The 57,671-nt window shown below is 71.4% G+C and carries 46 protein-coding genes and 1 pseudogene; 18 read left to right on the top strand and 29 right to left on the bottom strand.

Annotated elements, in window-relative coordinates; all coding sequences use genetic code 11:
* Positions 1-203: 203 nt before the first annotated feature.
* Positions 204-1,883 carry a helix-turn-helix domain-containing protein gene (locus tag D2L64_RS13510; RefSeq protein ID WP_158603498.1) on the top strand — a complete coding sequence of 560 codons (1,680 nt, stop codon included), beginning with the start codon at positions 204-206 and terminating at the stop codon, positions 1,881-1,883.
* A 7-nt stretch (positions 1,884-1,890) separates the two neighbouring features.
* Here D2L64_RS13510 and D2L64_RS13505 read toward each other — a convergent pair whose 3' ends face one another.
* The 9 genes from D2L64_RS13505 to D2L64_RS13465 all read right to left on the bottom strand — a co-directional run bounded on the left by D2L64_RS13505 (position 1,891) and on the right by D2L64_RS13465 (position 12,053).
* A complete protein-coding gene (locus D2L64_RS13505) occupies positions 1,891-3,567 on the bottom strand; it encodes a diflavin oxidoreductase (RefSeq protein WP_119576027.1) in 1,677 nt (558 codons plus the stop codon).
* A complete protein-coding gene (locus D2L64_RS13500; RefSeq protein WP_119576024.1) occupies positions 3,564-4,934 on the bottom strand; it encodes an aldehyde dehydrogenase family protein in 1,371 nt (456 codons plus the stop codon). The genes D2L64_RS13505 and D2L64_RS13500 overlap by 4 nt, the downstream gene beginning before the upstream one ends.
* A 51-nt stretch (positions 4,935-4,985) precedes the next feature.
* On the bottom strand, positions 4,986-6,131 hold the full coding sequence (locus tag D2L64_RS13495) for an NAD(P)/FAD-dependent oxidoreductase (RefSeq protein ID WP_119576021.1): 1,146 nt from the start codon (positions 6,129-6,131) through the stop codon (positions 4,986-4,988).
* Positions 6,128-6,337, bottom strand: a complete 210-nt coding sequence (locus D2L64_RS13490) for a ferredoxin (RefSeq protein WP_119576018.1) — start codon at positions 6,335-6,337, stop codon at positions 6,128-6,130. Before D2L64_RS13490 ends, D2L64_RS13495 begins: the two co-directional genes overlap by 4 nt.
* A 1-nt stretch (position 6,338) precedes the next feature.
* On the bottom strand, positions 6,339-7,514 hold the full coding sequence (locus tag D2L64_RS13485) for a cytochrome P450 (RefSeq protein WP_119576015.1): 1,176 nt from the start codon (positions 7,512-7,514) through the stop codon (positions 6,339-6,341).
* Positions 7,507-8,226 carry a gamma-glutamyl-gamma-aminobutyrate hydrolase family protein gene (locus tag D2L64_RS13480; protein WP_119576012.1) on the bottom strand — a complete coding sequence of 240 codons (720 nt, stop codon included), beginning with the start codon at positions 8,224-8,226 and terminating at the stop codon, positions 7,507-7,509. The genes D2L64_RS13485 and D2L64_RS13480 overlap by 8 nt, the downstream gene beginning before the upstream one ends.
* Positions 8,226-8,990 (bottom strand): SDR family NAD(P)-dependent oxidoreductase, encoded by a 765-nt coding sequence (locus D2L64_RS13475; RefSeq protein ID WP_119576009.1) that lies wholly within the window; start codon positions 8,988-8,990, stop codon positions 8,226-8,228. The genes D2L64_RS13480 and D2L64_RS13475 overlap by 1 nt, the downstream gene beginning before the upstream one ends.
* 48 nt (positions 8,991-9,038) lie before the next feature.
* Positions 9,039-10,427, bottom strand: a complete 1,389-nt coding sequence (locus D2L64_RS13470; RefSeq protein WP_119576005.1) for a glutamine synthetase family protein — start codon at positions 10,425-10,427, stop codon at positions 9,039-9,041.
* Positions 10,428-10,535: 108 nt separating this feature from the next.
* Positions 10,536-12,053, bottom strand: a complete 1,518-nt coding sequence (locus D2L64_RS13465; protein ID WP_119576002.1) for an APC family permease — start codon at positions 12,051-12,053, stop codon at positions 10,536-10,538.
* Positions 12,054-12,468: 415 nt separating this feature from the next.
* Between D2L64_RS13465 and ald the strand changes: the two genes are divergently transcribed.
* Entirely contained in the window at positions 12,469-13,587 is a 1,119-nt protein-coding gene (gene ald / locus D2L64_RS13460; protein ID WP_119575999.1) for an alanine dehydrogenase, read from the top strand.
* Positions 13,588-13,645: 58 nt separating this feature from the next.
* Positions 13,646-14,188 (top strand): HtaA domain-containing protein, encoded by a 543-nt coding sequence (locus tag D2L64_RS13455; protein WP_147376236.1) that lies wholly within the window; start codon positions 13,646-13,648, stop codon positions 14,186-14,188.
* A gap of 265 nt (positions 14,189-14,453) precedes the next feature.
* Here the strand turns inward: D2L64_RS13455 and D2L64_RS13445 are convergent, their stop codons facing one another.
* Together D2L64_RS13445 and D2L64_RS13440 are read right to left on the bottom strand one after the other, a co-directional pair.
* Complete coding sequence (locus tag D2L64_RS13445) at positions 14,454-14,924, bottom strand: roadblock/LC7 domain-containing protein (RefSeq protein ID WP_119575993.1); 471 nt, start codon at positions 14,922-14,924, stop codon at positions 14,454-14,456.
* A complete protein-coding gene (locus tag D2L64_RS13440) occupies positions 14,921-15,292 on the bottom strand; it encodes a hypothetical protein (RefSeq protein WP_119575990.1) in 372 nt (123 codons plus the stop codon). Before D2L64_RS13440 ends, D2L64_RS13445 begins: the two co-directional genes overlap by 4 nt.
* Before the next feature lie 374 nt (positions 15,293-15,666).
* Here D2L64_RS13440 and D2L64_RS13435 point away from each other — a divergent pair.
* Positions 15,667-16,337, top strand: a pseudogene (locus D2L64_RS13435) (GyrI-like domain-containing protein); the annotation flags it as partial.
* Between the two features lie 28 nt (positions 16,338-16,365).
* Here D2L64_RS13435 and D2L64_RS13430 read toward each other — a convergent pair.
* The 3 genes from D2L64_RS13430 to D2L64_RS13420 are packed head-to-tail and all read right to left on the bottom strand — an operon-like array spanning position 16,366 to position 19,105.
* The gene (locus D2L64_RS13430; RefSeq protein ID WP_119575987.1) at positions 16,366-17,292 is read right to left on the bottom strand and encodes a nucleotidyltransferase domain-containing protein; all 927 of its coding nucleotides are present in this window, start codon (positions 17,290-17,292) and stop codon (positions 16,366-16,368) included.
* Complete coding sequence (locus D2L64_RS13425; protein WP_119575984.1) at positions 17,285-17,794, bottom strand: NUDIX hydrolase; 510 nt, start codon at positions 17,792-17,794, stop codon at positions 17,285-17,287. Before D2L64_RS13425 ends, D2L64_RS13430 begins: the two co-directional genes overlap by 8 nt.
* A gap of 42 nt (positions 17,795-17,836) precedes the next feature.
* The gene (locus D2L64_RS13420) at positions 17,837-19,105 is read right to left on the bottom strand and encodes a M48 family metallopeptidase (protein ID WP_233558935.1); all 1,269 of its coding nucleotides are present in this window, start codon (positions 19,103-19,105) and stop codon (positions 17,837-17,839) included.
* 205 nt (positions 19,106-19,310) lie between these two features.
* Here D2L64_RS13420 and D2L64_RS13415 point away from each other — a divergent pair, with 205 nt between their 5' ends.
* The 4 genes from D2L64_RS13415 (at position 19,311) to npdG (ending at position 22,888) form a co-directional block, all read left to right on the top strand.
* Complete coding sequence (locus tag D2L64_RS13415; protein ID WP_119575978.1) at positions 19,311-19,520, top strand: hypothetical protein; 210 nt, start codon at positions 19,311-19,313, stop codon at positions 19,518-19,520.
* A 77-nt stretch (positions 19,521-19,597) separates the two neighbouring features.
* Positions 19,598-20,611, top strand: a complete 1,014-nt coding sequence (locus tag D2L64_RS27570) for a histone (protein WP_199714521.1) — start codon at positions 19,598-19,600, stop codon at positions 20,609-20,611.
* Positions 20,612-20,681: 70 nt separating this feature from the next.
* Positions 20,682-22,115 carry an RNB domain-containing ribonuclease gene (locus D2L64_RS13405; RefSeq protein WP_119575975.1) on the top strand — a complete coding sequence of 478 codons (1,434 nt, stop codon included), beginning with the start codon at positions 20,682-20,684 and terminating at the stop codon, positions 22,113-22,115.
* A 77-nt stretch (positions 22,116-22,192) separates the two neighbouring features.
* Positions 22,193-22,888 carry an NADPH-dependent F420 reductase gene (gene npdG / locus D2L64_RS13400; protein ID WP_119575972.1) on the top strand — a complete coding sequence of 232 codons (696 nt, stop codon included), beginning with the start codon at positions 22,193-22,195 and terminating at the stop codon, positions 22,886-22,888.
* Positions 22,889-23,020: 132 nt separating this feature from the next.
* Here the strand turns inward: npdG and D2L64_RS27265 are convergent, their stop codons facing one another.
* The 3 genes from D2L64_RS27265 to D2L64_RS13385 form a co-directional block, all read right to left on the bottom strand.
* A complete protein-coding gene (locus D2L64_RS27265; protein WP_158603497.1) occupies positions 23,021-23,542 on the bottom strand; it encodes a hypothetical protein in 522 nt (173 codons plus the stop codon).
* A gap of 100 nt (positions 23,543-23,642) precedes the next feature.
* Positions 23,643-24,488, bottom strand: a complete 846-nt coding sequence (panB, locus tag D2L64_RS13390) for a 3-methyl-2-oxobutanoate hydroxymethyltransferase (RefSeq protein ID WP_119575966.1) — start codon at positions 24,486-24,488, stop codon at positions 23,643-23,645.
* A gap of 128 nt (positions 24,489-24,616) precedes the next feature.
* Positions 24,617-26,383, bottom strand: a complete 1,767-nt coding sequence (locus D2L64_RS13385) for an NAD+ synthase (RefSeq protein WP_119575963.1) — start codon at positions 26,381-26,383, stop codon at positions 24,617-24,619.
* 208 nt (positions 26,384-26,591) lie between these two features.
* Here D2L64_RS13385 and glnA (D2L64_RS13380) point away from each other — a divergent pair, with 208 nt between their 5' ends.
* The 3 genes from glnA (D2L64_RS13380) to D2L64_RS13370 all read left to right on the top strand — a co-directional run bounded on the left by glnA (D2L64_RS13380) (position 26,592) and on the right by D2L64_RS13370 (position 31,776).
* The gene (glnA, locus tag D2L64_RS13380) at positions 26,592-27,941 is read left to right on the top strand and encodes a type I glutamate--ammonia ligase (protein ID WP_119575960.1); all 1,350 of its coding nucleotides are present in this window, start codon (positions 26,592-26,594) and stop codon (positions 27,939-27,941) included.
* Between the two features lie 96 nt (positions 27,942-28,037).
* A complete protein-coding gene (locus D2L64_RS13375; protein WP_119575957.1) occupies positions 28,038-28,463 on the top strand; it encodes a DUF350 domain-containing protein in 426 nt (141 codons plus the stop codon).
* 271 nt (positions 28,464-28,734) lie between these two features.
* Positions 28,735-31,776 (top strand): carbohydrate binding domain-containing protein, encoded by a 3,042-nt coding sequence (locus D2L64_RS13370; protein ID WP_233558934.1) that lies wholly within the window; start codon positions 28,735-28,737, stop codon positions 31,774-31,776.
* Positions 31,777-31,905: 129 nt separating this feature from the next.
* On the opposite strand, the gene D2L64_RS13365 is transcribed toward D2L64_RS13370, so the two are convergent.
* Positions 31,906-32,403 carry a hypothetical protein gene (locus D2L64_RS13365; protein WP_119575954.1) on the bottom strand — a complete coding sequence of 166 codons (498 nt, stop codon included), beginning with the start codon at positions 32,401-32,403 and terminating at the stop codon, positions 31,906-31,908.
* Positions 32,404-32,556: 153 nt separating this feature from the next.
* The gene (locus tag D2L64_RS13360; RefSeq protein WP_119576337.1) at positions 32,557-33,432 is read right to left on the bottom strand and encodes a S66 peptidase family protein; all 876 of its coding nucleotides are present in this window, start codon (positions 33,430-33,432) and stop codon (positions 32,557-32,559) included.
* Between the two features lie 126 nt (positions 33,433-33,558).
* Between D2L64_RS13360 and D2L64_RS13355 the strand changes: the two genes are divergently transcribed.
* Together D2L64_RS13355 and D2L64_RS13350 are read left to right on the top strand one after the other, a co-directional pair.
* Complete coding sequence (locus D2L64_RS13355; RefSeq protein ID WP_119575951.1) at positions 33,559-34,326, top strand: type 1 glutamine amidotransferase; 768 nt, start codon at positions 33,559-33,561, stop codon at positions 34,324-34,326.
* Entirely contained in the window at positions 34,326-37,484 is a 3,159-nt protein-coding gene (locus D2L64_RS13350) for a bifunctional [glutamine synthetase] adenylyltransferase/[glutamine synthetase]-adenylyl-L-tyrosine phosphorylase (RefSeq protein ID WP_119575949.1), read from the top strand. The genes D2L64_RS13355 and D2L64_RS13350 overlap by 1 nt, the downstream gene beginning before the upstream one ends.
* Positions 37,485-37,498: 14 nt before the next feature.
* Here the strand turns inward: D2L64_RS13350 and D2L64_RS13345 are convergent, their stop codons facing one another.
* The gene (locus tag D2L64_RS13345) at positions 37,499-39,163 is read right to left on the bottom strand and encodes a hypothetical protein (protein ID WP_119576334.1); all 1,665 of its coding nucleotides are present in this window, start codon (positions 39,161-39,163) and stop codon (positions 37,499-37,501) included.
* Positions 39,164-39,207: 44 nt separating this feature from the next.
* Here D2L64_RS13345 and mptB (D2L64_RS13340) point away from each other — a divergent pair, with 44 nt between their 5' ends.
* Both mptB (D2L64_RS13340) and mptB (D2L64_RS27565) read left to right on the top strand, forming a co-directional pair.
* The gene (gene mptB, locus D2L64_RS13340; protein WP_199714520.1) at positions 39,208-40,608 is read left to right on the top strand and encodes a polyprenol phosphomannose-dependent alpha 1,6 mannosyltransferase MptB; all 1,401 of its coding nucleotides are present in this window, start codon (positions 39,208-39,210) and stop codon (positions 40,606-40,608) included.
* A gap of 13 nt (positions 40,609-40,621) precedes the next feature.
* Positions 40,622-42,373: a polyprenol phosphomannose-dependent alpha 1,6 mannosyltransferase MptB gene (mptB, locus tag D2L64_RS27565; RefSeq protein ID WP_199714519.1), complete on the top strand. Its 1,752-nt coding sequence runs from the start codon at positions 40,622-40,624 to the stop codon at positions 42,371-42,373.
* A gap of 444 nt (positions 42,374-42,817) precedes the next feature.
* Here the strand turns inward: mptB (D2L64_RS27565) and glnA (D2L64_RS13330) are convergent, their stop codons facing one another.
* Entirely contained in the window at positions 42,818-44,242 is a 1,425-nt protein-coding gene (glnA, locus tag D2L64_RS13330; protein ID WP_119575943.1) for a type I glutamate--ammonia ligase, read from the bottom strand.
* A 406-nt stretch (positions 44,243-44,648) separates the two neighbouring features.
* Here glnA (D2L64_RS13330) and D2L64_RS13325 point away from each other — a divergent pair, with 406 nt between their 5' ends.
* Positions 44,649-45,047, top strand: coding sequence for an RDD family protein (locus D2L64_RS13325; protein ID WP_119575940.1), 399 nt, complete (start codon positions 44,649-44,651; stop codon positions 45,045-45,047).
* Positions 45,048-45,274: 227 nt separating this feature from the next.
* Here the strand turns inward: D2L64_RS13325 and D2L64_RS13320 are convergent, their stop codons facing one another.
* The 3 genes from D2L64_RS13320 to lipA all read right to left on the bottom strand — a co-directional run bounded on the left by D2L64_RS13320 (position 45,275) and on the right by lipA (position 48,894).
* On the bottom strand, positions 45,275-45,964 hold the full coding sequence (locus tag D2L64_RS13320) for a DUF4191 domain-containing protein (protein ID WP_119575937.1): 690 nt from the start codon (positions 45,962-45,964) through the stop codon (positions 45,275-45,277).
* A 175-nt stretch (positions 45,965-46,139) separates the two neighbouring features.
* Entirely contained in the window at positions 46,140-47,792 is a 1,653-nt protein-coding gene (locus D2L64_RS13315) for a hypothetical protein (protein WP_407663100.1), read from the bottom strand.
* A gap of 115 nt (positions 47,793-47,907) precedes the next feature.
* A complete protein-coding gene (gene lipA, locus D2L64_RS13310) occupies positions 47,908-48,894 on the bottom strand; it encodes a lipoyl synthase (protein ID WP_119575931.1) in 987 nt (328 codons plus the stop codon).
* A gap of 473 nt (positions 48,895-49,367) precedes the next feature.
* Here lipA and aspS point away from each other — a divergent pair, with 473 nt between their 5' ends.
* A complete protein-coding gene (aspS, locus tag D2L64_RS13305; RefSeq protein ID WP_119575928.1) occupies positions 49,368-50,654 on the top strand; it encodes an aspartate--tRNA(Asn) ligase in 1,287 nt (428 codons plus the stop codon).
* Between the two features lie 238 nt (positions 50,655-50,892).
* Here the strand turns inward: aspS and D2L64_RS13300 are convergent, their stop codons facing one another.
* From D2L64_RS13300 to D2L64_RS13270, 5 genes are all read right to left on the bottom strand, one after another.
* Positions 50,893-51,513: a TetR/AcrR family transcriptional regulator gene (locus tag D2L64_RS13300; RefSeq protein WP_119575925.1), complete on the bottom strand. Its 621-nt coding sequence runs from the start codon at positions 51,511-51,513 to the stop codon at positions 50,893-50,895.
* A gap of 13 nt (positions 51,514-51,526) precedes the next feature.
* Positions 51,527-52,201, bottom strand: coding sequence for a DUF4166 domain-containing protein (locus tag D2L64_RS13295; RefSeq protein WP_119575922.1), 675 nt, complete (start codon positions 52,199-52,201; stop codon positions 51,527-51,529).
* Positions 52,198-52,902 carry an SRPBCC family protein gene (locus D2L64_RS13290; RefSeq protein ID WP_119575919.1) on the bottom strand — a complete coding sequence of 235 codons (705 nt, stop codon included), beginning with the start codon at positions 52,900-52,902 and terminating at the stop codon, positions 52,198-52,200. Before D2L64_RS13290 ends, D2L64_RS13295 begins: the two co-directional genes overlap by 4 nt.
* A gap of 860 nt (positions 52,903-53,762) precedes the next feature.
* On the bottom strand, positions 53,763-54,404 hold the full coding sequence (gene lipB, locus D2L64_RS13275) for a lipoyl(octanoyl) transferase LipB (RefSeq protein WP_119575914.1): 642 nt from the start codon (positions 54,402-54,404) through the stop codon (positions 53,763-53,765).
* A 152-nt stretch (positions 54,405-54,556) separates the two neighbouring features.
* Positions 54,557-56,374 carry a DUF2079 domain-containing protein gene (locus D2L64_RS13270; RefSeq protein ID WP_119575911.1) on the bottom strand — a complete coding sequence of 606 codons (1,818 nt, stop codon included), beginning with the start codon at positions 56,372-56,374 and terminating at the stop codon, positions 54,557-54,559.
* A 310-nt stretch (positions 56,375-56,684) separates the two neighbouring features.
* Here D2L64_RS13270 and D2L64_RS13260 point away from each other — a divergent pair.
* On the top strand, positions 56,685-57,671 hold a 987-nt coding region (locus D2L64_RS13260), incomplete at its 3' end, for an extracellular catalytic domain type 1 short-chain-length polyhydroxyalkanoate depolymerase (protein ID WP_119576331.1).

Raw genomic sequence — 57,671 nt, 5'->3', positions numbered from 1 at the left:
CGGCAGCTGGCGTAGTGTGTGCATGTTGCACACCTGTCGTCATCATCCCGTGTTGGCGGCACAGGGGCTTCGCGGCGGTCACGCCTACAGTCGCGACGGCGGGCCGGTGCACGGCCCGGCGTCCCCCACGGAGGGTGCTGTTTATGCCGGGAGGCCACCAGGGCGCCCTCGCTGAGCGCAGAGCTGCCGTTCTGTCGCGGCTCGTGCTGCTCTTTGCCCAAGGTCGGGATCTGGTCGAGCTCGCCGACGATGCGGTACAGCTCGTCGCCCGGGAAACAGGTGCTGCAGCAGTCTTCGTGTACCTGTGGGACGAAGATGAGGAGCGGCTGGTGCTCAGAGTCGCGACCCCGGGACCGCAGCAGACCGGCGTCGGGGAGATTCGCCTCCGGCTGGGGGAAGGAATAACCGGCTGGGCGGCACTGCGTCGCAGGTCGGTGATCATCGATCGGGACCTGCAGGAGGATCCGCGGTTCATCGGGTTCGACGAGATCGAGGAGGAGGAGTTTCGCTCTATTCTCGCGGTTCCGATTGCCGACGAGCAGAGCCGGTTGCGTGGCGTTTTCGCGTTGTATTCGAAGGACGAGGCCGCGTTCGGCGAGGATGAGCTGGCCATCGCTGTTGAGGTGGGGCGCCTGCTGGCGACGGGTCTGCTGCGGGCCGAGACGGTAGCAGACCTGAACCGTCAGTCGGCGGCTGCGCATTTTCTCCTGGACTTCCCATCCGTGGCGCGGACTGCGCTGGTGCCGTGTCTGCAGTTCGCCGCCCGACGCCTGCTGGACCTTCTTGACATCGATGTATGCATGCTCGAGTACATCAGCCGCCGGGAGAGTGGGGCAACACCGATCATTTTCGCGTTTCGTTCCGTCGATGGCGACAATCGAGTCTGGTCCACTCACTCGCGGGTGGCCGCGCAGTCGAGTATCGACCAGAACTGCGCAGGGCTCGAGAATTCTTCCGTCGCGATAGGCATGGGAGCCTCGCACGGCGTCCTGTCCTGTTACCGGCGGGCGCGATTCCGGGCCCGCGACTTCGAACGGATGAGCGTGCTCGCCACGCAGCTGGGGGTGCTGCTCGAAGCGGTGGACCTCAACTCGGTGGGCTCATCGCTGGCGACCCGGCTGCGACTCACCCAGGACGACGCGGAAGCCGCGCGGATCCTCAGCGAGCTGAATGTAGAAGGACCGGTGTGCCCCGTGGTGGTGCGGGTGCACAGCGTACGCGGGGACTGGGAGACGGTGAGCAGAAGTCTGAAGGACACCCTCGCTTCGGTGGCTGGTGCTCGCGGGATCGTCCTGCTCCACTCGACCTGGGGCATGGTGCTGGTGGACGCGCCCGGTGGCCGGGTGTCGGCTGACTTCAGCGTGCGTCTACTCAAGGCACTGCAGCGACTCTCCGACGAAACCGGGCTGCGCGCGTCGGTGGGGATGGGAAGCGTCTCGCCCACGCCCGCCCAGATCCGTCAGTCGATCAACCACGCGCGCCAGGCGCTGGACTGGACGGAGGCGTATGGGCGTGGCCTGCCGGTCACGCTCGCGTCATACGCGGAGATCCGCGACGTACTTCCGTTGGTCGAGGTGGTGAGTTCGATGGCGCCGAAGATCGCTGAGACTGCTCGGGCTCTCGATCCGCTGGTGCGGTACGACGTGGCGCAGGGATCCCACCTGGTCCGCACGCTTGCGGTGCTCGCCAGCTGTGGGGGATCGGTGAACGAGGCTGCCGTCCGGCTCGTCATCCACCGCAACACGCTGCGCCAGCGTATGCAGAGAATCGAGCAGCTGCTGGGGCTGTCGCTCGATGCCACGACAGACTGGCCGGTGCTCGGCCTGTCGACACGCGTCGCGGCGATTCGTGTCGACAAGGTTCGTGCCGCCAGCCGCAGATGAGTGAGCGTCAGTACACGTCCTTGACGTAGCGCGCCGAGTTCTTCAGCGACGCGAGCGCCTGCTGGCCCGCTGATTCCGTGGCGTCGCCCCCCGCGAGGATCACCGCCATCGCGCGGTCGACGTCCGGCGCCATCTGCGCCTTGTCGCCACAGACGAAGACGTATGCGCCAGCCGCGATCCAGGAACGAATCTCAGCCGCGTTGGCGAGCATCTCATGCTGGACGTATCGCTTCGCCTCTTGGTCACGGGAGAATGCCACGTCGAGCCGGGTCAGCAGACCATGCTCGGTCAACTGCCGGAACTCGTCCTCGTAGAGCCAGTCGAGCTGGCGATGCTGATCGCCGAAGAACAGCCAGTTTCTGCCGGGCGCGCCGAGCGCGGCACGATGACGCAGGAAGGCCCGGAACGGTGCGACGCCGACCCCTGGGCCGATCATGATGATCGGGACAGCGTCGGCCGGTAGCCGGAACTCGTGCGCGGGAACCCGCTGGACCTGGAAGGCCCTCCCGTCGCGGGCGCGTTCGGCGAGAAAGTCGGTGGCGGCCCCCCGGTAGGTGCCCCGTCGACCGGCGTACTCCACACCGCTGACCGTGATGTGCACGCGGCCGGAGTCACGGAGCGGACTTGACGAAATCGAGTAGTCACGACGTTGCAACCGACCCAGTTCGGGGACTATCTCCTCGATGGGTAGATCGAGGCAGTCGAGGTCGGTGAGCACGTCAAGCACGTCCCGGTCGCCCAGCCAGGAGTCGAGTTGGGCACGATCACCTGACTGCATGAGGGCGATGATCCGCAATATGGCGGCACTGTCCGGCCGTCTCCTGGCCAGGCCGACGATCAGTCCCGGGTGCGGCAGCCGCAACTCCACCTCGTGCTTCAGGAGCGTGCGAAGTGGCTGGTCATGGTGGCGTGCCAGGCCGCCGCCGTCGAACACCGCCAGCCACTCGTTCACGAGAGTGTCCGAGTTCGCTATGGATACTGCGATCGAGTCGCCCGGCTCGTACTCGAACGTGCCGTCGTCGAACGCGAGCTCGTAGTGCATGACCTGCTTGGCGGAGCCCGGAGCGGACAGCGGCCGGCTCGCGACAATCCGAGCGGTGTGGATCCGCTCAGCGCCGCGGGCGGTCGTGTCCGGCTCAGCTGACCCCAAAAGGTGGATCATGGGTGCAACGGCCGGGCGAGGGGCGGCAGCCAGGAGTTCCCTCACGGCGGGTGCGGCCCACTTCTCGGCGGTGAATTCAAAGTCGACGTCGCAGTCGATGCTGGGCACGACGCGTACGGCACCAAGCTGTTCGAGGCGGGTGTCGATGTCGTGGCCTGCCTTGCAGAAGTCCTCGTACATCGAGTCACCGATCGAAAGCACGGCGTACGGCAACCCGTTCAAGGCCCCTGGGCCGAGGAGGTTCAACCAGTCCCAGAATTCGGCGGCGTTGTCGGGCATGTGCCCGTTGTCGTGGGTCGAGGTCACGACCAGCAGTCGGTGCAGTTGCCGTGGGCCGGAGCGCAGCCAGTCGTCGAGGGAGGAGACGGTGACCTGGTGGCCCTCCGCGCTCGCTTTGCCCTGGATCTCGTGGGCGAGGTACTCGGCGTTGCCGGTCTGACTACCGTAGAGGACCGCCAGTTCGGTGCTGTCCTCCGCCGCGACTATCGACTGATCGCCCTGGTCTGTTGTCTGGATGCTCATGATTCGGTGCTGATGAAGACGGACTTGTGCTCGGTGAAGCCGCGAATCCCTTCCATGCCGAGCTCGCGACCGAGGCCGGATTGCTTGAACCCGCCGAAGGGAACCTGTACGCGAACCGACGAGTTGGAGTTCACCGAGAGCGTTCCGCTCTCGACGCCGCGGGCGACGCGCAGTGCCCGGCCGACGTCCGACGTCCAGATGGAGCCGCTCAGACCGTAGATCGTGTCGTTGGCGAGACGGACGGCCTCCTCTTCGGTGTCGAATGGGATGACGACAGCCACCGGGCCGAAGATCTCCTCGCGCGCGGCGCGGGTCGTCGCGGTCTCGTCCACGGCGATGTGCGGTGCCATCCAGTACCCGGGCCCGTCCGGTGCCTCGCCACGGTAGACGACGGCCAGTTCGTCGTCGAGGAACGATCGCACTGTCTCGCGGTGTTCTGCGGAGGCGAGCGGGCCGAGGTCCGTGGCGAGCAACGACGGGTCGCCGATTCGTAGGGCGCGCGTCGCGTCGATGAACGCGCTGAGGAAACTGTCGAGTGCCGGCCGCTGTACCAGGATTCGGCTGCGGGCACAGCAGTCCTGGCCGGTGTTGTCGAACACCGCCCACGGTGCCGCAGACGCTGCCTTCTCAAGGTTCGCGTCGGCGAAGATGATGTTCGCGGACTTGCCGCCGAGTTCGAGCGTCAGCCGTTTCACGGTGGCGGCGCTCGCGGCGAGCAGGCCCTGGCCTACCTCGGTCGAGCCGGTGAAGCTGATTTTGTTGACGCGGGGGTCTGCGATGAGCGTGCCACCGATCTGCGCGCCGCTGCCGGTGACGACCTGCAACAGGTCAGGTACGGGAGTCACCTGCGCCGCGAGCTCACCGAGTCGACGGGTGGACAGCGGTGTCAGACTCGCGGGTTTGGCGATGACCGAGTTGCCGGCCGCGAGCGCCGGTGCGATGCTCCAGCTCGCGATGGGCAGTGGAAAGTTCCAGGGCGTGATGACGCCGACCACGCCGACGGGCTCGCGGAACGTCATCGCGATTCCGCCGTCGACCGGAATGGTCTCTCCGGTGAGCCGGTCGATGGCGCCAGCGTAGTAGCGGAAGACAGCTGCGACGCTGTCGGCCTCCGCCAGCGCCGCGCGCATCGGCTTACCGACATCCTGCGATTCCAGGCTGGCCAGTTCCTCCCGGTGCTGCATGATGGCATCGGCAAGGTCGAACATGAACTGCTGGCGACGGGCTATGGGCAGCCGGGACCACGCGCGTTGCGCGTCGACCGCTCGACTGATCGCGTCCTCGATCTCCGCGCGAGTGAAGGAATGAACGGCGTCGATCTGGGTCCCGGTTGCCGGGTTGAATATCAGGGTGCTCTGGTTCGTCATCGGTTCCTCGTCTCGACAGGCGGGCGCGGAATGCGCCGCCACCAACGCTCTTCAGCTACCTGAAATGATCTTGGCGATGCGCGGCTGCGCGTTCACGCCGATCCAGGCGGTCGCACCGTCTGCTCGCACCCGGTAGAGAGCCGAGCGGCGATCCGGGTTGGCGGCTTCCAGGTCGAGCCGTGCGCCCGGCCGCAGCGTGCCGACGATCTGAATCGTCCGGTTTGCGACCTGGATCCAGAAGTACGGCGACGGCACGGGCTGGCGCGGTGCGCGGCAGATGTGCTCTGCGAGTCGCATGCCCTGTTGCCGGGCTGCCGCCCAGTTCTCGGTGCGCTCCAGCCGGCCGTCGGGTCGGCGACGGGTCACCACGTCGCCCATGGCGTAGACATCAGCCACGACGCTGTCGGCTGTCACGACCCGCCCATCCGCGTCGGCGAGCAGCGCATCCCCGGTGAGCAGCCCGCTCCCGGCGAGCCAGGCCACCGCTGGCCGGGCACCCACCGCGCTGACGACGACGTCCGCCTCGATCCGCTCGCCATCGGCGAGTTCGACCCGCCAGCTGTCTCCGATCTGGCTGATATCCGTGATGTCGGCGCGCCAGCGGCACACCACGCCGGCACCGTGCAGCCAGTCGGTGACCTCGTCGGCGAGGTGGCCGGCGAGTAACCGCTCCAGCGGCCCCACCGCCCGGTCGATGAGCACGACTGGTGAGCCTTGCCGGGCCAGGTGGGATGCCAGTTCGACGCCGACCGCACCCGCGCCGACGATGGCCACCGACCGCCTTCCGCTGGCCTGCGCCCGGATTCGCCGGGCGTCGGCAGCGGTGCGCAACACCGCCAAGCCCGGCGGCTCGATGGGCAGATGGACCGGGGTCGCGCCGGTGGCGATCACCAGCCGGCCGTACCGGAGATCGTGGTCCCGGTGGTCGTCCCCGCGAACCTGAAGCGTGTGCGTCTCAGGGTTGACGCCGACGGCCTCGGCGCGAACCAGTTCCACGTCGAGGCCGTTCCAGTCGACGGCGATGTCCTCGCTGTCCCCATCGACAAGATAGTGCTTGGACAGCGGCGGGCGGTCGTACGGGGCGTCGGGGTCGTTGTCGAGGACGGTGATCGATTCGCCGCTGCCAAGTTCACGCATCCGTTCGATGAACGCGGTGGTGGCGACGGAAGCCCCGACGACGATCAGATCGCCAGTCATGCCGCGGGGCCAGGGGCGATGACCTTGATCGACCTCTCGGGGCAGTTCCGGACGGCTTTTCTGACGTGCTCCTCCTGGTAGGCACCTTCGCGCCCCTCGATGACGTGCCCGTAGCCTTCCTCGTCGATAAGGAAGGTGTCCGGCGCGAGCATGTAGCAGCGCGCGTGACCTTGGCACCGGCTCTGGTCGATCGACAGTCCGGTCATGTCACTCACCGCCGCTCAGCCGCAGGCGTAGCGATCCCACGCCGTGCCAGGGCTCCTCTGCGGCCGGCTCGAAGTCTGCGACGGTGGCGAGAAAGTGCGTGAGTGCGATCACCAACTCTTTGCGTCCCAGATTGGATCCGAGGCAGCGATGGATACCGCCGCCGAAGGCGAGGTGCCGGTTGTTCTCCCGCGTGACGTCAATGTCGTCCGGGTTTTCGTAGATCTCGGGATCGCGGTTGCCGGCCCCGAAGACGAGCGCGACACGCTCACCTGCCTTGATTTTCTGGCCTCTCACCACAGTGTCCCTCTTGGCCGTACGAGCCATCGCCTGCACGGGCGAGAGCGTACGGAGGAACTCCTCGACGGCGTCCGGGATGCGCTCGGGCTCGGCCCGTAGCAGCCGTTGTGCTTCCTGGTTCCGGGCGAGATACCAGAGCGAGGACCGAAGCGCCCAGGCGGTCGTGTCCAGCCCGGCCAGGAACAGCAGATAGCCGTACGAGAGCAGCTCCTCGTCGGTCAGCGGGCGACCGTTCACTGTCTTCTGCAACAGCGCGCCCATGATCCCGCCCTGGGCGTTCCCGGCGCGGCCGTGGTCGACCAACCGGGTCACGTAGGCGATGAGCTCGTCCCCGGCCGCCTGCGCCTTCTCCGGCGACTTCGTCCGATCGTAGATGATCTCATCGATCCATCGGTCGAACATCGGCCAGTCGTCCTCCGGGTAGCCCGCGAGGCGGCTGAAGATGATGGTCGGGTACGGGCGGGCGAACCTGGTCGAGACGTCCACGACCGGATCGGTGGCGAACGCGGTGCGTACCTGCTCGGCAAGTTCCTGCGCGGTGGCGTGCATCCCCGGCTCGAGTTTCTTGATTTCCATCGGGGTGAACATCGGTAGCAGGAGCTTGCGGAAGAGGCCGTGCTCCGGGGGATCGATGTCGATCGGGATCAGCGGCATTTCCGTGCCCATGGGGGGCATCATCATGCCCGGTGCCACCGACCACGTGTCGGGATCCTGTTCGGCCTGGAAGATGTCCTCACTCTTGGTGATATACCAGAATCCGCCGTACTTCGAACTGTGGCCGACCGGCTTGGACTCGAGCATGAGCTGGTAGTCGTCAAAGATGGTATCCAGTGCCTTACCGTGGAAATCGAAGTCCACGACCGGCTGGGGCTCAGACATGTGCCGGTCTCCTTTCCCTGTGAGTGAGAGATCGATTGACCAGGTCCGCGAAGAGCGCATGGTTATCGGTCGAGGTACGGAACATGTGCTCCGGGTGCCACTGGACAGCGATCAGGTCATGCCCGGGATCCTCGAACGCCTCCACCACGGCGCCGGCCCGCGCCGCGACGCGCAGGGCATCGCCCAGCACGTCAACTGCCTGGTGGTGATAGCTGTTCACGCCCATCGTCGTCTTGGCGGTGATCTCCGCCAGCCGGGAGGCCGGGTTGATGGAGACGTCGTGGTCGGACTCGTTGGAGGGGCGCGACTGCCAGTGGCCGGTGACATGCTGGACCAGGGTTCCGCCCCGAAGAACGTTGATGAGCTGCAGGCCGCGGCAGATGGCGAGGATGGGGATGCCGCGATCCTGGGCATCGTTGACCAGCGCCGCCTCGAAACGGTCGCGGATGACGCTGACCCCGTAGACCTGCTCGCCTGGCTGCTGTCCGTACATCTCGGGGGAGAGATCGCCACCGCCGGTGAGCAGCAGCCCGTCGAAGCCGTCGAGCAGGTCGGCGGGAATCGTCTCGGTCACCGGTAGGATCGCCGGTCGACCCCCGGCAGAGACGATCGCCTCGGCGTAGTCGACAACCTGGATGATCGAGTCGCGCGGGCCGAACGCGGAGTTCTGCGTACTGCGTTCCGCGGTGATGGCGATGATCGGCGTGGCCATCAGTAGATGGTCCAGCCGCCGTCGACGAAGAGGGTCGTGCCGGTGATCCAGCTCGCTTCGTCGGAGGCCAGGAAGGCCACGGCGTTCGCCACGTCCTCCGGCCGGCCGATGCGTCCCAGCGGGGTCCGCTCGATCAGCCAGTCGTGGACCTCCTGGTTGCTCAGGGCCGCGGTGGTGAACGGCGTCTCGATGAATCCGGGCGCGACCGCGTTGACGCGGATACCGGACGCGGCTGTCTCCACCGCCAGCGCCCGCGTGAGCTGGAGCAGCGCGCCCTTGGAGGCGTTGTAGTGGATCTGCGGGTGTCCGCTGCTGGAGATGACGATATGCGCCTCGACGGAGGTGATGTTCACGATGGAACGCGTGTGGTCTCCGTCGCCGGTTCGAAGCAGCCTGTACGCCTCACGAGACGCGAGGAACGGGCCGGTGGAGTTGACCGCGAAGACCTGGTCCCACTCCGCCAACGACAGGTTCTCGAAGGTGCCGAACTTGACGATGCCGGCGTTGTTCACGAGCGTGTCGAGCCGGCCAAACTCCGCACCGATCTGCGCGAATGCCGCCTTCACGGATTCCTCGTCGGCGACGTCTGCCACAATCCGCAGGACCTCGGCCCGGTCGCCGAAGACGCGCGCCAGCGCCTCGGTGTCCAGGTCGATGGCGGCGAGCGTGGCGCCTTCGGCGACGAGCTTCTCGGCAATGGCGCGACCATTGCCCGAAGCGGCTCCGGTAACAGCTGCGAAGCGTCGTTCGTGTCGGTTGCTCATGAGGGGTGCGTTCCTTACTGATTGTGAGAGGGGAATGGTGGGTGCGGCTCAGATATGTTCGAGATAGCGGGCGATCTCCCAGTCGGTGACTGCGGTCCGGTACTGGTGGACTTCCCACTCCCGTGTCTCTGCGTAGTGCCGGACGAACTCTTCACCCAGGTATTTCTTCGCGAGGGCACTCGCGGCGAACAGTTGCGTCGCAGCGGACAGGTTGTCGGGAAGCCGAACCGAGTCGCTCAGTTCCTGTTCGTACGCGTTGCCCTGCACCGCTGGTGGAGCGCTCATCCCCTGCTCGAGGCCGTTGAGGCCGGAGGCGATGTTGGCCGCGATGACGAGGTAGGGGTTTGCGTCGGCGCCGGGGATACGGTTCTCGACACGGGCGCTGGACCCGGCCGAGGGGATGCTGCGGATGGCGACGGTGCGGTTGTCCACGCCCCAGGTCGCACTCGATCCAGCCCACTGGCCGCCCTCGACTCGCTTGTACGAGTTCACGGTGGGCAGGTAGATGGCGGTGAAATCTCTGGCGCCGTCGACCAGGCCGGCCAGGTAGGCAGCGCCGATCTCGCTGAGCTGCGTACGGTCACCGGGGTTGGCGAACAGCGGACGGCCGTCCGCCGGGTCGATGAGGCTCTGATGCACGTGGCCCGACGACCCGGCCTGGTCCGTCCTGATCTTTGCCATGAAGGATGCCGTCAGGCCGTGCTGTGCGGCGATCTCCTTGACGGTGTGCTTGAGGAGGAGGGCGCTGTCGGCGGCCCGCATCGCGTCGGCGTAGTGGATGTTGACCTCGAACTGGCCTGCGCCGTGCTCGCTGTTGCTGGTCTCGATGAAGACGTCCAGCTCCAGGAGTCGGTCTCGGATGAGCCCGAGGACGTGCTCGGTCCCGGTGTCCCGATAAACGCTGTAGGTGTGGTTGCCGTCGGAGATCGGGTCGAGGTTGCGCCAAGCGTGCCGGGCGAGCTCGCGTGGTGCGCCCTCGAACAGGTAAAACTCGAACTCGTAGGCGTAGATCGGGGTGTACCCGAGGGAGTTAGCGCGGTCGATCACGTGTTGCAGCACGCCACGGGGTGAGAGAGGGAGCGGTGTCCCGTCGGTGTTGTAGATGTCGCAGATCACCAACGCCACCCCTGGCTCGCCGGGCACGGCGCGCAGCGTGGAGAGGTCAGGGCGAAGGTTCACATCGGGATATCCGGTGTGCCATCCGGTGTAGGTCAGGTTCGGGATGAGCGTGTCCTGCAGGTCCCATCCAAAGAGGATGTTGCAGATGTTCGTACCGGCGACGTGCACGGCATCCAGGAAGTAGCGCGCCGAGATGCGCTTGCCTCTCCACAGGCCGTCGATGTCGACTGCGCCGATCTTGAAAACCTTGATGTCGTGCGCACTGATGAACTCTTCTACATACCGCTTCGGATCGGTGATCGGAACTTCATCGTTCACGAATCCAGCCTTTCTGGTGGCCTTATGTTCGGCTTGGTGTCAGTGACGTTGGTGGCGCCTCGCCCGGGACCGTGCGCCGCGCCGGGACACCGGCGAGTCCGGCTCCGCTCAGCCGGCCTGGCCCGCATCGTCGAGGGGCACCGCCATCGCGTCGGGCAGCTCCTCCTCGTCGTAGATCCGGCCGATGCGCTGGTATCGCGTGGGGTGCCAGTTGCGCAGGTAGAGCGCATATCCCACGCCGGCGAGGGTGATCGCAAGGACGTAGCCGGGGATCAGGTCGAGAACCAGGACCTCGGATCCCGCCAGGAAGGGGATGTAGATGACCAGGAGGACGAGCACGACCGCCTGCGCCACGGCGCCGACCGCAGGTGCGACAAGCGTCTTCCAGATTTCGGCAGCGCCCGAGCGGCCAACCCGGTTGAAGTAGGCGATGACCGCTAGCGACACCAGGAACTGCACGAAGACGACGCCTGCGGTGCAGAAGATGGGCAGCCATCCGCCCAGCTGCAGCAGCGGATCCGCGCCGCCGAGAGCGAACAACGCAATTACGATGATCGCTACCACCGCTTGGACCCCGTTTGCGACGTACGGGGACTTGTGTACCGGATGGGTCCGGCCGAGCTTCTTCGGAAGGATGTGATCGCGTCCCATGGAGTAGAGATACCGGGATGCGTTGTTGTGGAATGCGAACGCGCAGGCGAAGAATCCGGTGATGACGAGGAAATCCATCAGGACGCGGGCGGAGTGGATGGTGTACATGTCGGCCAGGACGAAGAAGTAATCGCCCAGAAGATTCTCCGCCTGCGGCATGGTGTCGTCGCCGAAACCGACGATTCCAGCGTAGGCGGCGAAGCTGTAGAAGACGCCGAGGGTGATTACCGCGATATACGTCGCCCGCGGCACAGCCTGCTTGGGATCAGTCGTTTCCTCGCCGTAGATCGCGGTGGTCTCGAAGCCGATCCACGACCAGAAGGCGAAAAAGAACCCGATGCCGATCGCGGGGGCCGCGAGCAGGCCGGCCGGGTTGAAAACCTCCGGCATCTGGCCCTGGGCGCCGCCTCGCGCCACCACGACAGTGGCGATCACGAACACGACGAGAACCTCGAGGGCCAGCGCGACGCCGAGGATCCTCCCGGCGGCGGTCACCTTGAAGTAGGAGATCGCCCACATGAGGAGTACGCCGCCGATGCTGCACGCCCACCATGGCACCGACCAGCCCAGGTAGTTGTTCAGCAGCTGGGAGGCGAAGTATCCGAGGCCGCCGCTGATGGCCGGGACGATCATGCTGTAGGCGGCCATCACGGTCCACCCGGCGCCGAGCCCCAGTGGTTTGCCCAGCCCCTGGGCCGCGAAGTTGTAGAAGGCGCCGGCTGCCGTGATCCGCTTGGCCATCTGGGCGAATCCGACGGCAAACACCAGCAGGATCAGCGTCGCCGCGACGTAGGTCAGCGAGGTCGCCAGACCCGAACCGTACGCGTACGAGATTGGTATGTAGGTGGAGACGACGACCAGCGGTGCCGCGGCGGCGGTCACCATGAGTACGATCGTCACGAAACGAATGGATCCCTTGAGAAGATCCGTCGATGTATCGCTGGTGTTCCGCTTTGTGGCCAGGTTGCTTGCCATTCGGGATCGCCTCTCAGCAGTTGCCTGATTGATTGGATCATCCCGGTCGAGCGGGTGGTGGGCGGAACGGCGTATCAACACTCGATCAATCGGGGTATTGGAGAAAGCTAGCGAGGCGAAACGCAGCGTCGGTGTGGGAAGTGACCATCACCTGCCGCGGGTATGTGCAACGCGCCCACCGCGCGCCCATCCGTTCGTCTGCTGAGCGCTTCGCTTGGTTCGCGGTGTCGAGCTGAGGCTCGTCCTTCTGCCCCGGCGGGGGCCCGGCGGGGGCCGGCGGGGTGTGGCTCGGGCACATCGCCGAAGGGGAGAGCGTGCACGTCGCACTCCGCGATGTACGTGCGACCGGCGACCATCCTGAGCAGGGCATGCGGCAGGCATGCGGCAGGTGAACGGGCGGCGAAGGGTAGAAGAAATGATCATCGGTATCCCGACCGAGGTGAAGAACAACGAGAACCGGGTGGCTGCCACTCCTGCCGGAATTGCGGAGTTGAGCGCCCATGGTCATCGCGTGCTGGTGCAGTCGGGGGCCGGTGTCGGCAGCTCCTTCGCCGACGAGGAATACGCTTTCGCGGGAGCCCACATCGCCCCTGACGCGGCTACCGTGTGGGCCGACGCGGATCTCATCCTGAAGGTCAAGGAGCCGGTCGGCAGCGAGTACCCGCTGATGCGGGCGGGACAGGTGCTGTTCACCTACCTTCATCTGGCTGCCGACGCCCCGCTGACAGCGGCGCTGCTGGCGAGTGGGATCACCGCAATCGCGTACGAGACGGTCCAGCTTCCCGACCGGACCCTGCCACTGCTGTCACCGATGTCCGAGGTCGCGGGCCGGCTGTCTACCCAGGTCGGGGCCGGTCAACTCATGCGGGTCGCCGGTGGTCGAGGGCTGCTGCTCGGTGGTGTCCCGGGCGCCCCGAAGGGCAAGGTTGTCGTCATCGGTGGCGGAGTCGCTGGCGAACACGCCGCAGCCATGGCGGTGGGGCTCGGCGCGGATGTCACGATCATCGACATCAGCTTGCCGCGGCTGCGGGCGCTCGACGCGCGGTTCGACGGTCGGATCACCACACTCCGATCGAACCCCTACACCATTGCGGAGGCGCTGTTGGATGCCGATCTGGTCATTGGCTCCGTGCTTGTCCCTGGGGCGGCTGCGCCGAAGCTGGTAACTGACGAAATGGTCTCGCGGATGCGCCCTGGATCCGTACTCGTGGATATCGCCATCGACCAGGGTGGGTGTTTCGAGGGTTCGCGTCCCACCACCCATGACGCTCCCACGTTCGCTGTGCACGACACCATTTTCTACTGCGTCGCGAACATGCCGGGCGCCGTGCCGCGCACGTCTACCATTTCCCTCACGAACGCGACTCTTCCCTATGCGCTTGCGCTCGCGGGGCAGGGCTGGTGCCGCGCGCTGCGCGACGATGTATCCCTCGGGAAGGGTCTGAATGCGCACGCCGGCATCCTCACGAACTCCCTTGTCGGGGAGGCACACCGCCTCCCGTCGTCCACCGTGGAAGCGGCGCTTGCCGCGTAGCTGCCGTTGCTGCCGCAGGTCGGTAAGCCATTGCTGATGCTGGACTGAGGAGAATGCCGTGATAGTTCGGCCGTTCACCGACCGTGTGGATCTCGGATTCGCCTGGAGCGTGAAGGACTCGTTCCTGCACTACATTCGAGGCATGCCGGACGGGCGGGTCGAGGTAAGCGATGGTGCCGCCGTCACGAGCGCCGGTGAGTTCTATTTCCCGCTCGTCGCCGTGGAGAGTTCGCCCGGAACGCTGAAACTCTCGTTTGGGGGTGAGGTGCGGTTCACCGCGCACCGCGGGCTACTCTCAGTCGCACTCAAGCGTCCCCGGATCGACCTTCACGACGCCCACGCCGAACTCTTCGTACGCCCGGATGATCTTGACCGGCAGGTGGCGGCCATCGAACTGCCACCTCGAATACTTGATGGGGATGTCGCGATGTGGCTGAACTCTGCGACGGTGCTCGCCGGCGACGGACCCGAGATGTTCGGCGGAACCTACCCACCCGGGGAACCCCTTGCGCCGCTGACCGTCCGGGTCCCGGTCCGCCCCGGTGTAGCTCGTCGCGCCCAGGAGGCGCCCGTACCTGCGGGAATCGACAACGTTGGGTAGCTTGTGCGGCGTGGCCGACGAGCAGGCCAAGCGGAGCGAGGGTTCGTCCCGGCGGGAACTGGTGATCCTGCGGTGATCCTGCTCCAGCGACTCGCTGGCCGACTACAACAGCCACGGTCAGGACATCGAGGCGGCCACGATCCCGCTGGACTTGGTGGTCGGGCGGGCCTTCGTGCTGTTCTGGCCGGTCGATCATGCCAGGTGGCTGACCGTGCCGGAGACCTTTGACGAGGTGCGGTAGTGGGAGGAGTAGCTGGCAGACGCCTCAGCCGCCGCTGAGGAGTTTGGCCAGGCGGTCGGCGACGGGTGGGGCGTACATGTGCAGGCGGGCCACGTTGATCGCGTCGCTGCCCACCACGGAGAGCAGGGCCTGTGAGCCCACCGCGTACACGGCGAAGTAGCCGGCCTGGTTGCGGACGGTCGACTGGCAGAAGTCGCCCTGGCCGAGTCGGAGGCTGACCTGCCGGCCCAGCCCGAAGGTGGCGGCGGCCATCGCGGCCAGGTCGTCCGGGTCCAGTCGGGCCGGTACGTCGTGGGTGATGCGCAGTCCGTCCACGCCGCCGAGGACACTTCCCTGTACCCCGGGGATCTGTAGGCGCAGCTCGGCCAACTCGGTCCCGATCGCCGGGTACGGCAACGACGGGTCGCCGGCCAGCGACGGCGGTAGCTTGGGCGGCGGCGGTACGGCCGACGGCTGCGCGGTACGGCGGGGCAGGAAGGTGTCGTGGCTGCTCACAGCTCCAGCTGCTCCTCGATGCTGCGCAGTTGGTGCCGGGCGAGCGCCAGGTTGGACCGGCTCTTGCTGAGCATCAGGTAGAGGAACAGGCCCTTGCCGTTCGACCCGGTCAGCGGCCGGATGATGTGGTACTGGCCGCCGAGGGTGATGAGCATGTCCTCGATGTCGTCGTTGAGCTTCAACATCTCGATGGTGCGCATCTTGGCGCGTACCACGTCGGTGTTGCCGGCCGCGGCGACGGTCAGGTCGATCTCCGGGGTGCCACCGGCGACGCCGAGGGTCATCCCGCTGGTGTAGTCGACGAGCGCGACGCCGATCGCGCCGTCGATGGTCATTGCGTCCTTGAGTGCGGTGTCGAGGTTGGCCACGGTGCCTCCAGGTCGGACTGGCGCAGCTACTCACGCCAGCACTTGTTCTTCCGGTGAGTTGCGGTTCCGGCGAAGAAATCTCGCACGAGAGTGGCACACTCGCTGTCTCATCTGCATCAGGAGCAGCGCAAAGGGACTGAGCGGGCGACGCTAGGTGACCGGCGGGCTGACCGAGACCGGCGCTGCGGTGGATGTCTCGACGCTCCCTGCGTCTGCTACCTACTCATCCCTTGACCTGGGCTTCTCGGCCGGATCATGGCGGGATGAGGGAGCCGGGAGGTAATCAACCCGACCTGATCGGGCACAGGATGTCGGGTGGCGGGCCCCGGTGCGTCCATAGCGTGGGTGCCATCAGGAAGGAAGGTCCAGTGCTGTACGGCTCGGCCGAGGCGTTCGGCCGGGCGTTCAAGGCCGTGCACGGTGTCGGCCCCGGCGAGGCTCGGCGTACCGGGGCGACGCTGTCCGCCCAGCCCCGGATCTCCTTCCGACTCACCGTCGAAGGGAGCAGCGGTATGCGATACCGCATCGTGCTCACCGTCGAAGGGAGCAGCGGTATGCGATACCGCATCGTGGGGAAGAACTCGTTCGTGCTCGCCGGCCGCCGGGCCCGGGTGCCGCTGGTGCACGAGGGGATGAACCCGGCCATCGTGGCTTCGTCAAGAGCATCGAACCGGAGACCCGGGACCGGATCGCGGCCCTGTCCGACCAGGAGCCGGCGGGGATCGTCAACGTCAGCGACGGCCTGGCCGGCGACCGCGCGGAGGGCAGCGAACTGGACTACTGGTTCGGCGCGGTCACCGGTGCCGAGGTGCCGGCGGAGTTGGACGTGCTGCCGGTGCCGGCCGGCGACTGGGCGGTGTTCGAGGCGTCGGGGGCGTTCCCCGAGGCCGTGCAGCAACTGTGGCGGGACGTGTTCACCCAGTGGTTCCCTTCCAACCCGTACCGTTCCCGGCCCGGCCCGGAGATCTCCCGCACCCGCCTCTCCGCCGACGGTACGCAGGCCGAGGCGGAGCTGTGGATCCCGGTGGAACCGGTTCCCGCCTGACGGCGGCCTCGGAGCGGCACCGGTCGGCTCAGCCCGACCGGTGCCGGTGCGGCGGGGCGGTGAGGGCGGCGAGTACCCGGCGCTGGAACGAGCGAGCCGCGGCTCCGCTCGGCGGGGTGCCGCCGCCGCGGGCCGCGATGGACCGTTCCACCAGGTCGGTGACGGCCGCGTCGGCCAGCCACCCGGCGTCCGCCGGCGCCCCGGGTCCGTCGGCCGGTGTCGGTCGACCGTCGGCCGGTGTCGCGGTGTCGGCCGGTGTCGTGGTGTCGGCCGGTGGCGTGGTGTCGGCCGGTGTCGCGCGGGCGTCGGCCAGCAGCCGGCGACCGGCGGCCACCTTGGGCAGCCACACCCCGTGGTGCACCCGTACCCAGGACCGGCAGGCGCCCAGGACGGCGTCCTCCGCACCGGGCGCCGGCCCGTCACCGGGTGGGATCGGGCGGTCCAGCCACCAGCGCACCGCGTCGACGAGCAACCGACGAAGGTCGTCCGGGGCGAGGTCGGCGAAGGCCTCGGCGGCGGGCGGGCCGAGCAGTGCCCGCCCGCTCTGGTGCAGGATGCTGCGGTCCAGGCCGTACCAGAACAGGCCGTCGGCGGCGGGCCGGTCGGCCGGGCCGTACGAGACCCGGAAGTCCATCCGCGCGCCGGTGTTCAGCTCGACCTCGAAGCCCGGCTCGGGGGTGCCGGAGCGGGCCACCTCCGGCCGGTACACCACCAACTCCAGGCCACGGGCCGGGCAGGGCAACGCCTCGTGCCGCAGCCGCGTCACCAACTCACCCGCGGTCGTCCGGCCCAGCGGGTCGGCACAGACCAGCGCCACGTCGACGTCGCTGCGGCCCGGCTGGTACGCGGCCAGCCCCACCGAACCGGCCACGTACGCACCGCGCAGCCGCCCACCGAGTACCGCACCGGCGGCGGCGACGAGTTCGTTCAGGTACCGCCGCAGCGGCTCATCCACGCTCGAGTTCTCCGGGCGCACCCCACAGCGTCCCGGCGGGCAGGAAGAACGCCGAGGTCTCCGCGCCGAGGGCATGGCGGATTACCAGTCGGGCGTGTTCGTCGAGGTCCGGCAGCCGACCGGGCGGGAACCAGCGCACGTCCAGCGACTCGTCGTCGTTGACGCGTACCTCGCCGCCCAGTGGGCGGCAGTGGAAGCCGAGGTTGAGGTACTCGCAGTGGTCCCCGTTCGGGTAGGTGTGCGGGTGCGACACCGCACTGCTCAGCCGCAGCGGCTCGACCTCCAGGCCGGTCTCCTCCAGCACCTCGCGGACCACCGCCGTGGCCGGCTGCTCGCCCGGCTCGACGAACCCGCTCACCACCGACCAGCGCCCGTCGTCCGCGCGTTGCCCGAGCAGTAGTTCGCCTGCGTCGTTACGCACCACTGCGCTGACGCTGGGTAGCCAGAGCAGGTCGTGGCCGACGTGCTTACGCATCCGCAGGATGTAGTCAGGTACGCCCATCCGGCGACCTTAGCGGGCCGCCGATCGACGCTCCGCATCCGGTCAGGACAAACTGATCTGTCGGCGTACCCGTTCGTACTCCCTGGCCAACTCGGCGTCCAAGCGCTCCATCCGGGCCTCGGTGAGCACCACCTTCGGGTCGCACCAGTCACGCTTGGTGAGCATCTGCCAGCGCAGTCCGGCCGGCGGGTGGGAGGCGAACAGCGACGCCTCGTCGCGCACGGAGAGTTGCCGAAGCTGGGGCAGCCGGGCCGTGGCGGCCTCCATCGACTCGGCCACCGTGGCCCGCCACCGGTCCGGGCCGTGCCCGGCGCGGGACTCCCGGCGCACGGCCAGCGCCACCGACTCCAACCGCAGCATGGTGTCCAGCAACCGGGTCGCCCCGGCCGATCCGGCGGCCTTCGCGGCCATCTCGTCGGCGAGGTACTCGGCGCGCTGGCTCTCCCGCAGGGCCAGCCAGACGAGGACCAGGTGGGCGGCGGCGAGCAGCCGGGACAGCGTGCCGAGGAAGATCTTCGCCAGCAGGTTGCCGAACAGTTCGAGGATCCCGCCGCGGTGCCCGGTGTCCATCGGGCGGAGCAGGTCGGCGGCCTCGCCGAGGGTCCGGAACGCGGGCTGGGTGAGCAACATCCGACGCGGGTCGCCGTTGACGAAGTGGCCCAGTTCGTGGCTGAGCAACGCCACCCGCTCCTGCGGGCCGAGCGATCCCCAGTACGGCAGGCCGAGGCAGAGCACCCGGCGCTGCCGCAGGCCGACCTGGCCGGCGTACGCGTTGAGGCTGCCGTCCACGCCGATCACCTGTGGCGTCGGCGTACCCAGTGCTGTGGCCACCTCGTCGACCAGCGCGAACAACTCGGGGGCCTGGTGCCGGGACAGCACCTCCAGGTCCGGGTCGAGCCGGCCGAACCGTGGCCGCAGCACGAATGCGAAGCCGAGCAGGACGAGGCCGGGCAGCAGGGTGAGGCTGGGGAACGACCGCAGGGTCAGCCACAGGCCGGTGGCCGCGATCGTGGCCACGCCGAGGAGTAGCAGTACGGAGGCGGTGGTGATCAGTGCCCGCTCCGGACCGGCCCCGCTCGCGCCGATGGGCCGTTGCACCAGCCGGTCGAAGTGCTCCCGGGTCAGCCGGTACGCCAGCCGGTGCGCGCGCCGGTCGACCCACGCCCAGCCGAACAGCGGCGGGTTGCGTTCGGCGTCGTAGGCGTCGAGGTTCCATTCGCACGACGGGCACCAGGGCATCGCGTCGAGTTGAGAAACGGCCCGGGTGTCGCAGTTGGGGCAGACGGTGGGGTCCGCAGCGGTTGTGGTCACGAGCGCTGATTCTCGACGAGGCCGCCGACGTTTCGACAGCGGTCGTTCGGATGACCAGGCGCTCCTCGGCTGCCCGCCGGTGGCCGCCCCGGGACCGGTTTCGGCGTTTCAGCACGTGGGCGTAGTTGCACGTCTACTGTGGAAGACGCTTGTGACTTGCGGTGTTCCGGTGGCGGCTGGTCGCTTCCCGGTGCACAGTGATCCCATGAGTGACAGCGGACGTGGACGTTACTACTGGTGTACGCGACACCACCGGGTCGAGAGCGGCGAGGACACCTGTCCGGCCCGGCACGTTCTCGGGCCGTACGCCTCAGCCGCCGACGCGGAGAACGCCCTGCAGACGGTGCGGGAGCGCAACGAAGCGTGGGAGGCCGAGGACGCCCGCTGGGCCGAGGAGGACGGGGAGGAGAAGTAGACGACGCGGGACGCCTCCCGTGTCGAGGTACTGCGTGCGCCGCGAGGGCGGTGGCACGTACCCAAGGAGGGACCGAGATGGCCGAAGCACAGCAGGCCACCCGACCGGCCGCGAAGCGTACCCCCGCGCGCAAGACCGCCGCGACGGATCGCACCGCCGGCCTCACCCGTACCCCGTCCAGCCGCCGGGCCAGTGGCACCGCTCCGGCGGCCCGGACCGCACCCGGCGGCGCCGGGCGCACCTCGGCGGCCAGCAGCACCACCGCCAAGGCCGCCGCGAGGAAGGCCCCCGCCAACCGGGCGGCGGCGAGGAAGGCACCCGCCAGCAAGGCGACGGCGACCAAGACCACGGCGACGAAGAGCACGGCGACCAAGACCACGGCGACCAAGGCTCCCGCGAAGAAGGCACCGGCCAAGGCGCCGGCGAAGGCGGCGAAGAAGACCACGGCGGCGAAGACCACGGCGGCGACGAAGGCCACCGCCGCGCGGAAGACCACCGCGACGGCGAGGGCCACGACCGCACGGAAGACCACGGCGGCGAAGGCGACCGCGGCGAAGGCTCCCGCGAACAAGGCGACCGCGAAGAAGGCTCCCGCGAACAAGGCGACCGCGGCGAAGGCTCCCGCGAAGAAGACGACCGCGGCGAAGAAGACGACCACGCCCAGGACGACCGCAGCCGCGAAGAAGACCAGCGCGGCGAGGCCCAGCGCGGCGAAGGCGCCGGCCGGTCGGACCGTGGCGGCGGCCACCAGCAAGCGGGCCACGGCCGCGAAGGCTTCCGCGAAGAAGGCGACCGCGGCGAAGGCTCCCGCGAAGAAGACGACCGCGGGCAAACCGGCCACGGCGCGCAAGACCGCTCCGGCCGGGAAGGCCACGGCGAAGGCGACCGCGACCCGGCCGGCGGCCCGTAAGACGACGACCAAGGCGACCGCCCGCAAGAGCGCGACCACGGCGACCGCCCGCAAGAGCGCGACCACGGCGAGCCCCGCGGGCAGGAAGACGGCGGCCAGCAAGCCGGCGGCGACTAGCGGTGCCGCGCGGGCGTCGGGACGGGCCAACCCGGCCGGGCGGACGGGCAAGACGGCCGGCTGACCCGGCGTACGCCCGCAGGCCCCTCGGTCGGGGGAGGGCGCCGCGTGCCCGGCGCTGTCAGGATTGGCTCATGGTCATCCGACGCGTCCTCGCGCCTCGCATCGACTTCAGGGCGTTGCGCCGCGAACTGGATCTGCCCGAGGTCTATCCGGAGGCGGCGCAGCGGGAGGCCGACCAGGCCGCCGCCGCGCCGCCCCGGCCGGCCGTCGACCGCACCGACATCCCGTTGGTCACGGTCGACCCGCCCGGCTCGCGCGACCTGGACCAGGCGATGCGGCTCAGTCGCCGCGCCGGTGGCGGCTTCCGGGTGTGGTACGCGATAGCCGACGTCGCCGCCCACGTACGCCCGGGTGGTGCCCTGGAGGAGGAGACCTGGCGGCGCGGGCAGACGGTCTACCTGCCCGACGGCAACGTGCCGTTGCATCCGCACACGCTCGGCGAGGGCGCGGCGAGCCTGCTGCCCGCCGTCGACCGGGCGGCCGTGCTGTGGACCATCGACCTGGCCGCCGACGGCGACACCACCGCCGTACGGGTGGAGCGGGCGCTGGTACGCAGCCGGGCCCAGCTGGACTATCCGGGCGTGCAGGCCGACGCCGACGCGGGCCGGTTGCCGGAGCCGGTCGCCCTGCTGCCCGAGATCGGGGCCCTGCTCACCGCGCGTGGGCTGCGCCGTGGCGCGATCAACCTGCCGATTCCCGAGCAGGATGTGGAGGCCGACGGCGACGGTTGGCGACTGGTGCTGCGGGCACCGGTGCCGATGGAGGAGCACAACGCGCAGATCTCGCTGCTCACCGGGATGGCCGCCGCGGATCTCATGCTGGCCGGCGGGATCGGCCTGCTGCGTACGATGCCCGCGCCGAAGGCCGAGGCGGTGCAACGACTGCGCGCGGCCGCCGCCCCGCTGGGCGTGCACTGGCCGGCCGGGATGGGCGTCGGCGAACTGCTGCTCGGGCTGGACCCGGCGGTGCCGAGAGCCGCCGCCTTCGTGGACCAGGCGGCCGAGTTGATGCGGTCGGCCGCGTACACCGCCTTCGACGGGGAGTTGCCCGGGCAGCCGGCGCACGGCGGGGTGGCGGCCGCGTACGCCCATGTCACGGCGCCGTTGCGGCGGCTGGCCGACCGGTACGCCACGGAGGTCTGCCTCGCCCTGCACGACGGCCGGGCGGTACCGGACTGGGCCCGGGCGGCGCTGCCCCGGCTGCCGGCGGTGATGGCCGCGACGGACCGCACCGCGTCGGCGGCCAGTCGCGGCGCCATCGACCTGGCCGAGGCGGTCCTGCTGCGGCACCGGGTGGGTGAGACGTTCGACGCGGCGGTGCTGGACGTCGACGCACCGTCCAACGGCCGGTCCCGTCCGGGCCGCCCGCCGGGTGGGACGGTGGCGCTGGACGACCCGCCGGTGCGCGCCCGCTGCGTCGGCGAGTTGGCGCTCGGTACCCGGGTGCGGGTCCGGTTGGTCACCGCCGACCCGGCCACCCGGGCGGTCGCCTTCGAACTCGCCTGATCGCAGCTCCCGCCAGCGGGGATTCTCACAGCGCCGGCCGCTGCTGCCGGGCCGGTGGAACTGGAAGGATGACGACCATGGCATACGACCCGAGTGACCTGCCCGACGTCTCCGGACTCACCGTCGGCATCATCGGCGGCACCGGCGACCAGGGGCGGGGGCTGGCCTACCGGTTCGCCCGGGCCGGCCAGCCGGTGCTGATCGGCTCCCGGTCCGCCGAGCGGGCCGCGCAGTCGGCGGCGGAGATCGCCGCGCTGCCCGGCGTACCGGCCGGCGGGGTGACCGGCACCGACAACGACGAGGTGGCCCGGCGCAGCGACGTGGTGATCATCGCGGTGCCGTGGGACGGGCACGCCGCCACCGTCGCGGCGCTCGCCGAGCCGCTCGCCGGCAAGATCGTGGTCGACTGTGTCAACCCACTCGGCTTCGACAAGCAGGGCCCGTACGCGTTGCCGGTGCCCGAGGGCAGCGCCGTCCAGCAGGCCGCCGCGCTGCTGCCCGACTCCCGGGTCTGTGCCGCGTTCAACCACGTCAGTGCGCCGCTGCTGGCCGACCCGGAGATCGACCGGATCGACCTCGACGTGCTGATCTGTACGGAGCAGCGGGAGTTGGTCGACGTGGTCGCCGCGCTCGCCGCCCGGATCCCCGGCATGCGGGGCGTGTACGCGGGGCGGCTGCGCAACGCCCACCAGATCGAGGCGTTCACCGCCAACCTGATCGCGATCAACCGGCGCTACAAGACCCACGCCGGCGTGCGGGTCACCGACCTCTGATCCGGTCGACGGCCGCTCACGCCCACCGCCGGTCGGCGGGTCGGGGCGCCCACCGTCGCGGGCGTCGCCGCGACGGTGGGCACGAGTGTCGCCGGGTCGGGGCTCGCGGTGCGCCCGACCCGGCGCCGGTGCTCAGAAGTTGACGTCCACGCCGGTCGGCTCGCAGGCCGCGGTGACGTTCGCGCCGGTCTTCTGGAAGGCGGGCTTCTCGCTGGCCGCGGCCGGATCGGCGGCTGCCGCGGCCTCGGTCACCTGGGCCCGGAACTCCGCCACCGCGGTGACCACCCGGCTGTCCGGGCTGCCGCTGCCGGCCACCTTGCCGAGTTCCTTCGCCATGTCGGTGTAGACCTTCGCGAACAGCGCGGGGGTCGGTTCCTTGCCGGACCTCAGGGCGCTGACCAGTGCCTGCTTCGAGTCGTTGCCGGCCTTCTTCAGCGCCTGGCAGAGTTTCTTGTCGCCGGCCGCGTCGGCGGTCGGTGCCGACGTGGCCGGGGCGGCGGACGGGGTCGCCGACGGGGCGGCCGCCGTGGTGGCGGGTGCGGTGGTGGGCGTCGCGGACGGTGTCGGGGCGGCTGTCCCATCCCCACCGCAGGCGGTGAGTGCCAGCACGGAGGCGCAGGTCAGGGCAAGAGCAGAAGATCGAATCCGGTTCACGCCCGCGAACCCTAGCGGTTCCCGCGGCACCCTGTCGCCCCTGCCCTGGATCGGGGTACGGAAGCCGGGGCGGCTTCCGTACCCCGATCCCGACGGTCGGCTAGAAGGTGTGTTCGGCGGCGGGGAACTGGGCGCCACGGACCTCGGCGGCGAACCGCTGGGTGGCGTCGCCGAGCACCTCGGCCAGGTCGGCGTAGCGCTTCACGAAGCGCGGCGTACGGCCGGACCGCAGCCCCGCCATGTCCTGCCAGACCAGCACCTGCGCGTCGGTCTCCGGGCCGGCGCCGATGCCCACCGTGGGGATGGCCAGCTCGGCGGTGATCCGCTTGGCGACCTCGCCGGGCACCATCTCCAGCACCACCGCGAAGGCACCCGCCTCGGCCACCGCCCGGGCGTCGGCGATCACCTCCTCGGCGGTGTCGCCCCGGCCCTGCACCCGGTAGCCGCCGATGGTGTGTTCGCTCTGCGGGGTGAACCCGATGTGCGCCATCACCGGGATGCCGGCCCCGACGATGGCCGCGATCTGGTCGGCGCAGCGCCGCCCGCCCTCCAGCTTCACCGCGTGGCAGCCGCCCTCCTTCATGAACCGGACGGCGGTGCGCAGTGCCTGGGTCGGTCCCTCCTCGTAGGAGCCGAACGGCAGGTCACCGACGACGAGCGCCTGCCGGGTGGCCCGGACCACGGCCCGTACCAGCGGCAGCAGCTCCTCGGCGGTCACCGGCAGGGTGGTCTCGTAGCCGAACACGTTGTTCGCCGCCGAGTCGCCGACCAGCAGCACCGGAATGCCGGCCGCGTCGAAGATCGAGGCGGTGTACTGGTCGTACGAGGTGAGCATCGGCCACTTCTCGCCGCGCTCCTTGGCGGCGAGCAGGTCACGGGTGCGGACCCGACGGGTGGCCGGACCGCCGTAGAGGGCGGTCACCTCGGCCGGAGTGGACTCCACCATGGCACTTCTCCTTTCCTCGAGGCCGCGTACGCGGTCCCCGGGCGCTGCCGCGATCGTCGCACCGGTGACCCCGGTCGCGGCAGGGCGCAGTGCAGGATGTCACTCCCGGCTGAGCAGGGCGTCGTCGCTCAGCCGTCCTCGCGCCACCGGTTGGTGATCGGCAACCGGCGGTCCCGGCCGAACGCCTTCATGGAGATCTTGGTGCCGGGGGCGGACTGGCGGCGCTTGTACTCGGCGGTATCCACCATCCGCAGCACCTTGTCCACCACCGCCGGGTCGTGACCCGAGGCGACCAGGCCGTCCCGGCCCAGGTCACCGTCCACGTAGCCGATCAGGATCGGATCGAGAACGTCGTAGTCGGGCAGGCTGTCGCTGTCCAGTTGGCCCGGGCTCAACTCGGCGCTCGGTGGCTTGCCGATCGAGTTCTCCGGGATCGGCGGCGTCTGCCCGGTGCGGGTCGCCTCGGCGTTGCGCCACTTGGCCAGCCGCCAGACCAGCGTCTTCCAGACGTCCTTGATCGGGTTGAAGCCGCCGACCGAGTCGCCGTAGAGGGTGGAGTAGCCGACCGCCAGTTCGCTCTTGTTGCCGGTGGTGAGCACCAACGGCCCCTCCTGGTTCGACAGCGCCATCAGGAGCACGCCGCGTACCCGTGCCTGGAGGTTCTCCACCGCCACCCCGGACAGCGACAGGTTCGCCAGGAAGGTGTCGACCATCGGCTGGATCGGTTCGACCCGGTAGTCCAGCCCGGTGCGCTTGGCCAGGTCGGCCGCGTCCTCCCGGCTGTGCTCCGAGGAGTGCTGGCTGGGCATGGAGACGGCGACCACGCGCTCCGGGCCCAGCGCGTCCACCGCGATGGCCGCCACCACCGCCGAGTCGATGCCGCCGGAGAGGCCGAGCACCACCGACGGGAAGCGGTTCTTGTTCACGTAGTCGCGCAGGCCCAGCACCAGCGCCTGCCACACCTCGGCCTCGTCGGCCACCGGCTCGATGATCCCGCCGGTGGCCGCCGGGCCGTCCGGCGCGGCCGGGATCGGATCGACCGTACGACGTACCACCCGCAGCCCGTCGGCGACCTCCGCGCCGTCGGCGGCCGTGGCCCCGTCGGTGGCCGCCGGCACCTGCACGTCGTGTACGAGCAGGTGCTCGACGAACTGTGGGGCCCGGGTCAGCAGCGTCCCGTCCGGCGCGACGATCATCGAGTCGCCCTCGAAGACCAACTCGTCCTGCCCGCCGATCATGTTGACGTACGCGATGGTGGCGCCAGCCTCGGCGGCCCGGCGGCGGACCACCGGCAGTCGTACGTCGTCCTTGTTCAGCTCGTACGGCGAGCCGTTGATGTTGACCACCAGCCCGACGCCGGCCGTCCGGGCGGCGGCGAACGGGCCGCCGGCCTGCCACAGGTCCTCGCAGATGGTCAGCGCCACGTCCACCCCGCCGAGGCGGACCACGGTGAGCATGTCACCGGAGACGAAGTAGCGGTCCTCGTCGAAGACGCCGTAGTTGGGCAGGTGGTGCTTGAAGTAGGTGGCCGCCACCGTGCCCCGGTGCAGCAGCGCGGCCGCGTTGCGGGCGCCGCGGCCGGGCTCGGCGTCCCCGCTGACCTGCGGCGGCCCGTCGGCGTCCAGGTAGCCGACCACGACCGGCAGCTCACCCAGCCCGTCGGCGGCGAGGTCGGCGGCGAGAGCGTCCAGGGCCGCCTTCGACGCGGCGACGAAGGACCGTCGGAAGACCAGGTCCTCCACCGGGTAGCCGGTCAGCATCATCTCCGGGAAGAGCGCCAGCTGGGCGCCGGCGTCGGCGGCCCGGCGGGTCCAGGCGCGGACGAGGGCGGCGTTGCCGGTGAGGTCGCCGACGCTGGGGTTGACCTGGCACAGAGCGAGACGCAGGGTGGGCATGTCCTCATCTTGCCCCAGCGGGGTGGGGTCGACACGTGGGCGCCGGCTCTCGCCGGCCGTGCGGGCCGCCGACCGCGGGTCGGGACTGCGCGGGACGGGGTGACGGCGGTTCGCGTAACGTCTGCGTAATCGGGTCGGTGGAGACTGGTCGGTCAGGTCGGGTAAAGCCCGGCCGAAGGCGGACATAGCGTCGCGGAAGGTTGGGGTAGTGGACCGTCAGCAGGAGTTCGTCCTCCGTACGCTGGAAGAGCGGGACATCCGCTTCGTCCGGCTCTGGTTCACCGACGTGCTGGGCACGCTCAAGAGCGTCTCGGTCGCCCCCGCCGAGCTGGAGGCCGCCTTCGAGGAGGGCATCGGCTTCGACGGCTCGGCGATCGAGGGCTTCGCCCGGGTCTTCGAGTCCGACATGGTGGCCATGCCCGACCCGACGACGTTCCAGGTGTTCCCCTTCGAGGGCGGGGTCAGCGGCGAGAGCGCCCGGATGTTCTGCGACATCCTGCTGCCCGACGGCAGCCCGTCCTGGGCCGACCCCCGGCACGTGCTGCGCCGGGCGCTGTCCCGGGCGGCCGAGAAGGGCTTCACCTTCTACACCCATCCCGAGATCGAGTTCTTCCTGCTGGAGAACGGGCCGATGGACGGCTCGGTCCCGGTGCCGGTGGACACCGGCGGCTACTTCGAGCACACCACCCACGCGGTGGCCCGTGACTTCCGCCGCCAGGCGGTGCTGTCGCTGGAGCGGATCGGCATCTCGGTGGAGTTCAGCCACCACGAGGTCGCCCCCGGCCAGCAGGAGATCGACCTGCGCTACGCCGACGCGCTGACCACCGCCGACAACATCATGACCTTCCGGCACGTGGTCAAGGAGGTGGCGCTCTCCACCGGCGTCCAGGCCACCTTCATGCCGAAGCCCTTCACCGACCAGCCGGGCAGCGGCATGCACACCCACCTGTCGCTGTTCGAGGGGGAGCGCAACGCGTTCCACGACGCGGGCGATCCGATGAAGCTCTCCAAGGTGGCCCGGGCGTTCATCGCCGGCCTGCTGGCCCACGCCCGGGAGTACACCGCGGTCACCAACCAGTGGGTGAACTCGTACAAGCGGCTGTTCCCGCAGGCCCTGCCGGACCGGGTCACCGAGAGCCCGGCGTACGTCTGCTGGGGGCACCTGAACCGCTCCGCGTTGGTCCGCGTCCCGGCGTACGGCAAGCCCAACTCGGCCCGGGTGGAGGTCCGCTCGCCCGACTCGGCCGCCAACCCGTACCTCGCCTTCGCGGTGCTGCTCGGTGCCGGGATGAAGGGCATCGAGGAGGGTTACGAGCTGCCGCCGGGCGCCGAGGACGACGTGTGGTCGCTGACCAGCGCCGAACGGCGGGCCATGGGGTACGAGCCGCTGCCGGAGAACCTGGCCGAGGCGATCGACGTGATGGCCGGCTCGGAACTGGTCGCCGAGGTGCTCGGTGAGCACGTCTTCGACTTCTTCCTGCGCAACAAGCGGGCCGAGTGGGAGCAGTACCGCCGGGAGGTCACCCCGTACGAGCGCCAGCACTACCTGTCGCTGTAACCCGCCGGGCCGCCGGCCCGTTGCGGGCTGCCGCTATCGTCTCGATCACCGTGCCGGCGCCCTGCCGGCCGGAGATGACGGTCGGGGAGGCAGTCGGTGTTGGAGGATCTGCTCAGCGGGGCCTGGCAGAGTGTGGTGTTCGGCGTCGTCGGCGTCGGCCTGATGGCCGCCGGGTTCGGGCTGGTCGACCTGCTCACGCCCGGCAAGCTGCGGGACCTGATCTGGGTACGCCGCAACGCCAACGCCGGGCTGCTGCTCGCCGCCAACCAGCTCGGCGTCGCCGGAATCGTGTTCACCGCGATCCTGACCAGCTACCACGACTTCGCCAAGGGGCTGGCCTCGACGGTGCTGTTCGGGCTGATCGGCCTCGGCATCATGGCGCTGGCCTTTGTCGTCCTGGACCTGCTCACCCCGGGCAAACTCGGCGAGGTCATCTGCTCCGAGGAGCCCCACCCGGTGGCCAAGGTCAGCGCCGCCAGCCACTTCGGCGCCGCGTTGATCGTCTGCGCCTGCATCGCCTGAGCTGATCCGCCGTCCCACCCCGGTCGGGCTTCGTGCCCGGCCGGGGTGGTCCGTGTCTGGGGTGGCGGTCAGCGGTACCCGGTGAATGGTGCTGAAAGGTTTGTAAGTCTCTTCCATATGCTTGACCAGCTAGAACAGGATGTCGGTGGAGGTGCTCTCTGGTGGCGAGGGATGCAAGCTGGTAACTTCCTCGCAACCTTGCTGCAAGGGCTTGCAACACCTTTCGCGTTGATGCGCCGGGCTGAGCCCGACGCGAGGTGTCAGGAGAGCCATGGAACACCGTTCGATGAGCCGTGCGGGCGCGCGCGGTCGGCGGCGGGGACGGTGGGGCGTTCTCGCCCTCGCCGTCGGCCTCACCGTCAGCCTGCTGCCCGTTACCTCGGCCGCCGCCGCCAACACCGTCACGGTCTACTACCAGCCACCCACCGCCTGGGGTTCCTCGGTCAACGTCCACTACGGCGTGGACGGTGCCGCCTGGACCCCCGTTCCCGGCGTCGCCATGGAACCCGCCTGCACCGGTTGGCGGCGCAAGAGCATCGACCTGGGTGCCGCCACCGGCCTGCAGGTCGTCTTCACCAACGGCACGGGAACCTGGGACAACAACAACGGGGCCAACTACCGACTCGGCACCGGCTCGGTGACCGTCTCCGGCGGGCGGATCGGCAGCGGAAACCCGTGCGTCGGAAGCAGTCCCTCGCCGACGCCGAGCGGTACACCCGGCGGGGCGACCGCCGAGGTCTACTACCGGCTCACCACCCGTGGCTGGAGTGCCGCGAACATCCACTACCGCCCGACCGGCGGCGCCTGGACCGCGGTGCCGGGGGTGGCCATGGAGGCGGCCTGCGCCGGCTGGGCGCGCAAGGTGATCGACCTGGAGTCGGCCGGTGGCCTCACCGCGGCCTTCAACAACGGCGCCGGCCAGTGGGACAACAACAACGGCGCGGACTACGCGATCGGCACCGGGCGCAGCACCGTCTCCGGCGGCGTGGTCACCCCGGCCGCGGCGGACCCGTGCGGCCCGCCGGCCCCACCGGACACCACCGCGCCGTCCGTCCCGACCGGGCTCACCGCCGAGGTGGACAACGTCCAGGTCACCCTGAGCTGGACGGCCTCCACCGACGACCGGGCGGTGACCGGGTACGAGGTGACCCGCACCGGCGGCACGACGGAACCGGTGACCGTGACCACCACCGGCACCCGCCACGTGGCCGGTGGCCTGTTGCCGCGTACCACGTACCGCTGGACGGTGCGGGCGCGCGACGAGGCCGGCAACCGATCGGCGGCGAGCGACCCGGTGACCGCGACCACCGGCGACGCGCCGCCCGCACCGGCCGGCGGCTCCCCGCTCGGCGGCGACCCGCGCGAGGACACGATCTACTTCGTGATGACCGCCCGGTTCGCCGACGGCGACCCGAGCAACAACCGGGGCGGCAGCCAGCACGTGCGCTCCGGCAACGCGGCCAACGACGACCCGATGTTCCGGGGCGACTTCCAGGGGCTGATCGACAAGCTCGACTACATCAAGGCCCTCGGCTTCTCCGCCATCTGGATCACCCCGGTGGTGCTCAACCGCTCCGACTACGACTTCCACGGCTACCACGGCTGGGACTTCCAGCGGGTCGACCCGCGCCTGGAGAGCCCCGGCGCGAGTTACCAGGAACTGATCAACGCCGCGCACGGCAAGGGCATCAAGATCTTCCAGGACGTGGTCTACAACCACAGCTCACGGTGGGGGGCCAAGGGCCTGTTCACCCCCACCGTGTACGGCGTCCGCGACGAGCAGTGGAAGTGGTACTACGACCAGCCGCAGGCTGGCCGGGAGTACGACCCGATGGACGAACACGACGGTGCCGACCCCACGCTGACCGCCGCACAGAACGCCCAGGCCAAGGGGCGCCCGTACAACGGTGACCTGTGGTCGTCGTCGGCCCCGGAGGGCAACCGCTGCCTGCGGTGGGGCACCCCGAACGGCGCCTACAGCCGGGAGGGCTACACCGTCTACCACTGCCAGTGGCCCGTGCCGACCAGCGGTCTGTTCCCGGCCGACCTGTACCACCAGTGCTGGATCGGCAACTGGGAGGGCGAGGACTCGCGCAGTTGCTGGCTGCACGAGGACCTGGCCGACTTCAACACCGAGAACGAGCGGGTGCAGCAGTACCTGATCGACGCCTACAACAGGTACATCGACATGGGCGTGGACGGATTCCGGATCGACACCGCCGTGCACATCCCCCGGGTCACCTGGAACCGCCGGTTCCTACCGGCGATCCGACAGCACGCGGTGGCCCGGCACGGTGAGAAGGGCAAGGACTTCTACGTCTTCGGCGAGGTGGCCGCGTTCGTCAACGACAAGTGGAACCGCGGCTCGGTCAACCACTCCGCGCAGTTCTTCACCTGGTCCGAGCGCCGCGAGTACAGCCCCGACGACGTCCGGGCCGCCATCGAGCAGTACGAGTACGAACAACTGCTCGGCACCGGCAACCAGCCGACCAGTGACAACGCCTTCCTGCGCGGCAACGACTACCACACGCCCGATCACTCGCGCTTCTCCGGCATGAACGTGATCGACATGCGGATGCACATGAACTTCGGCGATGCGAACAACGCCTTCGGCAACGGTCGGGACTCCGACGACAGCTACAACGACGCCACCTACAACGTGGTCTACGTCGACAGTCACGACTACGGGCCGAACAAGTCCAGCGTCCGGTACACCGGCGGCACCGACGCCTGGGCGGAGAACATGAGCCTGATGTGGACGTTCCGGGGCATCCCGACGCTCTACTACGGCTCCGAGATCGAGTTCCAGAAGGGTGCGCCGATCGACTGCGGCCCGAGTTGCCCGCTGGCCACCACCGGTCGGGCCTACTACGGCGGTCACCTGGCCGGCAGCGTCACCGCCGCCGACTTCGGCGTGGTCGCCAGCGCCTCCGGCGCGGTCGCCCAGACCCTGGACAAGCCACTGGTCAAGCACGTGCAGCGGCTCAACCAGATCCGCCGGGCCATCCCCGCGCTCCAGAAGGGGCAGTACTCGACCGAGGGGATCAGCGGTAACCAGATGGCGTACAAGCGCCGGTTCGCCGGGGGCGGGGTGGACAGCTTCGCACTGGTCACCGTCTCCGGCAGCGCCACGTTCACCGGCATACCCAACGGCACCTACACCGACGCGGTGACCGGAGACGTCAAGGTCGTCACGAACGGCACCCTGACCGCCTCGGTCAGCGGCAAGGGCAACCTGCGGGTGTACGTGCTCAGCCTGCCCGGAAACCCGGCGCCCGGAAAGATCGGTGAGACCGGGCCGTACCTGAGATGACCCGGGTGTTCTTGCGCGGGGCGTGACACCCCGGCCGGGGGCGGCATCCCGATGTCGGGTGCCGCCCCCGGCCGCCGTGCCGCCGGCGGTCACCAGACGGTGCGGCCGGTCACGCAGGCGCGGCGGGCGTCACTTGCCGGCGGAGTCGTCGCTGCCGCCGCGAGCGCCGGGACCACCGAAGACACCGGCCTCGACGGCCGCGGTGATCGCGTCGGCCTGCTCCTGGGTGAGCTTGCCCTCCTCGACCGCCTTGGCGAGCCGCTCCGCCATGGCCTCCTTGCGGTCCTCGGAAGAACCCTGCGGCCCACGGTCGCCGCCCCGCTCACGGTCGCCGCCACGGCGCTCACCGTCCGGCTTGCCCTGCGGCTTGTGCTCCTCGCGCAGCTTCTCCAGGGCGGCGGTCACCTTGTCGGTGGACACGCCCAACTCCTTGGCGAGGGCCTCGGCGAACGCCTCCCGCTGCGCCCCACGCTCGGGCCGCTGGTCGTCCTGCTGGCTGGCGTCGGCGCTGGCGCTGGGCGTCTTGTCGTCGGCGAGCGCCACGGTGGGAGCGGCGATCCCCACGCCGAGTACGCCCGCGGCGACCAGGCCGGCCAGCACGTGCTTCTTCGAGATGCTGCGGGACATCAGTCCTCCAACTCGTCGGTGATGCGTTGACGTCACCGACAGTGACGGGGCTGGCTGGTGATGACCCGTGGCGAACCTGTCAGCGGCCTGGCAATCGGGCCCGCCGAACCGGACAAGAGAGTCGTTGGCGCCACGAACGGGCGGTGGCCACGGTCAGCGGACGGCGGGCGCGACGCTGAGCGTGCCGGCGTCGGCGTCGAGGACGGCCCGGGTGCCCACCGGCACGCTCAGCTGACCCGGCCCGTGCCCGATCGGCAGCCCGCCCAGCACCGGCACGCCCAGCTCACCCAGACGCTCGGTGAGCACGTCGGCGACGCTCACCTCCCAGCCGTCCGCGCAGTCGGTGAACTGGCCGACGGCCACCCCGGCCAGCCCGTCCAGCGCACCGGCGCGGCGCAGCTGGGTGAGCATCCGGTCGACCTTGTACGGCGGCTCCTGCACGTCCTCCAGCAGCAGCACCGCCCCGGTCAGGTCGGGCATGTCCGGGGTGCCCAGCGAGGCCACGACCAGGCAGAGGTTGCCGCCGAGCAGCCGACCCACGGCGCGACCCGCTACGCGTACGGCGAAGGTCTCCTCGCTCTCGGCGGCGCGTACGGTGACCGGCTCGGTGGTGGTCAGCGCCGCGTGCAGCGACTCGGCGGAGGCCAACGGGGTGCGTTCGTCGCGCCAGGCCGCACCGGGACCGTGCACCCCGGCCAGCCGGGCACCCCGCCAGAGCGCCAACTGCAGGGCGGTGATGTCCGAGAAACCCGCCACCACCTTCGGATCCCGGCGTACGGCCGCCATGTCGATCGCGTCCACCACCCGCTGGGCGCCGTAACCGCCCCGAGTGCAGATCACCCCGCGCACCGCCGGGTCGGCGAAGGCGGTGTTCAGGTCGGCCGCGCGCAGCGCGTCGGTGCCGGCCAGGTAGCCGTGCCGGGCGTACACGTTCGGGGCCGGCACCGGCCGCAGGCCCCAGCCGGTGAGCAGTTCGACCCCCCGGGCCACCCGCTCCGGCCGGGTCGGCCCGGACGGGGAGACCAGCATGACGGTGTCGCCCTGGCGCAGCGCCGGCGGGCGTACGACGTCGTCGGGCGCGCTGTGGTCGGACACAGCCGCAGAGCCTAGTCCCGCGCGCGGACCCGGGCGGCCGGACCGGATAGCCTCGACGGCGTGGCAACCGCGTTGGTGATCGAGAACGACCCGACCGACGATGCGCGGCGACTGGGGGAGTGGCTGACCGAGGCAGGTCTCCAGCTGTCCGTGACCCGTCCGCACGCCGGCGACGAACTGCCCGCCGACCTCGACGGCTACGCCGCCCTGGTGGTACTCGGCGGCGATCAGCAGGCATATCCGGGAGACGACGGCTCGCCGGGCGCGCCCTGGTTCCCGGCCGTGGAGGGCCTGCTGCGCAAGGCCGTCCGGCACCGGCTGCCGACCCTCGGCATCTGCCTGGGCGCGCAGCTGCTCGCCACCGCGCACGCCGGCACGGTCGAACGCAGCCCGGCCGGGCCGGAGGTCGGCCCCGCGGTGGTCGGCCGGCGCGACGCCGCCGACACCGACCTGCTCTTCCGATACGTGCCGCTGATCCCCGACGTGCTGCAGTGGCACGCCGACGAGATCACCGAACTGCCCGCCGGTGCCACCCTGCTGGCTGCCTCCACCCGCTACCCGAACCAGGCGTTCCGCCTCGGTGACCGGGCCTGGGGCCTACAGTTCCACATCGAGTGCGACACCGCGATGATCGCCGACTGGGCGACCGACTCGGCGTTGCTGGCCGAGCTGGGCTACGACCCGGAGTTGGTGATCTCCGCCTGCAACGCGGTGATGGTCGACGTGGAGGAGGTCTGGCAGCCCTTCGCCGCCCGGTTCGCCGCACTGGCCCTCGGTGAGCTGGACGGCGACGAACCGCGCCGCAGCCTGCCCCTGCTCGGGCACTGATGGGCCGCCCGACCAGCGCCACCGGCCGGCTCGCCCGGTACGGCTTCGGCGTCGCCGACTCCGACGGCGGGGCCCGCGCCGCCGACCTGCTCGGGCCGGCCGGGCTGGACCTGTGGCGGGCGCAGACCCAGGAACCGGCCGACGACCGGGCCCAGGAGCTGCTGACCGCGCTGTCCCGGGCCGCCGACCCCGACCTGGCCCTACGCCAGCTGCACCGGCTGGTCGAGGCCGAACGCCGGGCCCGGACCGGCCCGAACGGCACGACCGCGACCCGGCGGCGCGGCGCCGCAGCGCAGCCGGTCCCGCCCACCGAGGCCGGTGGCATCGGGGCGGGTTCGGCCTTGCTCGCCGCCCTGCACGACGACCCGGGGCTGCGGCGCCGGCTGATCGCCGTGCTGGGTGCCTCGTCGGCGCTCGGTGACCACCTCGTCGCCAACCCCGACCAGTGGCCGGTGCTGCGTACCGAACCCGACGGGCTCGCCCCCGCCGCCGAGGGCCGACTCGAACCGGCCGGCGACGGCAACCCGGTCGCGGTGCTGCGCCAGGCGTACCGGCTGGCGTTGCTGCGGATCGCGGCGGCCGACCTGACCGGTGGGCGCGGCCTGGAACAGACCATGGCCGCGCTCTCCGCGCTGGCCGACGCCACCCTGCGCGCCGCGTATGACATCGCACTGGCGGAGCTGCCCGAGGGGGTACGCCGGCCGCGGCTGGCGGTGGTGGCGATGGGCAAGTGCGGCGGCGGCGAGCTGAACTACGTCTCGGACGTCGACGTGATCTTCGTGGCCGCCGAGGACGACGACCTGACCACGGCCACCACCGTGGCCACCCGCCTGATCCACGTATGCGGGCTGGTCGCCTGGCCGGTCGACGCCGCACTGCGCCCCGAGGGCAACCGGGGGCCGCTGGTGCGTACCCTCGCCAGCCACCTGGCCTACTACCGGCGGTGGGCCCGGACCTGGGAGTTCCAGGCCCTGCTCAAGGCCCGCCCGGCCGCCGGTGACCTGGCGTTGGGCCAGGAGTGGATCGACGCGCTGGGCCCGCTGCTCTGGCAGGCCGCCGAACGCCCGGAGGCGGTCGAGGACGTCCGGGCGATGCGCCGGAAGATCATCGACAACATCCCGCCGAAGGAACTGGAACGCGAGATCAAACGCGGCCCCGGCGGACTGCGCGACATCGAGTTCGCCGTGCAGCTGCTGCAACTGGTGCACGGCCGGGGTGACGAGTCACTGCGCGGACCGGGGACGATCCCCGCGCTGCGGGCGCTGGTCACCGGCGGCTACGTCGGGCGGGCCGACGGGGAGGCGCTGCTGCGCGGCTACCGCTTCCTGCGCGGCGTCGAACACCGCCTGCAACTGCAGGGCCTGCGCCGGACCCACACCGTGCCGACCGAGCCGGGCGCGTTGCGCTGGCTGGCCACCGCGCTCGGCTACACCGCGACCCCGGGACGCAGCGCCGTCGAGGAGTTCCGCGCCGAGTGGGTCACCCACGCCACCGAGGTACGCCGGCTGCACGCCAAGCTGCTCTACCGCCCGCTGCTGGAGTCGGTGGCCCGGGTACCCGCCGACGGGCTGCGGCTGACCCCGCAGGCGGCCCGCAACCGGCTGGAGATCCTCGGCTTCGCCGACCCGGCCGGGGCGCTGCGTCACCTCCAGGCCCTCACCGGCGGGGTGAGCCGCACCGCCGCGATCCAACGCACCCTGCTGCCGGTGCTGCTCAGCGAGTTCGCCGACGCCCCGGAACCCGACCGTGGCCTGCTCAGCTACCGCAAGGTCTCCGACTCCCTCGGCAGCACCCCCTGGTACCTGCGACTGCTGCGCGACTCCGGGCCGGTGGCCCGTCGGCTGGCCCGGGTGCTCTCCTCCTCCCGGTACGTCGCCGACCTGCTCACCCGCGAGCCGGAGGCGCTGCGCCTGCTCGCCGAGGAGAGCGAGCTGAGCCCGCGCCCCCGCGAGGTGCTCTGCGACGGCTTCGCCGCCGCCGCGGCCCGGCACACCGACCCGGTCGAGGCAACCCGGGCGGTACGCGCGCTGCGGCGCCGGGAACTGCTCCGCCTCGCCTGCGCCGACGTGCTCAGCCGCGCCGGTTCGCTGGCGCCCACCCGCCCGGACGCGGACCGGCCGCCCGTCGGCGAGCCGCCGTCCGCCGGCCTGACCGGTGACCGGCCGACCGCCGGCCTGACCGCTGACCGGCCGCCCGCCGGCCTGACCGACGTCACCGCCGTCGGCACCGCCCTGGCCGCGGTGACCGACGCCACCCTCGCCGCCGCGCTGCGCATCGCCCGGGCCGCCCAGCCGCCGATGCCGGGGCTGGAGTTCGCGGTGATCGGGATGGGCCGGCTCGGCGGGTACGAGTCCAACTACCTCTCCGACGCCGACGTGCTGTTCGTCTACGACCCGCCGGAGGGCGTCAGCGAGAGCGCGGCCAGCGCCGCCGCCCACGCCGTCGCCGAGGAACTGCGCCGGCTGCTCGGCATGCCCGCGCCCGACCCGGCGCTCGGGGTCGACGCCGACCTGCGCCCGGAGGGGCGGCAGGGGCCGCTGGTCCGCAGCCTCGCCGCCTACCAGCAGTACTACGCCCGCTGGTCGCGGGTGTGGGAGTCGCAGGCCCTGCTGCGGGCCCGGTGCGTGGCCGGCGACGCCGAACTGGGCACCCGGTTCGAGCAGCTGGTCGACCCGGTCCGGTACCCGGCCGACGGGCTGACCCGGGAACAGATCATCGAGATCCGCCGGATCAAGGCCCGGGTGGAGACCGAGCGGCTGCCCCGGGGCGCCGACCCGGCCACCCACACCAAGCTCGGCCGGGGCGGCCTGGCCGACGTCGAGTGGGCGGTCCAACTGCTCCAACTGCGACACGCCGGGGCGCACCCGCAGCTACGCGGTACGCGTACCCTCGACGCCCTCACCGCCGCCCGCGACCTGGGTCTGGTCGACCCGGCGGACGCCGAGGCGATGGCGACCGGATGGACCCTCGCGGCGCAGGTCCGCAACGCGCTGATGCTGGTCCGGGGCCGCGCCGGTGACCAACTGCCCCGGCACGGCGTGGAACTGGCCGGCGTGGTCCGGCTGCTCGGCCACGACGACCCCGGCGAGTTCCTCGACGAGTACCTGCGCACCGGCCGCCGCTCCCGCGCCGCCACCGAACGCGTCCTGCAGATGTGAGCAAGGGTGGCGGCTCAGCTGCCGAGGGTGTAGGTGCCGGCCCGTGGCACGGTGATCGCCGTCCAGTCGCCGTCGGCGCCCACGGTCGCGGCACCGGACACGGTCAGCCAGCGGCTGTGCCGTACCCGGACCGGCACCGTCCCGGCGGCGTCGGCGCGGAACGTGATCGAGGCGCCGTCGGCGTGCAGCAGTTCGCCCGGCGCACCGACCAGCGGCGTCGGTTCGCGCACCGCGTACAGCCGCCAGTGCCGGTCGGACCAGACCTCGGTCAGGTACGGCAGGCCGCCGTCGACCAGTTCGGCCTCCGCCCGGCCCACCCAGGACAGCGGGGCGTCGGGCAGCGCCACGTACTGCACCGCGTTGGCGTCCAGCCAGGCCCGATAGCTGGCGGCGGTGAGTGGTACGCCGGTGCCGGCCGCGCCGGGCACGGTGGTGAAGAACAGCGGGTTGCGGTCGATGTCGGCCTGCCGCAGCCAGCCCCGGGCCAGCGGCACCTCGCCGAGTCGGGCGGCCTCCCAGTAGTTGCGCGTCGGTGGCACCTCCAGCCGGCCGGTGTGCCCCCGCCGGTCCAGTTCGGCCCGCAGCGGCGCGAAGTAGCCGGGGTCGCTTGTCGGGTCGCCGATGCTGCGCAGGTCGGCGGGGACCACCGGCGGCTGCCACCAGCACACCACCGCCAGCAGCGCGGCCAACGCGAGCGCCCCGGCCCGCCGCCGGACTGGCCGCGGCATCGCGCCCACCGACGGCGGCCGGGCCGGCGGGCCGGGCTGGCCCATCAGCCGGACCGACCCGAGCCAGGTGGGGCGGTGGGCGGCGGCGGCCAGCAACGGCAGGGCGAACATGGTCGCCAGGCGGGTGGCGTTCAGGCCGACCGGGGTGTGCACCAGCGCCGCCGCGACCACCCCACCGGCGGCCAGCAACGCCCCGACCCGCACTGGCCGGTACCCGACCAGCACGGCCACCAGCAGCGCCGTCACGGTCGCCCGGATCGTGTCGGTGCGGCTGATGTTCATCCAGCCGCCGTCGCCGAACAGCAACGCGGTCACACCCAGCGGCAGGGCGGCGGTCACCGCCAGGGTCAGCCCGTCGGCCCACCGGCGGGACAGCAGCAGGGCGACTCCGGCCAGCCCGACGAAGAGGCCGGCCACCGGGCTGGTCGCCGAGGCCAGCAGCGCCCCGACTCCGGCCAGCACGAGCGGCCACCGAGCGCCGACGCGGACCGCGCGGGCCGGGGTGGTCGCTGCCGGCGACGGCGCGGGTCGCCAGGTCAGGGCGAGCAGGGCGGACAGGCCGAAGGCCACCCCGAGGCCGTACGTCACCCGGCCGGACACCAGGTTCCCGGCGATGGTGAGCACCCCGACCAGGCTGCCGAGCAGCGGCCGGGGCATCCCGGTACGCACCAGCAGCGCGGTGAACGCGCTCGCCGCCGCGACCAGGGCGAGTACGCCGGTGAGGCGGACGCCGAGCAGCGCCATCACCGGCTGGGCGAGCAGGCTGTAGCCGAACTGCTGGACCCCGCCGTACCAGCGCAGGTCCACCGGCGTCGGCCCGTGCGCGGCGAAGAAGTCGGCCCGGGCCACCTGCGCCGCGAGGTCCGAACCCATCGCCGGCAGGATGAGGTACGCCACACCGAGCGCACCGGCGGACGCGGCGGCCAGCGCCACCATCCGACTGCCTCGCATGCCCACCTCCGTACCGCGCTCACGGTACTGGCAGCATGTCCGTCGTGCCCCATCACCTCGTGCGCTGGACTGGACTGGCCGGATCGATCTTGCTCGCCGTGGCGGCATTCCTCGGTGGTGCGCTGCCCGACGGAGACCTGCGGCCCACCCCGCTGAAGATCTGGCAGGGGCAGTACGGGCCGCTGATCATCGGGTGCTGGCTGTTCGGCACCATCGCCATGGCGGTGGCCTGGTGGGTGCTGCGCGACCGGGTGCCGTCGGTGCGCTGGGCACTGGTCACCGCCGGGCTGTGGCTGCTGCCGTTCCTGGTCACGCCGCCGTTGGGCAGCCGCGACGCGTACGCGTACGCCTGCCAGGGTGCCAGCTACTCCAACGGCATCAACCCGTACGAGTACGGCGTCTCCACGCTGCCCTGCCCGTGGCTGGACACCATGTCGTACATCTGGCGGGACACCCCGGCCCCGTACGGTCCGCTCTTCGTGGTGATCTCCGGTGCGGTGGTGGCCGCGACCGGCTCGCTGATCGGCAGCATCGCGCTGTTCCGGGTGCTCGCGGTGGCCAGCGTGGTGCTCACCGCGGCCTGCCTGCCGGTGCTGGCCCGCCGCTGCGGCGTACCGGTCGAGCGGGCGCTCTGGCTCGCCCTGGCCAGCCCGCTGGTGGGCGTACACCTGATCTCCGGGGTGCACAACGACGCGATGATGGTCGGCCTCCTGGTGGCCGGGTTGGCCATCGTGGTCGCCTGGCCGGGCCGTACCTGGCCGTTGCTGGCCGGCGGGGTGGTGCTCGGCCTGGCCGCCGGGGTCAAGGTCACCGCGCTGGTGGTCGTGCCGTTCGCGGCCCTCGCCGCGATCGCCGGCGGGTTCTCCCTGCGCGGGCTGCTACGCGACGGTACGCCGGTGGTCGGCGGCGCCGTCGGCACCCTGATCGGGGTGACCCTCGCCGCCGGGCTGGACCTCGGCTGGATCACCGGACTGTCGCACGGCAACGAGGTGATCGCCTGGACCTCGCCGCCGACCGCCGTCGGGCAGACCGTCGGCTACCTGGTGCTGCCGTTCGGCCTGCACGTCGACGCGCTGCCGGTGACCCGGGCGATCGGCATGGTGGTGCTGGCGGCCCTGCTGGTCTGGCTCTGGTTCCGGGCCCGGCACCGGGAACCGCTGTGGCACGCCGCGCTGGCGCTGACCGCCACCGTGGCGCTGGCCCCGCTGTTCCACCCCTGGTACTGGTTCTGGCCGCTGGCCCTGCTCGCCGCCACCGCCCACCGCACCTGGTGGTTCAGCGCGGTGACCGTGTACTCCGCGTTCCACGTGCTGGCCGACGGCACCGGGCTGCCGCGGTACACCAAGACGGTCGGCGCGCCGCTGATGACGCTGTTCGTGATCTGGGTGGCGGTCCGGTTGGTACGGTCGGCTCGGGCGGCCCGCCGCCCGGTTCCCGCCGACTGAGGAGAGTACGCCGGTGACCGATCCCGGCACCCGTGCGCGGGCGGTCCGCTACGGCGGGCTGGCCGGGGCGGTGCTGCTGCTGGTCGCCGGCTACCTCGGCGGGGCACTGCCCGGTGCCACCACGATCCGGGTGTGGCACTCCGGCGCCGGCCCGCTGACCGTGCTGCTGTGGCTGCTCGGCACCGCCGCGATGGTCGGCGCCTGGTGGGCGCTGCGCGACGGCGCCCCGTCGACCCGGTGGGCGTACGTCACCGCCGGCCTGTGGACGCTGCCGCTGCTGTTCAGCGCCCCGCTGGGCAGCCGGGACGTCTACTCGTACGCCTGCCAGGGCTGGGTGTACGCCGACGGCGGTGACCCGTACGCCACCGGGGTGGCCGAGGCGGCCTGCCCCTGGCTGGACGCGGTCGCGCCGGTCTGGCGGGACACCCCGGCGCCGTACGGCCCGTTCTTCGTGCTGCTGGCCGCCCTGGCCGTGCTGCTCGGCGGCGGCCTGGTCGGCACGGTGGCGCTGCTGCGCGTACTGGCGGTCGCCGGGCTGCTGGCGGCGGCGCTCTGCCTGCCGGGCCTGGCCCGGGCGGCCGGCGTGCCGCCGCGCCGGGCGGCCTGGCTGCTGCTGGCCTGCCCGCTGGTCGGGGTGCACCTGGTGGCCGGCGCGCACAACGACGCGGTGATGCTCGGCCTGCTCCTACCCGGCCTGCTGCTCCTGGCCCGCCGCCCGACCCGGCCGGAGCCGCAGCAGCCGGATCGGCCCGGGCCGGGCTGGCCGGGATCTGGGCCGGGCTGGCCGGGATCTGGGCCGGGCTGGCCGGGATCTGGGCCGGGCTGGCCGGGATCTGGGCCGGGCTGGCCGGGATTCGGGCCGGGCTGGTCGGGATTCGGGCCGGGCTGGTCGGGATTCGGGCCGGGCTGGCCGGGATTCGGGCCGGGCTGGCCGGGATTCGGGCCGGGCTGGCGGGGATCTGGGCCGGCGGTCGGCCGACTGCTGGCCGCCGGAGTGCTGCTCGGTCTGGCGGTGTCGGTGAAGGCCACCGCCGTGGTGGTGCTGCCGTTCGCGGCGCTGCTGGCGGTACGGGGCCGGTACACGGTCGCGGCGCTGCTGCGCGACGGCGGTGTCCTCGCCGCCGGTGCGGTCGGTGGGCTGGCGGTGACCTCGCTGCTCTCCGGTCTCGGGCTGGGCTGGATCGCCGGGCTGGGCAGCAGTGGCGACACCGTGCAGTGGACCTCGCCACCGACCGCCGTCGGCATGGTCGTCGACTACGCCGGTGGACTGCTCGGCCATCACCCCCACGCGGTGCCGGTAACCCGCCTCACCGGCCTGGCGCTACTGACGCTCGTCCTGGTGCTCCTCTGGTGGCTGACCTGGTCCACCCTGCGCACCCCCACCCCCACCCCCACCCCCACCCCAACTCCGTTGATCATGAAGTTGTCGCCCGCGGCAAGCGCTTTCCGCCGCAACAACCTCATGATCAACCCAGCCGGGTTGGTGCTGGTGGGGGCGGGGGTGGGGCTGGCGGCGACGGTGGTGCTGGCGCCGGTGTTCCATCCCTGGTACGCCACCTGGCCGCTCGCGGTGCTGGCGGTGGCGGCGAGGCGGACGGGCTGGTTCGTGCTGCCCTGCGCCCTGGTGTCCTTCCTCGCCCTGCCGGACGGCACCAACCTGGCCCGGTTGACGAAGGCACCCGGCGCGGTGGCGATGACCCTGCTGATCGTCGTCGTGGCGGTCCGGGGTCTGTCCCGGCTGCGCCGGGCCCGCGACCTGCGCTGAGCCTCACCGGCGCTGGCGTCCCCCGGACCGCAAGCGCTTGATCGACTCGTCCACCCCGACCTCCACGACCCGTGGTGGGTACATCTGTTGTCGCTCCAGCGACAACAGATGTACCCACCGGCGCCCGACACCCCGGCGCGCAAGCCGAGCCGGGTGACCCGACGGTGGTCCGGGGGGCGAACACCGACAGGTGGGTCAGCGGTGGGCGCCGCAGGTCGGACAGGGTTCGGCGGACGCGGGCACGACCTGCCCACGGCGCAGCGCCACGGCCGTCGGCAGGAGGGCGGACCCGAGCAGGCCGACGACGACGGCGGTGGCGACCATGGTCGGATAGGTCGGGCGGGTGGCGGCGCCCGTCGCCGGTCTCCTCCCGGTCGGCTGGGCCAACAACCGGCCGGGCCGGCTCCGCGAGTGCGGAGCCGGCCCGGGTGACGCTGATCTGGATCAGCAGTCGAAGTACATGGCGAACTCGTGCGGGGTCGGGCGCAGGCGCACCGGGTCCACCTCGTTGGCCCGCTTCCAGTCGACCCAGGTCGAGATCAGGTCCGGCGTGAAGACGCCGCCGTCGAGCAGGTAGTCGTGGTCGGCCTCGAGCGAGTCGAGCACCGCCGGCAGCGAGCCCGGCACCTGCTTGACGTCGCCCCACTCCTCCGGCGGGAGGTCGTAGAGGTCCTTGTCGATCGGCGCCGGCGGCTCGATCTTGCTCTTGATGCCGTCCAGGCCGGCCATCAGCATCGCCGAGAAGGCGAGGTAGACGTTGGCCGACGGGTCCGGCACCCGGAACTCGACGCGCTTGGCCTTGGCGTTGCTGCCGGTCACCGGGATGCGGGTGCAGGCGGAGCGGTTGCGCTGCGAGTAGACCAGGTTGACCGGGGCCTCGTAGCCGGGCACCAGGCGACGGTACGAGTTGACCGTCGGGTTGGTGAAGGCCAGCAGCGACGGCGCGTGGTGCAGCAGACCGCCGATGTACCAGCGGGCGGTGTCGGACAGGCCGGCGTAGCCGGTCTCGTCGTAGAACAGCGGCTCACCGTTGAGCCAGAGGCTCTGGTGGGTGTGCATGCCGGAGCCGTTGTCGCCGAAGAGCGGCTTCGGCATGAAGGTCGCGGTCTTGCCGGCGGACCAGGCGGTGTTCTTGACGATGTACTTGAACAGCTGGAGCTGGTCACCGGCGTGCAGCAGGGTGGAGAACTTGTAGTTGATCTCCGCCTGGCCGGCGGTGCCGACCTCGTGGTGCGAGCGCTCGACGGTGAAGCCGGTGTCGATCAGCTTGCGGACGATCTGGTCGCGCAGGTCGGCGTAGTGGTCGACCGGCGGCACCGGGAAGTAGCCACCCTTGTACGCGGTCTTGTAGCCGCGGTTGCCGCCCTCTTCCTCGCGGCCGGTGTTCCAGGCGCCCTCGATCGAGTCGATGTAGTAGAAGGCCTGGTGGGCGGAGGTCTCGTGGCGGATCGAGTCGAAGATGTAGAACTCCGCCTCGGGGCCGAAGTACGCGGTGTCCGCGATGCCGCTGGCGGCGAGGTACGCCTCGGCCTTCTTCGCCACGTTACGCGGGTCGCGGGAGTACGCCTCGCGGGTGAACGGGTCGTGGATGAAGAAGTTCAGCGCGAGGGTCTTCTGCGCGCGGAAGGGGTCGATGAAGGCGGTCGCGACGTCCGGGAGCAGGAGCATGTCCGACTCGTGGATCGCCTGGAAGCCGCGGATCGACGACCCGTCGAAAGCGAGACCGTCGGTGAAGAAGTCCTCGTCGACGGACTCCACCGGCAGGTTGAAGTGCTGCATGACGCCGGGCAGATCACAGAAACGAACGTCGACGAACTTCACGTCCTCGTTCTTGAGGTAACGCAGGAGTTCCTCGGGATTGGCGAACACTCGTCCTCCTGGCACGTCCACGGATGGCTAGGCTCCTGGCGACGCTATGGCCGCACGGTTGCCCGGCCATGTCTCCAGTGTTTCTGCCGTGTTACGTCCCTCGCGGTGCGTCACGCCGGGATCGGTGCGGACGCTGCCGCCGGAGGGACTGGTCCGACTGTGCCAGTGTAGTGAAGATTCCTGTTGTTGGTCCGATTCGGCACCGCGCGCCGCCCAGCCCTGGGCCAGCCCCCGGGCCAGCCCGGCCCCAGCCCGGCCCCAGTCCCCGGGCCAGCCCGGCCCCAGTCCCCGGGCCAGCCCGGCCCCAGTCCCCGGGCCAGCCCGGCCCCAGTCCCCGGGCCAGCCCGGCCCCAGTCCCCGGGCCAGCCCAGGACCGGTACGGCAGCTCTGAGTAGTCTTGCCCGCTGTGACCACCCAGCCGCACCACCCGACACCACCCGCCACGGATGCCGGCTTCACTCCGGCCGACCTGGGGCGCCGCTTCGGAGCGCTGGTCGTCGACTGGGTGCTCTGTCTGCTCGCGGCCGGCCTCTTCGCCGACCCGGCCCGCGACGCCTGGGCGCCGGTTGTCGTGCTGATCGTCGAGTACGCAGTCTTCCTCGGTCTGTTCGCGCAGACCCCCGGCATGTACCTCACCCGGATCCGCTGCGTCGACTGGACCGACGGTGGCCGGATCGGCCTGCCCCGGGCCCTGCTGCGCGGCGTGCTGCTGGCCCTGTTCGTGCCCGCCCTGCTGATGGACCAGCACCGGCGTGGCCTGCACGACCGCCTGGCCGGCTCCGTGGTCACCCCGGCCACCCGCTGACCACCCCACCCCACCCCGCCCCTGCCGCCCCTTCCCCGCCCTCTTCCCCCGCATCCCCGCCCGACTCCGCCCGCGATCATGCACTCTCCGACCCGACAAAGGCCGTAGATCCGCCATAACGGCGACCAGAAGTGCATGATCGCCGAGGGCGTGCGAGGGCGTGCGAGGGCGTGCGAGGGCGTGCGAGGGCGTGCGAGGGCGTGCGAGGGCGTGCCGTGCGGGGTGGGTCAGCGGCCGCGCGACTGGCGGAACGCCCCGCGCGGCGGACGCAGGTTCTTCGGCACGGCGCCCTTGGGCATCTGCGGCCGGGCGGTGAGCGCCTTGAGGCGCTTGTCCAGGGAGTTGACGTCCTTGCCGCTGAGGTTGCGGGGCAGCCGCATCAGCGTCATCCGCAGCTTGCGGATCGGCAGTTCGCCCTCCTCCTGCCCGATCACGTAGTCGTAGAGCGGCGCGTTGCCGATCACCTTGGCGAGTCGGCGCTTCTCCTGGCCGAGCAGGCCGCGCACCCGCTGCGGGTTGCCCTCGGCGAGCAGGATCACGCCGGGCCGGCCGATGACCAGGTGCACCATGTCCATCTGGGTGGTGGAGCTGACCGCGGGCGAGACCCGCCAGTCACCGCGCATGTTCTCCATGATCTGCGCGGCGGCACCCGGTTGCCCCTCGGCGGCGTTCATCATCGCCCGGTTCGACCGCAGGTTGAGCACGATCAGCAGGCAGAGCAGGGCGAACAGGATGCCCAGCGGGAGCCAGATCCAACTCCAGAGCAGGACCGCGACCACGGTGAGGGCGAGCGGGATCAGCACCGCGGCGGCGGCCAGCGGCGCGAACCACTTGTCCTGCCGGGCGGTGAACCGGAACACCAACCCGATCTGCTTCAGCCGCTGGCCGAACGACACCTTCTCCTGGGGCTTTGCCATGCCGTCGAGTCTAGTGGTCGCCCGCCGCGCCGTTGATCCGCGGCCGGTCCCCGGTCGGAGGTGACCGACCGAGGGCGGGGCCGCCGCCGTGGCGTACCGGCGTGACCTGCCCGTCGTGGCCCGCTGACGCCGTACCGGCCGGCGCCGCCGGCCACCGAACCGGCTTCGGCCCGGGTCAACGGTGGGGCAGGTAGACCCGCCAGCCGTCGACGGTGAGCAGGTCGAAGGGCTGCTGGTCGAGGCGGGCCGCCAGGGCTGAGCCCTCGGGCGCGACCCAGGCGGGCGCCGTCGACGCCCGTACCGCCGCCCGGTACGGGCGGTAGCGGTCGTGGCCCGGGTTCAGGTCGTCGTCGACGACCGCGCAGACCACCTCCTCCGCGCTGGCGAAGGTGAGCCGGTTGCAGGTCCAGTAGGTGCCGTAGACGTGCCGTACCCCCTGCTCGCGCAGCGCGGCGACCAGCGCGGTGTGGCGTAGCTCCGCGGCGTGCACCGCGTCCACCCGGCCGATCGCGCCGGCCGTGGCGGCGGTCGCGGTGCCCAGCGTCGCCACCAGCACCGCCACCGCCGCGCCCCGCCCGACGGCAGCCCACCCCCGGCCCGGCCGACGCTGCCCGGTGCCGGTCGCCGGGCGCCGCCGGGCCGCTCTCCACAGCGGCCACAGCAGCACCGGTACGGAGATCAACAGGCAGGAGAGGTAGCGGGCGCTCTCCACCGGCGTCAGCCCGGCGGCGCTGCTGACCGCGTACGCCGCCACGGTCGCCACGGCCGCACCGACCAGGGCCAGCGTCACCGCCGCACCCACCCGTGGCGCCACCGCGCCCGGGGTGTCCACAGGATCGGCCGGTCCGGCGGCGGCCGCCCCCGCGTCGACGACCCGGTGACCGCGCAGCGTGCGCCAGGCGAGCAGTGCGGCGGCCAACAGCAGCACCGGCAGCGCCGCCGACCACCACAGCTGCCAGCCGGCGCACCGACCCGGGTCGCAGAAACCCATGCCGAGCGCCGGGCCGAGCACCAACCCGCCGTACAGCCGGTCGGCCCAGCCGGCGGGCTGGGCCGCGCCGCTGGCGGTGAGCACCGCCGCCAGCGGATTACGACCGGCGACCAGGCTGTCCACCAGCAGCGGCGCCGCACCGAGCAGGGCGCCGAGCGAGAGCAGCGCCCCGGCCCGACCTCGCAGCTCCCGCCAGCGGTACGCGGCCAACACCAGCCCGGTGGCGCCCACGTACGGCAGCACCAGCGGATCGACCCAGAGCATCAGCCCGCCCAGCAGACCCCAGGCCGCCCAGCGGGGCAGCCGTCGACCGGGCCGCCCGACCGCCAGGTCGTACGCCAGCAGCGCCAACGCCACCCCGGCCACGTTCATCTCCGGATAGCCGCCCCCGGCGATCAACTGGTTCTTGACGATCCGGTCCGAACCGAGCGCGAGCAGCGTCACCACCAGCAGGGCGAACCAGTGGTCCCCGGTCAGCCGCACCGTCAACCGCCAGCTCAGCAGCAGGAACAGCGCGTACATCGCCAGGGTGGGCAGGCGCAGGCCGAACGTGCTCGGCCCGGCCACCGCGAACACCGGGGCGGCCAGCCACGCATCCAGGGTGCCCATGTACGACTGGCCGTAGAACCAGACCGGGAACTCCTGACCCCGCGCGATGTGCAGCGCGGCCAGCCCCATGGTGGCCTCGTCGCTGTTGGTCGGCGGTGCGTCGTGACGCAGCAACGCCAGGCGGTAGCCGACCCCGGCGAGCACCGCCAGCAGGGTGAGCAGGCCGGGCAGCCGGGGGTCGGCCGGCAACCGCAGCGAACCGGGCAGCGTACGCAGGGCCGCCGGCAGCGCGCGCAGCGCGATGGGGTGCTCTCGGCGTACCTCGGCGGTCACCTGCTGATCATGGCATCTGGCCGGCGGGTCCGGACGGCGACCGCACCGGCGTGGCGGCCGTTGCCGTCGCTCAGCCGACGGCGACGCCCTCACGGGCGGCGAGGGCCTGCTGGTAGAGCCGGCCGGCGCGGTACGACGAGCGGACCAGCGGCCCGCTCATCACCCCGGCGAAGCCGATCTCCTCGGCTTCGGCGCTCAGCTCGACGAACTCCTCCGGCTTCACCCAACGCTCGACCGGGTGGTGCCGGGGGGTGGGGCGCAGGTACTGCGTGATGGTGATCAGTTCGCAGCCGGCGTCGTGCAGGTCTCGCAGCGCCTGGGAGATCTCGGCCCGCTCCTCGCCCAGCCCCAGGATCAGGTTGCTCTTGGTGACCAGGCCGGCGGCGCGGGCCTGCCGGATCACGTCCAGGGAGCGCTCGTAGCGGAACGCCGGCCGGATCCGCTTGAAGATCCGCGGCACCGTCTCGACGTTGTGCGCGAGCACCTCGGGGCGGGCGCCGAACACCTCGGCGAGCTGCTCGGGCACCGCGTTGAAGTCGGGGATCAGCAGCTCGACGCCGCAGCCCGGCTGCAGGGCGTGGATCTGCCGGACCGTCTCGGCGTACAGCCAGGCGCCGCCGTCGGGCAGGTCGTCGCGGGCCACGCCGGTGATGGTGGCGTACCGCAGGCCCATCGAGACCACCGACTCGGCCACCCGGCGCGGCTCGTCGGCGTCGAACTCGGCCGGCTTGCCCGTGTCGATCTGGCAGAAGTCGCAGCGGCGGGTGCACTGGTCACCGCCGATGAGGAAGGTCGCCTCGCGGTCCTCCCAGCACTCGTAGATGTTGGGACAACCGGCCTCCTGGCACACCGTGTGCAGCCCCTCGCGCGAGACCAACCCGCGCAACTGGGTGTACTCCGGACCCATCTTGGCCTTGACCTTGATCCACGGCGGTTTGCGTTCGATCGGCGTCTCGGCGTTGCGGGCCTCGATCCGCAGCAGCCGTCGCCCTTCGGGGGCGGGCGTCGCGGTACTCGCGGCCTGGCCGGTCGTCGGTGCGGAGTGCTCGATCGTCACAAAACGAGCCTACGCCGGATGGTGGCCGTCGATGAACAGCAGGCGACGGCCGTCACCTCGCAGGACCTGTGACGCCGGACACCCGAGGCGGCAGAAACGGGTCACATGGCGGCGGCTGATGGTGCTAGCGTGCCGGTCACGTTGCGATGACGGAGCCGAGTAGCGCCCCGCCCCGCCAGTTGAAGAGAGCCGCCGGTTGCTGCGAGGCGGTCTGGCACCGGGGTCGCGAAGACCCTCCCGAGCTGCGGGAAGAACAGCCCGCGGGGCAAGGAAGGGCCCTTCTTGACGCCTGCGATGGCGCAAGGGCCCCTGCTTGAGCGCCGCGTGCCCAGTAGAGCCCGCCCGGCTGGCCCCGGCAAAAGGCGACGAACGAGGCTTCCGCCCAGGCGGAAGCGAAGGTGTGGTGGCACCGCGAGGCTCCCGCTCGCCCACACCTCCCGGGGATCGCGTTGCGACCGATCGAGGAGGTAGCCGTGCAACGCATCCTGTCCGACCAGCTCACCCGGCACACCGGCGGTACCGTCCGGATCGCCGGCTGGGTGCACCGCCGCCGACTGCTCAAGTCGGTGGCCTTCCTGATCGTCCGCGACGCCGCCGGACTGGCCCAGGTCGTGGTCACCGACCCGGCGGTACGCGCCCAGGTCGAGGCACTGCCCGAGGAGACCGTCGTCGAGGTGGTGGCCACGGTGGCCGCGAACCCCGCCGCGCCCGCCGGTGTCGAGCTGACCGACCCGACGGTACGTCCGCTCGGGCCACCCGCCGTGGCGCCCCCGTTCGACCTCTACCGGCCCACCCTCACCGCCAGCCTCCCCACCCAGCTCGACCACGCGCCGGTCGCGCTGCGCCACCCGCGCCGCTCGGCCGCCCTGCGCATCTCGGCGGCGGCGGTGGCCGGCTTCCGGGCCACCCTGGACGCCCGCCGCTTCGTGGAGATCCACACGCCGAAGGTGGTCGGCTCGTCCACCGAGAGCGGAGCGGACGTCTTCGCCCTGGACTGGTTCGGCCGGCCCGCGTACCTGGCCCAGTCGCCGCAGTTCTACAAGCAGCTCATGGTCGGGGTCTTCGAGCGGGTGTACGAGGTGGGGCCGGTGTTCCGCGCCGAACCGCACGACACCGTACGGCACCTCGCCCAGTACACCTCGCTCGACGCCGAACTGGGCTTCGTCGCCGACCACCGGGACGTGATGGCGGTACTGCGGGACACCCTCGCCGGCATGCTGGACACCGTCGGCGACCGGGCCGGTGCCGCGCTGGCCACGCTCGGCGTGAGCCCGCCGGAGGTGCCGGCCCAGATCCCGGCCGTGCACTTCACCGAGGCGCTGCGGATCGCGGGCGCACCCGCCGACGAGCCCGACCTGGCCCCCGCACACGAACGCGCGGTGGGCGACTGGGCACGGCGTGAACACGGGTCGGACTTCGTCTTCGTCACCGGGTACCCGATGGCGAAGCGGCCCTTCTACACCCATCCCGACCCGGCCCGGCCGGCCCACTCCAACGGCTTCGACCTGCTCTTGCGGGGCCTGGAACTGGTCACCGGCGGGCAACGCCTGCACCGGTACGCCGACTACCTGGCCGCCCTGGCGGCCCGGGGCGAGCCGGTCGAGCCGTACGCCGGCTACGTCGACGCGTTCCGGCACGGCATGCCCCCGCACGGCGGCTTCGCCATCGGCCTGGAACGCCTCGTCGCCCGGCTGACCGGCGCCCCCAACATCCGCGAGGTCACCGCCTTCCCCCGCGACCTCCACCGGCTGACCCCCTGACCCGCCCCACCCCCGCACACCCGGCCCCTACCCGCCCACCCGGCTCCCGCCCGCCCGGCTCCCGCCCGCCCGGTCCCTACCCGCCCACCCGGCTCCCGCCCTCGCCGTGTTGATCAAGAGGTTTGCGTCCAATCTCGGCGCGGCGACCAGAACCTTTTGATCAACCGGGCGGAGTGCCTTGGGGGCGCCGGGCGGGGCGGGGCGGGAGCGCGGGCAGGGCGGGGGCAGGGGGAGGGGGTCAGGTGAGGTCGCGCAGTTTGGCTCGTACCGCGCGGCGGGCCAGGGGCCCGAGGTCGTCCACCACCTCGACCAGGACGGCGAGTCGTTCCAGCGCGTCGAAGGCCGCACGGGCGGCGGCCGGGTCGACACCGTCGTAGAGCTCCAGGCCGATGAAGGCGGCGGATACGGCCCGGGCCAGCCCGGCCGGGTCGGCGACCGGGGCGACCGGCGAGCCGTCCAACAGCCGGTGCAGCACGGCCTCGATCTCGACCGTCCAGAGTCGCAGCGCCACCGCGGTGGCCTCGGCGAGCCGGGCGTCGGTCTGCGCGCCGGCCAGCAACTGGGCCAGGACCGCCAGGTTCCCCTCGGCCTGTTCCCGCTCGTGCAGGCCGCGCCCGAGGTCGAGCAGTTCCCGCAGGGAGCCGACCGCGGCGAAGCGGGGCCGGTAGGCCGCCACGCGGGCGGCGGTCGCACTTCGGCAGGCTTCGGCCAGCAGGTCGTCCACGCTGCCGAAGTGGTAGAAGACCAGGGCCTGGTTCACTCCGGCGGCGGTGGCGATGGTACGCGCCGACACGCCCGCGATGCCGTGCTCACGGATGGCGGCGAGGGCGCCGTCGATCAGCTTCTCCCGGGTGGCCATCGGATCCTCTCGTCTACTCCCGGGGATTCTCGCGTAGTGGGCGTACCGCGGCGGGCACCGGCGCCCGGTTCGGTCCGACATAGTGGACGGTGAAGCTGCCCGAGTAGCCGAACAACGGGCCGAAGCGGCGGCTGGTCACCGCGACCTGGATGCGGAACCGGCCGGCGGCCTGGTCGTACCACTCCCGTACCCGGGCCTCACCGGTGAGCAGGGCGGGGCAGGCCAGGCCGTTCGGGAAACGCTGCAGGCCGCTGCGGATGGTCAGCGCTCCGGTGGCGTCGACGGTCGGGTACAGGTCGACCGCGAGATGCTGGTGGGTACCGAGGTAGTCGACCAGTACGCCCCGGCGGGCGCTCCACACCATCGTGGCGTCGAAGCGGCGCCGCCGCTGGGCGGTCAGGTGGAAGGTGCGTACGAAGGTCAGCGTCGGTCGGCCGTACGAGTCGGTGTAGGCGTAGTTCTCGATGGTGAAGGGGATCCGGCGGCCGGTCTCCGGGAACAGGATGTGCCGTCGGGCGCCGAGGCGCAGGAACGGGACGGTGAAGGCGGCACCCCGCCAGACCCGATCCATCACCCCGACACCCACGCAGCCGAGGTCGGACCGGCCGTCCACCGCGAAGCGGCGGCGCAACCGCGGGTGCAGGCGGTCGAAGTCGGTACCGAGGGCGTGCTGGAAGACGGAGGTCACCGGCGTTCCACGAGATGCGGTGCCCACGCGGCCAGGCGGTCCGGTGGGCGGCGACGGCAGCGGCGAGCCGCCGGGGTGTCCGGATGAGGGGGCAGCACCCCGGCGACCAGGGCGGTGACGGCGAACGCGGCGGCGCCCGCCACCGGGCCCGCCGCGCCGGCCGCCACGGTCGCCGTGCCCACCCCGACCACCCGGAGGACGAGTTCTCCGAACGCGTTGGCCCGGGCGCGTTCCGGTGGCACGCCCCGGGTCAGCCAGAGTCGCAGCCGGTCGAACGACCACGCGGTGGCCCAGCCGAACAGCGGCCGGAACGCCAGGTCGGCGAGTCGGCCGAGTCGACCCCACCGTGGGGTGTACGAGTATCCGGTCAGGAACCGGACACCGTGCGGCCCCGGCAGGTAACGCCAGTAGCCCGATCCGGCGGCGATCAGTGAACGCCGGTCGTCCGAGCCGAAGCGCAGCGCGGAGGTGCGCGTGCCGTCCCAGCGGTCGCGCTGCCCGGCGTGCACTCCCCAGCCGCGCACGGTGAGTCCGGGGAAGACCGTCGTGGCGTACCGGAACCGGGCGGGCTCGCCGCCCGGCATCGGATCGATCCGATCGAACCGGACGTCCCACCGGCGGTGTTCCCCGGGCACCTGGGTCGCCCACCAGACCTGCTCCACCGGTGCGTCGATGAGTGTCTCGACATAGATCGGCCGCATGTCCACCCCCGTTTTGAGCGACTGCTTAAACGTAGCGGGTTTTGAGCGACTGCTCAAGACTGGGCGCGAGTGTTCGCACCATCGGATGTTCTGGCCGGCATCGGTGCCGCCACCCGACCTCGCGGGACGGCGGTGGCGCCCGACCTCGGGACGGCGGCGTTCGTCCCTGGGACGGTGGTGGCGCCCGACCTCGGGTCGGCGGCGTTCGTCCCTGGGACGGTGGTGGCGCCCGACCTCGGGTCGGCGGCGTTCGTCCCTGGGACGGTGGTGGCGCCCGACCTCGGGTCGGCGGCGTTCGTCCCTGGGACGGTGGTGGCGTTCGACCTTGGGACGGCGGTGGTGCTCGATCCGGGATCGAGTGGCCTTCTGCGGCGCGGACACCACTCGATCCTGGATCGAGCGCGATCATCGCTGGGGCCGGGCGGGCGTGCCCGACGCAGGCGCAGGCGACCAGGCGGCGGCCGCGCGGCCAGGCGCTCAGGCGGTGGCCGGGTGTCAGGCGGGGAAGGGTGGCCGGGTGTCAGGCGGCGACGATGGCGCCCAGGTGGCGTTCGACCTCGGGACGGTGGTGGCACTCGATCCGGGATCGAGTGGCTTCCTGCGCCGCGGACACCACTCGATCCTGGATCGAGCGCGATCATCGCTGGCGGCCGGGCACCCCGCCCGCGGCCGTGCCCGACGCTCCAGGCGACCAGGCGACCAGGCGACCAGGCGACCAGGCGACCAGGCGACCAGGCGACCAGGCGACCAGGCGACCAGGCGACCAGGCGACCAGGCGACCAGGCGACCAGGCGGTGGCCGGGCGGCGACCAGGCGCTCAGGCGGTGGCCGGGTGTCAGGCGGGGAAGGGTGGCCGGGTGTCAGGCGGCGACGATGGCGCCCAGGTGGCGTTCTACCACCGGGAGTACGTCGGCGACGGTGACCGGGCGGCCCAGTTCGGCGGTGAGCGAGGTGACTCCGGCGTCCCGGATGCCGCAGGGCACGATCCGGTCGAAGTACGTCAGGTCGCAGTCGCAGTTGATCGAGAAGCCGTGCAGGGTGACGCCCCGGGCGACCCGGATGCCGATGGCGGCCACCTTGCGGGCTGGCCCCCGCTCGTCGGCCGGTACCCAGACCCCGCTGCGGCCCTCGATCCGTCCGGCGGTCAGGCCGAACTCGGCGCACACGTCGATCAGCATCTGCTCGACCCGGCGCACGTACGCGACCACGTCGACCGGGTCGGGCAGGCGCAGGATCGGGTAGCCGACCAGCTGCCCCGGGCCGTGCCAGGTGATCTTGCCGCCGCGGTCCACGTCGACCACCGGGGTGCCGTCGACCGGGCGGTCCCATGGCTCGGTGCGCTTACCCGCGGTGTAGACACTCGGATGCTCCAGCAGCAGCACGGTGTCCCCGGACTCGCCGACGACCACCGCCTCGTGCAGGCGACGCTGCTCGTCCCAGGCGGCGGTGTAGTCGAGGACGCCGGCACAGACGGCCGTCAGGCCGGAGGTCGTCGTGGTCACCCGTCCAGCCTAGACCCGTACCCGCTGGTCACCAGTGGTGAGCCGGCTCACGGCGGAGTAGCTCGTCCCGCGACGGTTCACCCCGCGACGGCTCGTCCCGCGACGGCTCGTCCCGCGACGGTTCACCCCGCGACGGCTCGTCCCGGGCCGGCTCACTGCGGGCCGACCCGCCACAGCCAGACGTCCTCGACCCGCTCCGGCTCGCCGAACAGCAGGGTCAGCGTACGGCGCAGCGCCTCCTCGTCGACCGCCCACTTGGCGCCGTGCACCTCGTCGGCGAGCACCACCGTCTCGATCCGCCAGTGCTCCAGGTCGGCCCGGACCTCCTCGCGGGTGCCCTCGGTGACGATCGGCGGCAGGCCGGTGCGGGCGGCCTGGTCCAGCAGCGCGCCGAACGGGCGCGGCACCGGCCCGATCCGGCCCCGGCCGTCGGGGCCGCCGGGGCCGAGGAAGAAGCCCGACGGGATGGCGAACTCGCCCTGCCGGTTGGCCAGCGCGTACGCCTGCCAACGCTGACCGTCGGGGTAGACGTCCAGGGCCAGCGGGGCGGGGGTGAGCACCCCGCCGGGGGAGACGTAGTCCCGCCAGGCACCGGAGGTGATGAAGCGGGGGATGGGTTCGCGCTGCACGGTCAGCAGCGGCGTCGGGAACAGCGGCACCAGCGCGACGGCGAAGCCGACGGTCCAGGCCACCGCCGCCGCGCGGCGCACCGGCCGGCGGCGGAGCTGGTCCACCGCGTACGCCAGCAGCAGGCCGATCACCGGCGTCACCACCAGCGCGAGCCGGGCCGGCAGCGCGGCGTTCACCACCGGCAGGTGCCCGAGCAGGTCGAACGGCATCGGCAGGTCGGTGCGCCGGCCGTCGAACTTGGCCACCGGCCCGAAGGAGAGCACGGTGAAGACCACCGCCACGACGCCGAGCGCCCACAGGGTGGCCCGGCGTCGGGGGTCGGCGCGCCGCCACAGCAGGACGAAGCAGCCGACGGCGAGGATCAGCAGCGGCAGCCCGAAGAACGAGTTCTCCTCGGTCGGGTTCGGGGCCAGCGAGGTGCGCAACCCGGCCTCGCCGGCCAGCGAACGGCGCGGGTAGGCCGCGTACGCCGCGATGTCCTCGGAGTGGATCACCGAGTCGAACCCGGTGCCGTGGAAGCGTTGCGGTCCGGCGAAGTGCAACCAGAGCGGGTACGCCAGGATCGCCCCGGCGACCACCGCGGTCACCGCGAGGCCCCGCAGGAACGACGGCAGTACGGCGCGGGCCTCCACGCGGTTGGCCGGGTGCAGCGCCCACACGGCCACGAAGAGGCCGAGCGCCAGGGCGGTGAAGAACAGCCCCTCGGCGGCGATCGAGAAGGCGACCGCGACGAGCAGGCCGAGGATCAGGCCGTCGCGCAGCCAGTGCCCGGGGCGGCGCAGCACGAACACCCGCCACACCAGCAGCGGCACCAGCCAGCCGGCGGTCCAGTTCAGGTGGGCGTTGGCGTGCGACACCATGCCGGGGGAGAAGCCGATGAACAGGCCGCCGATCGCGGCGGCGAGCTGGCTGCGAACCAGGTGCCGGGAGAGCAGCCAGTACCAGGCGACGGCGGTGGCCGCCAGGTTCAGGGTCAGGATCACCAGGAAGGTGATCGGCGGCCCGATCAGGTACGTCAGCGGGGCGAAGACCACCGCGTACACCGTGATCGAGGTGTTGACCGCGAGGTTCACCCCGTCCGGGACGTTGATCAGGTACGTGTAGAGCGGGTTCTCCCCGTGGCTGACCGCGTGCCCGCCGAAGGCCAGCAGCCACTCGAAGAGCGCCTGGTCGCTGGAGTTGACCGTGATCGCGCGACCGTTCGGGTCCCGCCACAGCCCGCTGGTCACCCAGACGGCGAGGGCCAACGCGACGAGTGTCACGGTCAGGTCGGCACGACGGTCACGGGTGGCACGGGCTGGTGAGGTGGGCGCGGACGCCACGAACGGCGAGGTGGGCACCTAGCGGACGTTACCAACCGCACCTGGACAGCCCGACACCTTCCGGGTGCAAGTATCAGACCACACCCGGACATCGACGAATGTGTGCGCCCTCGCCATGTCACGGCCGTGACACATCTGCGTAACCTCGCGGCAATCATCGGTGACCCAGCTCACACCCCCTGGAGGTCCCGTGCGCCGCACCCGCACCCTGCCCGGCCGACTCGCCGGCCCACTGTCCGGCCGACTGCCCGGCCGACTGTCCGGCCGACTGCCCGGCCGACTGTCCGGCCCACTGCGCGGCCGACTGCCCGGCCCACTGCGCGGCCGACTGCCCGGCCGACTCGCCGGCCTGCTGGCCGGCCTGGTCGCGGCGGCCGCCGCGCTGGTGGCCGTCGCCGCACCCGCCCAGGCCGCGACCCTGACCCAGGTCAGCAGCTTCGGCTCCAACCCCGGCAACCTCGCCATGTACGCCTACCGGCCGGACAACCTGCCCTCTGGCGCGCCCGCCGTCGTGCTGCTGCACGGCTGCGCCCAGAACGCCACCGGCTACTTCACCAACTCCGGCTGGCAGAAGTACGCCGACCAGTGGAGGTTCGCGCTGATCGTGCCCGAGCAGCGATCGGCCAACAACTCCAGCTCGTGTTTCAACTGGTTCGAGACCGGCGACACCACCCGGGGCCAGGGTGAGGCGCTCTCCATCAAGCAGATGGTCGACCACGCCAGGTCCGCGTACGGCACGGCCGCCGACCGGGTGTACGTCAGTGGCCTGTCGGGCGGCGGCGCGATGAGCGCGGTCATGCTCGCCACCTACCCGGAGGTCTTCGCCGCCGGCTCGGTCATCGCCGGCATCCCGTACCGCTGCGCCACCGGGATGGTCAACGCCTTCTCCTGCATGAGTCCGGGTGTCGACAAGACCCCCGCGCAGTGGGGCGACCTGGTCCGCAACGCCCACTCCGGCTACGCCGGGCCGCGACCGAGGGTGTCGATCTGGCACGGCACCGCCGACTACACCGTGGCGGTGGCCAACGCCACCGAGTCCCGCGACCAGTGGACCAACGTGCTCGGCGTCTCGCAGTCCCCGACCAGCACCAGCCAACTGCCCGCCGGCACCAGCCTGGAGGTGTACGGCAACGACGCGGTCCGGGTGTACCGGGTCTCCGGCATGGGTCACGGCACCCCGGTCGACCCGGGCAGCGGCCTGGACCAGTGCGGCACCGCCGCCGCGTACTTCCTGGACACCATCTGCTCGACGTACCGGGACGCGCTCTTCTTCGGTCTGGACGGCGGCACCACCCCCACCCCCACCCCCACCTTC

The sequence above is a fragment of the Micromonospora radicis genome (assembly GCF_003583405.1).
GTDB lineage: Bacteria > Actinomycetota > Actinomycetes > Mycobacteriales > Micromonosporaceae > Micromonospora > Micromonospora radicis.
This window is presented reverse-complemented; position numbering and strand designations above follow the sequence as displayed.

What these genes read in the sequence shown, in the direction of transcription:
- D2L64_RS13505 (WP_119576027.1), bottom strand. Translation starts at nt 3,567, where the DNA reads ATGAGCATCCAGACAACAGACCAGGGCGATCAGTCGATAGTCGCGGCG.
- D2L64_RS13500 (WP_119576024.1), bottom strand. Translation starts at nt 4,934, where the DNA reads ATGACGAACCAGAGCACCCTGATATTCAACCCGGCAACCGGGACCCAG.
- D2L64_RS13495 (WP_119576021.1), bottom strand. Translation starts at nt 6,131, where the DNA reads ATGACTGGCGATCTGATCGTCGTCGGGGCTTCCGTCGCCACCACCGCG.
- D2L64_RS13490 (WP_119576018.1), bottom strand. Translation starts at nt 6,337, where the DNA reads ATGACCGGACTGTCGATCGACCAGAGCCGGTGCCAAGGTCACGCGCGC.
- D2L64_RS13485 (WP_119576015.1), bottom strand. Translation starts at nt 7,514, where the DNA reads ATGTCTGAGCCCCAGCCGGTCGTGGACTTCGATTTCCACGGTAAGGCA.
- D2L64_RS13480 (WP_119576012.1), bottom strand. Translation starts at nt 8,226, where the DNA reads ATGGCCACGCCGATCATCGCCATCACCGCGGAACGCAGTACGCAGAAC.
- D2L64_RS13475 (WP_119576009.1), bottom strand. Translation starts at nt 8,990, where the DNA reads ATGAGCAACCGACACGAACGACGCTTCGCAGCTGTTACCGGAGCCGCT.
- D2L64_RS13465 (WP_119576002.1), bottom strand. Translation starts at nt 12,053, where the DNA reads ATGGCAAGCAACCTGGCCACAAAGCGGAACACCAGCGATACATCGACG.
- ald (WP_119575999.1), top strand. Translation starts at nt 12,469, where the DNA reads ATGATCATCGGTATCCCGACCGAGGTGAAGAACAACGAGAACCGGGTG.
- D2L64_RS13425 (WP_119575984.1), bottom strand. Translation starts at nt 17,794, where the DNA reads ATGGGCGTACCTGACTACATCCTGCGGATGCGTAAGCACGTCGGCCAC.
- D2L64_RS13415 (WP_119575978.1), top strand. Translation starts at nt 19,311, where the DNA reads ATGAGTGACAGCGGACGTGGACGTTACTACTGGTGTACGCGACACCAC.
- D2L64_RS27570 (WP_199714521.1), top strand. Translation starts at nt 19,598, where the DNA reads ATGGCCGAAGCACAGCAGGCCACCCGACCGGCCGCGAAGCGTACCCCC.
- D2L64_RS13405 (WP_119575975.1), top strand. Translation starts at nt 20,682, where the DNA reads ATGGTCATCCGACGCGTCCTCGCGCCTCGCATCGACTTCAGGGCGTTG.
- npdG (WP_119575972.1), top strand. Translation starts at nt 22,193, where the DNA reads ATGGCATACGACCCGAGTGACCTGCCCGACGTCTCCGGACTCACCGTC.
- panB (WP_119575966.1), bottom strand. Translation starts at nt 24,488, where the DNA reads ATGGTGGAGTCCACTCCGGCCGAGGTGACCGCCCTCTACGGCGGTCCG.
- D2L64_RS13385 (WP_119575963.1), bottom strand. Translation starts at nt 26,383, where the DNA reads ATGCCCACCCTGCGTCTCGCTCTGTGCCAGGTCAACCCCAGCGTCGGC.
- D2L64_RS13370 (WP_233558934.1), top strand. Translation starts at nt 28,735, where the DNA reads ATGGAACACCGTTCGATGAGCCGTGCGGGCGCGCGCGGTCGGCGGCGG.
- D2L64_RS13365 (WP_119575954.1), bottom strand. Translation starts at nt 32,403, where the DNA reads ATGTCCCGCAGCATCTCGAAGAAGCACGTGCTGGCCGGCCTGGTCGCC.
- D2L64_RS13360 (WP_119576337.1), bottom strand. Translation starts at nt 33,432, where the DNA reads ATGCTGGTCTCCCCGTCCGGGCCGACCCGGCCGGAGCGGGTGGCCCGG.
- D2L64_RS13350 (WP_119575949.1), top strand. Translation starts at nt 34,326, where the DNA reads ATGGGCCGCCCGACCAGCGCCACCGGCCGGCTCGCCCGGTACGGCTTC.
- D2L64_RS13345 (WP_119576334.1), bottom strand. Translation starts at nt 39,163, where the DNA reads ATGCGAGGCAGTCGGATGGTGGCGCTGGCCGCCGCGTCCGCCGGTGCG.
- D2L64_RS13320 (WP_119575937.1), bottom strand. Translation starts at nt 45,964, where the DNA reads ATGGCAAAGCCCCAGGAGAAGGTGTCGTTCGGCCAGCGGCTGAAGCAG.
- D2L64_RS13300 (WP_119575925.1), bottom strand. Translation starts at nt 51,513, where the DNA reads ATGGCCACCCGGGAGAAGCTGATCGACGGCGCCCTCGCCGCCATCCGT.
- D2L64_RS13290 (WP_119575919.1), bottom strand. Translation starts at nt 52,902, where the DNA reads ATGCGGCCGATCTATGTCGAGACACTCATCGACGCACCGGTGGAGCAG.